Source organism: Gemmatimonadales bacterium (assembly GCA_030697825.1).
Classification (GTDB): domain Bacteria; phylum Gemmatimonadota; class Gemmatimonadetes; order Gemmatimonadales; family JACORV01; genus JACORV01.
This window is the reverse complement of sequence record JAUYOW010000199.1, coordinates 1-57671: the sequence shown is the minus strand read 5'-3', so window position 1 is coordinate 57671 and position 57671 is coordinate 1. Positions and strand designations below refer to the sequence as shown.

Genomic DNA, 57671 nt, shown 5'->3' with positions numbered 1-57671 from the left:
GCTTCCCGACGACCCGCGCGACCTTTTGCACTTCCTTCATCAGGTCATCCTGGGTGTGAAGCCGGCCGGCGGTATCCACGAGCACCGTGTCGAGGCCGCGCGAGGTCGCCGCGTCCACCGCATCGAAGGCGACCGCCGCCGGGTCGCCGCCGCCGGCGCCCTTCACGCACGGCAAGCCGAGCCGTACCGCCCATTCCTCGAGCTGCTGCACCGCGCCCGCGCGGTAGGTGTCAGCCGCCGCGAGCAGCACCCGGCGGCCTTGACGGGCGAGCCGCTTGGCGAGCTTCGCCGTCGCCGTCGTCTTCCCCGAGCCGTTCACGCCGACCATGAGGATCACCGTAGGGCCCGGGTCGCCGCGCGCGATCGCACCGGGGTCGCGGCCGTCCGCCGGGTCCAGGATCGAGACGAGCCGCTCCTCGAGCGCCGCGCGCACGTCGTCCGCGGACTGGAGCTTCCCGCGCCGCACGCGGTCCGTGACGTCCGCCACCAGTTCCATCGTCGCGGTCACGCCCAGGTCGGCTTCGATGAGCGTTCGCTCGAACGCGTCGAGCTCCGCGCGCCCGAGCCCGCGCACCAGCACGGCGACATCGGTGACCGCGAGCCGTCTGATCCTGGACCACAACCCCATCACCAGAACACCTCCCCGCACCACACCATCACCTCATCACCTCATCACCTCATCACCAACTCATCGCAACCCCATTCTCCTCCTCGCGATCCATTCGGCGAGCAGCGCCAGGAGCGCCGCCCAATAGACCAACTGCACATGGCGGAGCGGAAAGGGTTCTCCTGCTTCCTCCATGGCGAGCCCCGGCTGCGAGGAAAGCACCGGCGCCCGCGGCAGGAACTCGGTGGCCCCGCGCGCCAGTGAGTCGCGCGCCGCGACCAGTGACGACTGCTCTCCACCGCGTTCTTCGAGCAACCAGTCAGTGAGCGAGGCAACCAGCGCGCGATACCCTTCGGCCGCGACCCCGCCCCTGCTGGCCCAGCGCCACAGCCCCGTGGCGCCCAGGGTCACGACGCGCCGCCCACCGAACGTGGTGCCCTGAACCACCGGTCGGGAGCGGCCCCGCCGGTCGAGCTGCGCGGTGAGCCCCGTCCACGCGATCGAGTCGGCGCGGATGTCGAGCACCGCTTCGAGCGGGGGCAGACTCTCTACGGCCACGCCACCCAGAGCCGCGCCCACTGGGGACGCGAACTCGGGCGGCATCACGTACCAATCCCCTGGCGTACCACCGCCGTCCCGGCGTTGGGTCGGCCAGCGCCACAGCCCGCGCCGCGCCGAACGCGCGATAGCCTCGACGCCGGCTTCGGTTCCGTGCGCCACGACCAGGCTCGCACGCGCCGCCGCGCCTTGCACCAAGGCGTCGCTAACCGGCGTCAGAGTGCGGGCATCACGCCAGGTGCCACCCGCCACGCGCACGAAAACCTGCACGGGCGACCCAGCAGTCGCGGCAAGCGTCGTGGCGAGCCAGCGCGAGTCCCAGTCCGGGCTGTCGGAAAGGAGCGCGATCGCCCCAGCGCGCGTTACCGCGGAGAGGCTCGCGCGGCGGTCGTCGCGCGGCTCCGCATCCCCGGCGATCCCGCTGGCCCGCGCTTCGTAGCGCCGCACTTCACGATCGCCCACGGGTGGGGCCGGCACGAACCTGAGGTCGCGACGGAAGTTGCCACCCGCACCGACACCGATGCGCACCCGGGCCACGACCCGGCCCTGCTCCGACAGCTCCACGGTTACGCTGTCGCCCGGTCTCGACCCGGAGGCAACGATGTCCACGGTGGCGGTCGCCGTGTCTCCCGCACGAAGCGCCGCCGGCAGGTCGAGCCCGGCTATTCCCGCGTCCGGTCTCGCGGGTCTCACCAGCACGACGATCCGCGCGCGGCCAAGCAGATCCGACGGCACCGCGGTCGCGTCGTCGAGGGCGCCATCGGTCACGATCGCCACGCGGCCGCCGCGCGAGGCCGCCTCGCGCAACGCCGGCAGCAGACGGCTTCCATTTGCCGACGGGGTCGCGCCTTCGGCCCACATCCTCGGCTCGTCGCCGAAGAGCACGATCCGCCCACCGCGGCCCGCGATCGCACGCGCCGTATCCACCGCCGCACGCCACCGCGCGTCCCCTGCCGGCTCGCTCATGGAGAGAGATCCGTCCAGCAGCACGGTAGTCCCGTCGGCCCCCGCGCTCCGGCACCCCGGGTTCACCAGCAGCGCGGCGACCGCACCCCATGCGGTCGCTCTCAACAGTGCCAGCGGCACGCCGGACGGGCCCACCCTCTCAACCAGTAGATAGAGCGCAAGCGCGGCTCCCGCCGCGAGCAGCCCTACGAGGACGACGAGCACGCCAGCGCCTCCTTGAGCGTGAACCGCTGTTCGAAGAGCGCTCGGCCCACGACTGCCCCGGCGAGGCCCGCTTCGCGGATCCGCTCGAGGTCGCGGAGGCCGTTGATCCCTCCGGAAACGATCATGTCAACGCCCGCATCGCGCGAGAGCGTCGCCGCATCCTCCACGTTCGCGCCGAGGAGCGAGCCTTCACGGGAGAGATCGGTGTGCACCGCGAGCACGAGACCGGCCGCGCGCGCCCGCTGGAGCAATGCGGGCGGGGTCACGGCGGCGGCTTCCGGCCAGTCTCGCGCCCAGAGCGACCCGTCCCGCACGTCCACGGCGATGGCGAGGAAGTCCTCACTGAAGAAGTCCGCCGTCGCCGCCAGGTCATCCACGGACTCGGCGGCGCGCATCCCCAGCACCACCCGTTGCACGCCGAGGTCGCGCATGCGAAGCGCGTCGTCCGCCGTGCGGATGCCGCCTCCCGCCTGCACCGGTATCGGCAGCCGCTTCACCAGCGCGGCTACGAGCGCGGTCTGGTCGCCCAACCCGAAGGCTCGGTCCAGGTCCACGACGTGGACCCAACCAGCGCCTGCCTCGAGGTAGCTGTCTGCCACGGCGAAAGGGTCGGGATGGTAGAGCGTCTGCTTCGTGGCGTCGCTGCGCGACATGCGCACGACCCTTCCGGCGCGGATGTCGATGGCGGGATAGAGTTCCACAGGGAGAAAGCTACCGAACCCCCCCGAGGGGCGGAGTTCAGGTCGCGGTGTGGGGCTGGGCGGTCCGCGGCTCCAGCAGCTCCAATAGGCGCGCCTTCTCCGGCTCGAACTCCGTCCGGCGTGCGGCCGGCACCGGCTCGCCCGAGCCGACGCTGAACTGCCGGCGTGGGTTCACCGCCCTGCCGTTGATCCGCAGCTCGTAGTGCAGGTGCGGGCTCGTCGCGAGTCCGCTCGCGCCCACGTATCCGATCGTCTCGCCCTGGCTCACCCGCGCCCCCACGTGGACGCCCGCGGCGAAGCGCGAGAGGTGCGCGTATCGGCTGCTCGCAGTCCCGTTGTGACGGACCTCGACCAGGTTGCCGTAGCCGCCCATCCGGCCGGCTACCGTGATGGTCCCGTTGCCGACGCTCCGCACCGGCGCGCCATATGCGGCGCCGAAATCGATGCCCAGGTGCGGGCGGTAGTGGCGGAGGATGGGGTGGAAGCGTCGCCTGCTGAAGCCGGAACCGAGGCGCTTGAACTCGAGCGGCGTGCGCAGGAAGTCGCGCTTCATCGAGCGGCCCTGCTCGTCGTAGAACTCGGTGCGGTCGCCGTCGTCGAAGCGGAAAGCATACAGGTGGCGGTTCGACGCGTCGATCCGCGCCGCGACGATCCGGCCGTACCGCACCTCTCCCTCGATGGACACCAGCCGCTCCGCCACCACGCGGAAGCGGTCACCCTCCTGGATGTCGCGCGAGAAGTCCACCACCCAGTCGTAGACCTCGGCGAGGCCCCACACCAGCTGGCTGCGCGCTTCAGCCGGCAGCGTCTCGTCACCGACCGCCGCGTCCATCGCGTCGTAGAGCGTGGTGCGGATCGTCCCTTCGACGGTCAGAGGCTCGACGCGCCACGGGATGCGCTCCACCGACGCCGACCAGCCCGTGTCGGCCCTGGTCATCAGCAGCCGCGAGTCGTACGAGACCCGCACCGCCACAGCGTGCGGCGTCTCTTCCCCGTGCCGCTGGCGGAAGGTGAAGACCAGCCCGCTGCGTAGCCGGTCCGGATTGAAGTTCCTCACTCCGCGTGCGAGCGCGGTCCAGTCCACGTCGTTCACGCCGCGCCGGGCGAACAGCTGCGATACCGTCTCGTTGGCGCGGAGCGTGTCGCTGATCAACCGGACCGGCGCCGAGGCTACGACCACCGGCGGCGCAGTCTTGAGCCCGCCGAGGTAGCCCGCGCGACGCGCGCCCGAAGCGCCGACGCCGAACAGGAGCGCCAGCAACGTCACGAGGACGGTCCGTTCGTTCCTGGAGAGTAGCGTCAATCCATCTGCCTTCTGATGAAGGTAGGGATCTCCATGTCGGACAGCGGCTCCGCCGATCCCTGTACCGGCCGTGAGACCGGACCGCCCGGTCCCGCGCCCGAAGGACGCCGCCCTGACTGCGTCGCGCCCGCCCCGCCTGCCGCCGCGGCCTGCTGCGCCACGCTGCCCGAGGCGCGCACCACGCCGGACTGCCGCTGCGGGAACTGGATGACTCCCGGCGCCCTCACCGGGCCCGCCGCCTGCTGCTCCTTCCGGTCGAACCCGGTCGCGATCACCGTCACTCGGATCTCGCCTTCCATCGACGGCTCGATGACGCTGCCGAAGATGACCTCGGCTTCGTCACCCACTGCGTCGTGGATGATCTCCGAGACCTGGTGTACCTCGCCCAGGGTAAGATCGTTCCCTCCGGTGATGTTGACCAGCACCCCGGTCGCCCCGTTGACGGAGATGTTGTCGAGCAGCGGGCTTGAGATGGCCTGCTGCGCCGCCTCCATGGCCCGGCTCTCGCCCTTGCCGATCCCCGTTCCCATGAGAGCGGAGCCGCCGTTCTGCATCACCGTGCGGACGTCGGCGTAGTCCACGTTCACCAGCCCCGGCCGGGTGATCACTTCGGAGATGCCGCGAGTGGCGTTGAGCAGCACTCCGTCGGCGACCTTCAGCGCGTCGGGGAACGGGACTCCCTTGCCCACCACCGCCATGAGCCGCTCGTTGGGCACGACGATCATCGTGTCAACGTATTTGCGCATCTCGGTGATGCCCATCTCGGCCTGCCGCATCCGCTTCTTGCCCTCGAAGAGGAACGGCTTGGTGACGATGCCGATGGTGAGGACCCCCATCTCCTTGGCCATGGAGGCGATGATCGGCGCGGCACCGGTGCCGGTGCCGCCCCCCATGCCACAGGTGACGAAGATGAGGTCGGCGCTCTGGATGGCCCGCCCCACGTCGTCGCGGTTCTCCTCGATGGCCTGGCGGCCGATCTCGGGCCGCGCGCCGGCCCCGAGGCCGCGCGTGAGCTTCTTCCCGATCTGGACCTTGATGTCCGCCCGGTTGTTGATGAGCGCCTGGGAGTCGCAGTTCACCGAGATGAACTCGACCCCGGTCAAGTGCTCCTCGATCATCCGGTTCACCGCGTTGCCGCCGCCGCCGCCCACGCCGATGACTTTCATCCGCGCGTTCTGCGTCACGGACTCCTCGAGCTCGAAGATGCTCATGGGTGCGCCCCTCGCTCCGCTGGTCTCAGAAGAAATCAGTCAGCCATCGCCGGACCGAGCCCAGGACCCGGTCCACCGTTACCGCGCGTACGCCCGCCTGGGCCGCGCCCCGCGCCTGCTCCTGCATGCCGTACAGCGCCAAACCCGTTGCGGTGCTGAAGCGCGGCTGCTCCACCGCGTCGGTCAGGCTCCCCGCCAGCGCCCGCCCCGGCATCCCGAGACGCACCGGCATCGCGAACACCTCGCGCGCCAGCTCGACCACACCCGCCAGCTGCGCCGTCCCGCCCGTCAGCACCACCCCAGCCGCCAGCTTCCCCACGTATCCCTCGCGCTCGATCTCGCGCGAAACCATGGAGAGGATCTCCTCCAGGCGCATGTGGATGATGTGCGCCAGGAGCTCCCGCTGGACCTGCCGAGATCCCTGCCCCGCCGTCCCCGGCAACTCGATCATCTCCGCCGGGTCCACCAGCGGCTCGTACGCGAGGCCGTAGCGTTCCTTCAGCCTCTCCGCGTCGGCCTGCGTAACCGACAGCCCTTGAGCGATGTCGCTCGTGACGTGCAGGCCGGCGAACCCGAACGTGCCGACGTGCCGGAACTTCCCGTCCTGGAAGATCGCCAGGTCCGTACTTCCGCCGCCCAGCTCGACCAGCGCGACACCCAGTTCCTTCTCGTCGTCCGTCAGCGTGGCGTAGCTCGCCGCGAGCGGCTCCAGCACGAACCCTGTCACGTGATAGCCCGCCCGCTCGACCGACTTCCGGAGGTTCTGCGCGATCGAGCTCGACATCGTGACGATAAAGACGTCCACCTCGAGCCGCGTGCCGGTCATCCCCGCCGGGTCGGAGATCCCGCGCTGCCGGTCCACCAGGTACTCCTGCGGCAGCGTGTGCAGGATCTCGCTGTCGGGCGGCAACACCACCGCGCGGGCCACTTCGATGACCCGCTGCACGTCCGTGTCGCGGATCTCCGGCGACGTCACGTTCACGACCCCAGGCGAGGTGATGGCACGCACGTGCTCGCCCGCGATCCCGACGTACACCCCGTCCACCTTGAAGCCCGCCATCCGCTCGGCCGCGGCCACCGCTTCCATCACGGAGCGCGTGGTCTCGTTGATGTCGCGCACCACGCCGCGCCGCATCCCGCTGGTCCGCGAGCGCCCCACCCCGAGGATCCGCGCCTCGGGTGTACGCGGCAACCCGCCCCCGATCTCCGCGATCACAGCGCACGTCTTGGTCGTGCCGATGTCGAGACCGCAGACCAGCCGCTCCCGCATCAGGCCGCGCCACCGGTAGCTGCCGCGCGCGGCCGCACGATCACCCATCCCTTGAACCTCGCATCCAATTCCCGCCAGAGTACCGCGCGGGCCGCCAGATCACGCCGCACCGCCGACACCGATCGAATCACTTCCGGGTCCATCGGCGCCTCGAAGCGCACGATTCCTTCCTCGAGCTCGAGCTCCACTGCTCCCCCACGGCCCGCCCGCGCCGCCGACACCTCGGCAAAAAGACCGGGGTCCGTCGCCTGGATCTGCGCCAGCGCCGCAAGCACCGCCGGCTCGACCCTTGCCACGACCGGGGCATCCACGGGCGCGCTCGCCGGATCGTACGGGAGCGGGCGACCGTCGCGCCCCACCGGCACCAGCCCCACCGGTCCTTCCGCGAGCGCGACCGGCTCCACTTCGCGCAAGCTCACCCGCAGCGTCCCGGGCAATCGTCGCTGGACCTGCGCCTCCGCGACTCCCGGCATCGCGCGGATCCGCCCCTCGAGCGCGTCCAAGTCATCCCACACACTCGCCGGCTGTCCGAGCCCGAGTGCCCTTACGACTTCATCGGCGGGCAGATACCGCGCGCCAACCACTTCCACGCGCCGCACCGCGAAGAACGCCATGGGACGCAGGGCCAAGGGGCCCCACCATGGCAGCGCGACCGCGATGATCACCGCCGCCGCCAGGGCGACCCGCTTCTTTCCTTCCGCCATGACCGCCCTACCGCCTTACCAACAGATTCAGCAGCTCGCGGCCGACCGTGGTCACGTCCCCGGCACCCATCGTCAGGATCAAGTCGCCGGGACTCGACAGGTCCCTCACTCGTTCCGCCAACTCCACGCGCCGCGGAACCCACACGACCTTCTTCGCACCCGCCGCCTCGGCCGCCCAAACCACGACCTCGCCAGTCACCCCGGGAATCGGAGCCTCGCGCGCCGGGTAAACGTCGGCTACCACCACCACGTCGGCCGCCGCCAGTGCCCGACCCATCGCCGCCCCGTGGTCCCGCGTCCGCGAGAAGAGGTGCGGCTGGAAAACTCCCACCAGCCGTCGGGTAGGGTACGCCTGGCGCGCCCCCTCCAGGGTCGCTGAGATCTCCCCCTCATGGTGGGCGTAGTCGTCCACGACCACTACACCCTGGCTCTCCCCGACCAACTCGAACCGGCGGCCTACGCCGGCAAACTCCGAGAGCGCCCCAAGAACCGGCCCGAGCGGAGCCCCCAATTCCACGGCGACCGCCAATGCGGCAGCCGCGTTTCGAACATTGTGGAGGCCGGGAACCCGGAGCCTCAGCTCGACGGCCTGACCGCCTGGGAGCGTCACTGTTGCGACGCTTCGTCCTTCGGCCCGCTCGACGACCTGGATACGGACATCGGCCGTCGCGGAGAGGCCCACCGTCCAGGTAGGCCGACCGGCCATCCCAGCCACCTTCAGCGCCGTCGCGTCGTCGCCACCGATGATCACCCTGCGTGCCGGACCCGCGAACTTCGCGAACGCCTCCTCAAGCGCGTCCATGCTTCCATAGCACTCGAGGTGATCGGCTTCAACATTATTTATGACAGCCACTTGCGACGTCAGCGCGAGAAACGATCTATCGTACTCGTCAGCCTCTACGACGAACAGGTCGTCGCCGCCGATGCGCGCGTTCCCGCCCCAACTAGCGACGCGGCCGCCAGCGATTCCCGTGGGATTCAGGCCGGCGGCCGCGAGAGCTTCGGTCGTCATTACCGTCGTCGTCGTCTTGCCATGCGTCCCGGCGACGGCTACGACCCGGCCAGGTGAGATCGCGGCTGCCAGTGCTTCGGCGCGGCGCACGACTGGCAAGCCAAGTTCGCGCGCGCGCTGGAGTTCCGGATGATCGGGCGGCACGGCGGAGCTGACCACGACCGCGCGCACCCCATCGAGATGACTTGGATCGTGCCCGGCGACTACCGTTCCACCCGCCCGCCGTACATCCGCCGAGCTCGCCGCACCACCCGCACCCTCAGCGTCCCGGTCGCATCCGGTGACTGCCACACCCCGACGCCGAGCAAGGAGTGCCAGTGCACTCATCCCAGCGCCGGCAACCCCCATGAAGTGCACAGGGCGAGGGTCGTCGGGGGCGAAAAGCCGCATCAATGAGCGGCTAATCTAAAACAACACCGATGGTTGCGAAAGAGTGGGTGCTAACTTTTCGACAGGATCTCAAGGCCCTTCGCGGCGATTTCACGACCGGCGTTAGGGCGGGAACGGCTTCGCGCGGCGGCACCGATGTCCGCCAATCTTGCAGGGTCGTGCAGCAGCTGGGAGACGCGTTGCCCCAGCGCCTCACCGGTCGCCGAGACCTGCTCCAGGAGCACCGCTGCGCCTGCCTCCTCGAGCGCTCGAGCGTTGGCCAGCTGGTGCCCGGCGGCCGCCATCGGAAGGGGAATGAGGACGGACGGAAGACCCCACGCAGTGACCTCGGCGAGGGTCATGGCACCAGAGCGAGCCACCACGAGGTCGGCGGCTGAGTAGGCCCGTTCGATCGGATCGATGAAAGGCTCCACCACGATCCGACCATGAACCGCATAGCCGGAAAAGGCTGAGTAGGTACCCGGCCCCGTCTGCCAGACCAGGTTGGCATCCTTCGGCCAGTATCCTCCCACGAGGGCGTCCCGCACCGACTGGTTGATCGCGAGCGCCCCCTGACTACCCCCCATTACAAGCACCACCGGGCTCTCGGGTGAGAACCCGAGCCGGGACTTGGCCTCACTCTTCGGTGGCAGGACCTCGGGGGGTGGCTGAATCGGGTTCCCCGACACGAACACCTGGGTATCCGGTCCCGGCCGCAGGTGCTTCCTCGCCTCTGGAAAGCCGAGATGAATCTGGCGCGCCTTCCCCGCCAGCCAACGGGTTGCCAGACCGGGGTAGGCGTTCTGTTCCTGGATGAGGCTGGGAACCCCGAGCGCCATGGCGGCACCGACCACTGGCCCCGACACGTAGCCGCCCGTCCCGACTACCAGACCGGGGCGCTCCCGCCGCAGGATCCCGCCGATGGCCAGGATGGACCGGGTGAAGCTCACGGGCAGGGCGACGTTCTTCCACCACTGCCCGCGGCGGAGGGGCTCCAGCGGCAGTAGCACGTAACGCCACGGGCGCTGGGTCAGGACGCCGGCCTCCACGCCCCGCCTGCTCCCGACGAAGAACGGTTGAATGGAAGGGTCGAGCCGCACCATCTCTTCCGCTAGAACGAGCGCTGGCATCAGGTGGCCGCCGGTCCCGCCGCCCGCGAAGAGCACCGTGGTCAAGCGACCACCTGTCTGCGGCGGGTGCCGAGGTTCACGAGGAGTCCGGACGCGATCATGGAGATGATGAGTCCTGACCGGCCGTGCGAGATGAAAGGCAGCACCAGCCCGGTCGTCGGCACGATCCCGACCCCCACCCCCATGTGCAGGAAAGCGTCAGTGCCCACCATCGCGGCAAGCCCGACCCCGAGGTACTGGCGGAACGGGTCGGCGGCGGCGCGCGCCAGCCTCAGCGCCAGGAATACATACGCCGAGAAACAGGCGACGAGGAACACGACTCCGACGAAACCCCACTCCTCGGCGATGGTGCTGAAGATGAAGTCGCTGTAGGGATAGGGTAGGAACCCGAGCTTCTGCTGCCCTTGCCCGAATCCCACGCCGAAGAGCCGGCCCGCGCCGATGCCGATCAGCGACTGGTCCACCTGGTACGAGTCGCCGAGCCGGCCGGCGCCGGGATCCAGGAACGACGCCATCCGCAGGACGCGGTACTGCGCGCCCTCGATCTGGCTCCAGACCAGCCGGAGAGCGGCCATCCCGAGGAGGATGAAGTGGCCGATGCGCGCTCCGGCCGCGAAGAGCACCAGCAGGGCGAGGAAGCCGATGACGACGGCGGTCGAGAGGTCGGGCTCGAGCAGGATGAGCGCCGAGAGCGGCGCCACGACCACCAGCACGGGCAGCAGCCCCTTGCTGAGACGTTTGACCTCCGCGCCCTTCTTGGCGCAGAGCATCGCCGTCCACGTCACCACGGCGAGCTTGGCGATCTCCGACACCTGGATCGAGACGCCGAGGTTCAACCAGCGGCGCGCGCCGTTGATTCGGGGCGCGATGGCGTACGTGAACGGGAGGAGCAGCACCACGAGCAGCGCGAGCGTCACCAGCACGATCGGCCACGCGAGCCGGCGCAGGCGATCCAGATTAACGCGCGAGGCGAGCAGGAACAGCAGCCCTCCGGCCGCGGCGCCCACGGCCTGGTCGAGCCCGCGGGCCGAGCCAAGGGCTCGGCCTCGCTCCACCAGCGAAGACGACGCCCCGTAAACTGACGCCAATCCGAACACGACGAGGACCGCCGTGAGAATGACGAGGAGACGCGACTCCCAACCGAGGACCCACTCCTTCCGCCCTCTCGCCACCCTACCTCCGCGGACCGACGGATGAAGCTGTGGTCACATTCCCTCCACGAGGGCCCGGAACTGCCGGCCGCGGTCTTCCGCGTTCGCGAACATGTCGAAGCTCGCGCACGCGGGAGACAGCAGGACCGCGTCTCCCGGCTTGGCCAGCTCACCGGCCTTGGCGAGCACGGCCGCGAAGTCGCGGCCGCCGCGCACCACGGTCGTGGCGCCGTCGAGCGCCTTCGCGACCAGCGGCTCAGCCTCGCCGTACGCCACCACACCGCGGGCGCCGCGCAGCACCCCACGCAGCTCGGCGAAGTCGCTGCCCTTGTCCTTCCCGCCGATGAGCAGCACGACCGGCCGCTCGATGCTCCGGATCGCGGAGAGACACGAGGACACCGTCGTGGCCTTGGAGTCGTTGACCCACAGCACGCCGCGCACCTCGCGCACCGGCTCGAGCCGGTGGGGCAGCGGCCGGAACGTGCGAAGGGCCTGCGCGACGACCTCCCGGTCCACTTCGGCCGGCACCGCGAGCACGGCCGCCAGCGCGTTCGCCGCGTTGTGGTCACCCAGGAGCGCGAGGTCGGAGCGACGGAGGAGCGGCGTCCCGCGCAGCACCAGCCAGCCGGCCGCGCGATCGTAGTACCCTTCCGCGGAGCGTCGCTCCAGCGAGAACAGCTCCTGCACGCCCGGCACTCCCGCGGTCATCGAGAGAACGGCTCCGTCATCCGCGTTCAGCACCCAGCGGCTCTCCCGCGTTGCGTGACGGAAGAGGAGGCGCTTGTCGGCATAGTAGGCCTCCACCGACGCGTACCGGTCCAGGTGGTCGGCGGAGAGGTTCGTGAGCACGCCCACGGCTGGCCTCAGTTCCGGGCAATCGTGGAGCTGGAACGAGCTGGCCTCGACGGAGAGCCATGCCTGCGTCGCACCCGAGGCCGCGACATCCGAGAGCGGGCTCCCGATGTTTCCCGCTGCGACCGCCGGCCCGAGGCCGGCGGCGCTCAGGAGATGAGCGACGATCGCCGAGGTGGTGGACTTGCCCTTGGTTCCCGTCGCGACGATGAGCCGCGTACCCGGGAGGAAGCGTGCCGCCAGGTCCAGCTCGGAGATCACCGGCACCCCGGCGCCGGCGGCCGCGCGGACCGGCTCCGCGTCCGGTGGAACGCCGGGTGAGAGGACGACCATCGCCGCCCGCGCGATGCGCGCCAGGTCGTGCCCGCCGAGCTGTACCTCGCATCCCGCGGCGCGCAGCGTGGCCGCGGTCTCCGCCAGGGCCGGTGGGTCGGCCGTGTCGGAGCCGTACACGCGCATTCCGTTCTTCCGCAGCAACGCGCAGGCCGCCTTCCCGCTCCGCGCCAGGCCGATCACCGCGACCTCGCCCTGCCGCCACGAAGCCGGAATCACCGGATCTTGAGGGTCGAGAGCGCGACGAGCGCGCACAGCAGGCCCAGGATCCAGAACCGCGTCACCACGGTGGACTCGTGCCAGCCGAGCTGCTCGAAGTGATGGTGGAGCGGCGCCATCCGGAAGACGCGGTGCTGCTCGGCGTAAGGACGGCCGTGGCGTCGCAGCCGGTACTTGAAAACGCGCCGCTGGATCATCACCGACAGCGTCTCCGCCGCGAACACGCCGCCCACGAGCAGGAGGAGGAACTCGGACTTGAGCAGGATGGCCACCGTCCCAATCGCCCCACCGATGGCGAGCGCCCCGGTGTCGCCCATGATCACCTTCGCGGGGTGCGCGTTGAACCATAGGAACCCGATGCACGCGCCCATCAGGCTAGCGCAGAAGACGGCCAGCTCGCCCGAGCCCGGGAGATAGAAGACCTTCAGGTACTCCGAGGTGTCCGTCCGGCCGAAGATGTAGGCGAAAGCGGCGAAGCTGACCGCGGCGATCGCGCTGAGTCCGGCGGCGAGCCCGTCGAGGCCGTCGGTGAGGTTCACCGCGTTGGTCGTTCCGGTCACGATGAAGGTCACGAACGCCGCGTACAGCGGCCACCACATCACGACGTACACGTACTTGAAGAACGGCAGCGTGGTCGCGGTCGGCGGGAGGACGGTGCCGGTCCACGGGAACGCCAGCAGCAAGCCGGAGAGCGCGAGGCCGAACACGATCTGGCCGGCGAGCTTGTAGCGCGCCACGAGCCCGCGCGAGCTGTGCTGCACTACCTTGAGGTAGTCGTCCACGAAGCCGATGGCGCCCATCCACAGCAATGCGAACAGCGCGACCAGCACGAAGCGGTTGTCGAGCCTGGCCCAGAGCAGCGTGGGCAGGAGCGTCGCGGCGATGATGATGAGGCCGCCCATCGTCGGGGTGCCGCGCTTGCCCAGGTGCGTCGCGGGTCCCTCGGAGCGCACGATCTGCCCGATCTTGTGCGCCTGGAGCCACTCGATGATGGCCGGCCCGAGGAAGAAGGCGAGGAGGAGCGCCGTGACCGTGGCCGCCGCGGCTCGGAACGAGATGTAGCTGACCAGGTTCGCCAGGGCGAACTGCCGGGCGTACGGATAGAGCAGATGATAGAGCACTAGTGCGCCTCGGCGGCGGTGAGGGTCGGCCAGAGGAGGGGGAAGATCCGCTCGAGCGCCACCCCGCGCGACGCCTTGAACAGCACCACGTCCCCGGCACGGAGCCTCTGCTTCAGCGGCTCGGCGATCGCTTCGGGGGTGTCGCCCAGCAGCAGCTGCTTCGACTCGATCCGGTCCTGCAGCGCCTCGAACGCCGGCACGAAGTCGCCCACGGCCGCGACGAGATCCGGTTTCACCGCGAGCACCGCGTCCGCGGCGGCGGCGTGCAGGTCGGACGAAGCGGCACCAAGCTCGCGCATCGTGCCGACTACGATAACCACGCGCCGGTCCCCACGAACGCTGGCGAGCAGATCGAGCGCAGCGCGCAGCGACGTCGGGTTGGCGTTGTAGCTGTCGTTGATGACGGTGACGCCGTCCACCTCGAACATCTCGCTCCGGCCGCCCGGGATGCGGGCCGCCTGGAGCGCCGGCGCCGCCGCTTCCAACGGTACGCCAAGCGCCTCCGCCACCGCCAGCGCGATGAGCGCGTTCCCCACCATGTGCCGGCCGCGGAGCGCGAGCTCCACCGGGACGCCGCGCACGGTGAAGCGCGGGTGGCCATCCCCGAGGAGCACGACGTCCTCCGCGGTCCAGTCGGCCGGCGCGCCCTCGCCCGCCGTGACCACGCTCTTCGCGGCGCGGCGCGCCGCCTCGGCAAGCTCGGGCGGCTGCAAGCCCACGATCGCCTTCGGTGCCCCGCCCAGCAACGCGACCTTCTCCTCGAGCACGTTCTCCGGGCCGCCGAAGCCCTCGAGGTGGCCGGGGCCGACGTTCGTGACGACCGCGATGTCGGGCCGAACGATCTCTCTCATCCGCGGGATCTCGCCGCGAAGGTTCGCGCCGCACTCGACCACCATTGCGCCGGCTTCGAGTGGCGCCGCGAGCACCGTGAGCGGGACACCCACCAGGTTGTTCAGGTTCCGCTCGGACTTGTGGACCGTCAACTTCGGCCCCAGCGCCGCCGCGATCAGCTCCCTGGTGCTCGTCTTCCCGTTGGTGCCGGTCACCGCGACCACCGGGCCGGAGAACTGGTCGCGACGATAGCGCGCCAGGCGGCCCAGCGCGGCCAGCGTGTCGTCCACCTCGAACCAGTCGAAGCCGGGCCACCGCGGCGTGCCCTTCCGGACGATCACGCCGCCCACCCCCGCGAGCCGCGCATCGCTCAGGAAGCCGTGGGCGTCGAACCGCTCGCCCTTGAGCGCGACGAACAGCTGCCCTTCCTCGAGCGATCTCGTGTCAGTCGAGAGGCCGGTGTACGAGTGGTCCCAGCCGGCGGGCGCGAGGCCGAGGGCCTCCGTCACCTGCTTCGCGGTCCAGGCGAATGTCGTCACTTGGCCAGCGCCTGGATGGCTTCCGCCACCACGTCGCGCTCATCGAACGGCAGCCGCTCCGTGCCGACCACCTGGTACGTCTCGTGTCCCTTTCCGGCGAGGAGGATCGTATCCTCGGGCCGCGCGATGGCGACGGCGCGAGCGATGGCGGCGCGGCGGTCCACGATGCGCAGGTGCGGCGTCTTCCCCATTCCCTCCTCCACATCGTCGAGGACGCGTGACGGAGACTCGGTCCGCGGGTTGTCCGAGGTCAGGATCGGAAGGTGGGCGCCCTCGGCTGCGATGGCGCCCATGGCGGGCCGCTTTCCCCGGTCACGATCGCCCCCGCACCCGAACACCAGGATGAGGCGCCCCTTCGTCAGTGGCCGTACGGCGGCGAGGGCGCGCTGGAGCGCGTCGGGGGTGTGCGCGTAGTCGCGCAGCACCACGCACGGCGACTCGGCCACGCGCTCCATCCGGCCCGGCACCTGCGGAGTGCGGGAGAGGCGCGCGGCCACCTCATCGAGGTCGCGGCCGAGCGCGATGGCGGCTGCGGCGGCGCCCAGCGCGTTCTCGACGTTGAAGCGGCCGAGGAGCGGCAGCACGACCTTCGCCGATTTCCCGCGGGCCGTGATCGTGAACCGCATCCCCAGCGCGTCGCCCTCGATCGCGGTGGCCCGGACGTCGGCGGGCACTACCAGGCCGAAGGTGAGGCGCTCCGGGCGCGGAGGGAGGCGCTGCCACGCGGGGTCGGCGGCGTTGGTTATCTCGTAGCCGTGGTCCGCGAGATAGCTCGACAGCTTGAGCTTCGCGCCGAGGTACGACGCCTCGTCTCCGTGGTAGTCGAGGTGGTCGCGCGTGAAGTTGGTGTACACTGCTGCCCGGAATGCCAACCCGTAGATCCGATCCTGGTCGAGACTGTGCGACGAGACCTCGATGGCGACGGTCTTGCACCCGGTGTCACGAAGCGCGGCGAGCGCGGCCTGAAGCTCGACGGGGCCGGGAGTCGTGAGGTGCCCGGTGTCCGGGAGCGTTCGGCCTTCGCCGTCGATCGCGCCCAGAGTTCCGAGAGATCCCGCCGGCGCGGTGTCCCCGAACAGCTGGCGCAGGAGATGCGCCGTCGTAGTCTTGCCGTTGGTGCCGGTCACCGCGAGAAGCTGTAGTGAGTACACCGGGTCGCCGTACGTGAGCGAGGCCGCGATGGCCGCGGCGCGACGCCCGTTCTGCACCTCTATCTGTGGTATCGCCACGCCGCCCACCCGGCGTTCCACCACCGCGCAGGCCGCGCCCGCCTGCTCCGCAGCGGGCAGGTAGGCATGGCCGTCCACCACCGAACCGGCGTAGGCCACGAACAGCGCGCCCATCCCGACCTTACGGCTGTCGGTCGTGACGCCCGTCAGCTCGGCCGGAACTGCACCCGGCCACCGTACCAGCTGGCCCGCCTCGGCGAGCCGATCCCTCAGCGCGTCAGCCCGCACGGGCGCTCTCGGTGTGGATGACGACGGTGCTGCCGCGCGGGGCGTTCTCCCCCGCGGCGGGAGTTGTCGCCGCCGCCTTCCCCCACCCTTCGATCTTGACGCGGAACCCGCTCCGATGCAGCGCCCGGGCCGCGGCCCGGACCGGCAGTCCGGCCACCGCCGGCACCGCGCGCGGAGCGCCGACCACGGAGACGGCGGCTCGGGGATCCAGCGGCCACCCGACCACGACCGGCGCCACCCCGGCCTCAGGCTGCGTCGGGCCCATCTCCGGCGCGCGGCGGCGCGAGAGCCGGCCGCGGTCGAGCGTGACGTTCGGCGTCGCCAGCGCCGCTTCCAGAATCGTCCGTGTCACCGGCGCCGCCGTCGAGCCGCCGAAGTAATCGCCCTCAGGGTCGTCGATCTTCACGACCAGCACCAGCTGCGGGTCCACCGCCGGGAAGAGGCCGACGAAGCTCGCGGTGTGATGTCCCTCCAGATAGCGGCCGCGGATGTTGCGGCGCGCGGTGCCCGTTTTTCCGGCCACCGCGTAGGTGCCGAGCGCCGCCTGCCGCCCCGTCCCTTCCTCCACGACGCCGCGCAGCATGTGCGCGAGCTGAGAGGCGACGTCGGGGCTCACCACGCGGCGTACCGGCCGTGGCAAGTGCCGCCATCGCACGGCGCCGTCCGTGGCGCGCACTTCGCGCACGATCGTCGGCTCGAGGAGGATCCCGCCGTTGGCGAAGACCGCGTAGGCCGCCGCGAGCTGGATCGGAGTGACGGCCAGCTCGTAACCCATCGCGAGGCTGGCCGGGCTCTCGGCGGTCCACCCCCGCGGCGAGCGCAACCGTCCCGCGGTCTCGCCCGGCAGCTCGATGCCCGTCACCGCGCCGAAGCCGAAGTCGCGCAGCGCCTCGTACTGCTCCACCGCGGTGAGGCGCGCGCCGAGCTTGGCGATGCCGATGTTGCTGGAGAGCCGGATCACGTCCGACAGCGTGAGCATCGCCGCGCCGTGGACGTCGTGGATCACCCGGTCGCCGAGTTGGAAAGTGCCGTGCTCCGCGAAGACGCTGTCGTGCGGCGTCGCCTTGCCGAGGCGGAGCAGCGCCGCCACGGTGAATGGCTTGGCGGTGGAGCCCGGCTCGAACGCCTCGCCGACCAGGCCGCCGCCCGATTCCGCATCGCGGCGCACGCTGGCGATCGCCAGTATCTCGCCGGTCTCGGGTTGCAGGATGACGACGTCGCCGCCGGCCGCATGCGCCTCCGCGACGGCACCCTGGAGCGCGCGCTCCGCGATCTCCTGCAGCTCGGCGTCGAGCGCCAGCACCACGTCGGCACCGTCCAACGGCTCGGCCACCGGGCGGGACGGGGACGGATAGGTCCGGCCGCGGTGGTCGCGCAGCATCACGGCCATGCCGGCCCGGCCGGCCAGGACCGAATCGAAGGCGCGCTCCAGGCCGCTGGCGCCGCGCCCCCGCACGTCCACGCGACCGATGATCTTCGAGGCGAGGTCCGGCCGGGAGTAGAAGCGCTCCAGGCGCCGCCGCAGGTAGACGCCGCGCAAGTTCTTGAGCGGCGCCACCCTGCCCCACGGGTAGGGGCCCGGCCACTCGTACCACACCCGGCCGGAGCGCACCGCGGCAGCGACCGCGGCCGGTGGCCGGTCGAGGGCGCGAGCCAGCAGCAGGGTGGCGCGGGCCGGGTCGTCCAGCTCACGCGGGGCGAACCCCACCGCGAAGGTCTCCAGGGAAAGGGCGAGCGCCACGCCGTTGCGGTCGTAGAGCGTGCCGCGACGGGACGGGAGCGCGACGCGAGTGGTCTGTTGCGCGGCCGCCCGCGCGCGCCACTCGCCCCCCTGCACCAGCTGGAGCTGCGCGGCCCGCACGACCACGGCCGCCGCCGCGAGGCCGAAACCGGTCGCGATCAGCGTGAGGCGCGAAGGAACCCTTGGCACGCCCTTACCTGGAACGAGGGTCCTGCAGAATGATGATCTCCGAGTCCTGAGGCAAGCGCAGGCCCAGCCGGCGCTCGGCTAGCGGCACCAGCACGGCTCGGCTGCGCGCCTTCAGGATCTCGGCGGCGGCGGTAGCCTTGGACACCTCGAGCGCGCCCCGCGCCACCGCCAGCGCTCGAAGCTCGTCGGCCGCGGCGCGCGCCGCGGTCCGCCGCCACACCACTACCCAAGCCACCGCCAGGAATCCCCCCAGCCACAGGGCGAGCCAGTGACGGCCCTTGAGGTTCACGCCGCCTTCCTGAACGCCCGCAACCGGGCGCTGCGGGCGCGCGGGTTGGCCGCGACCTCGTCCGGCGTCGGCACGATGGCCCGCTTGGTGACCACCGTCCCCAGGGCGCGGCCGCGGCAGGTGCACACCGGCTGCCGCGGCGGGCACCCGCAATCGCGAGCCCACTCGCGGAAGACGTGCTTCACGATGCGGTCCTCGCCAGAGTGGTAGCTGATCACCGCCAGCACGCCGCCCGACGAAAGGACGCCCAGTAGTCCGGGGAGCGCCCGTGCCAGCCGATCCAGCTCACCGTTGACGGCGATCCGCACCGCCTGGAAGAGCCGCGCGAAGTCAGCGGGGCCACTACGGGGGCCCAGAACGGCGCGAATGGCGTTGACGAGGTCGTCGGAGACGGCGAAGGCGTGGGAAGCGCGCCGGCGCACGAGCTCGCGGGCCAGGGCCCTCGCTCGCGGTTCGTCGCCGAAATCGGCGAAGGCGGCGCCGAGCTCCGCGGCGGGGGCATCGTTCAGCCATTGAGCGGCGGTCGGTCCGTCATCGGCGGTCATGCGCATGTCGAGCGGTGCGCCGGGGCGGAACGTGAAGCCGCGCGATGCATCGTCGATCTGGGGAGACGAGACGCCGAGGTCGAGGAGGATCCCGTCCGGCGCCAAGGACGATATGTCCGAGTCGCGGGCGGCATCGGCGAAATCAAGCTGCCTCACGGTCGCCGACTCGCCGAGCGTGGCGCGCGCGGCGCGCACCGCATCGGGGTCGCGGTCGATCGCAACGACCAGCGCGCCGGCCTCAGCCAGGCGACGGGCGTGGCCGCCGGCGCCGGCCGTGCCGTCGAGGATGCGGCGGCACCCGGACAACAGCCCGGCGACCTCTTCGAGCAGCACACTTCGGTGCTCGAAGACCGCCACCGCGCCAACGGGCCGCAGCCCACCCCCAGCATCACCCGTCACCCGTCACTCATCACATGTCACCCATGACCATCGCCCGAAAAGGAAACGCCCCGCCTGCCTCGGCAGGTGGGGCGTGGATGGCGGGGCTGACGGGGCTCGAACCCGCGACCTCCGGTGTGACAGACCGGCGCTCTAACCAGCTGAGCTACAGCCCCCCGCGGGTAAGCCATTCAATATAGAAACCTCGGAGGACCGGTACAAGCGCTCAACGGCAGAAATTCCGGGTCATCGCGTCCGACCGCTGCTTATATGTCGGAATGACCTGCGTCAACAGCTGGTTGGCCTGCTCGCGGTTCTGCGCCGCGCCCGCGATGATGTTCTGCTCCGCGTTGCTCCAGAGCTCCTGCGCGCGACGCGCCGCGTCGCAGTTCCGATTGTTGCCGGCGGCCGTGTCCGACACCAAGCCCTGCTGGACCTGCGAGAGACCCAGGTAGTAGGATGCCGTGACGAGGATGCGGCCCGTGGCGTACGACCTCGCCTGGCCCAATCGCTGCTCGGCCAGCGGGTAGTTCGGGGGCGGCTGGAGCGCTCGGACCCCGCCCGACAGCCACACCGACGCCGCCGAGTTCCTGAGGGTCGAGTCGACCGCGGCGGCCTCCGTCGCCTGGAACAGCGCCGAGTCCACCTGGTTCATGCCGAGCAAGTAGGTCGCGTAGACCAGATGCCCCCGGCCGGCCGTCGGCACCTGGCGCACATACTCGCGTATGGCGGCCACCGCGCCGGCCGTGTCGGCGCGTGCGTAGGACAGGTTAGCCAGGTTGTACCAGTAGAGCGCTTGTTGCGGGAGCCGGCGGGTCGCGATCCGCGTCCACACGAGCAGGTTGGCTGAGTCCGGCACCTGCTGGTAGTAGTTGGTGATCCGGTATACGAACAGCGAGTCGATGTTCGCCGAGTCCACCTCGGCGACCTGCGCGAGCGTCGCCGCCGCGTCCATCCAACGGCGGGCCGCCGCGAGCGCGATGCTCCTGGCGTTGAGCAGCGTGACGCTGCTCGGGCTCCCGGCCAGCCCTTCGTCGATGAGGGCGACGGCGCTGTCAGCCATGCCGTGCTGCACGAAGAGGCGGGCCGTGTTCACCCGTAGAGTGTCATTCCTGAGCTCGACCTTGAGGATGTGGTGCAATTGGTGCAGCAGATTGGCCGTGTCTCCTCGCTCCTCGTAGACGCGGGCGAGTTGGCGCAGCACGAGCGAGTTGAGAGAATCCGACTGCTCGGCGCGCTGCAACGAGGCGAGCACCGAGTCGGAGGGCGCCCCCTGCGCGCGCCGGATGAGAGCCACACACAGGTGCGCGCCGGCGCTCTGCTGGTACTGCTGGAGCGCGCGGTCCGCCCCCTGCTGGGCGCGGGTGAAGAAGCGCGTCGAGTCGGCGGTGCTGCGCGCGTTCGCGAGCGAATCCACGGCGCGGCGGCAGTTGGTCGCCTGCTCGAACGAGCGGTAGGCGTCCGCGAGCCGGTTGGCGAGGTCCGAACCGGTGCCGCCGTTGGCGCGCGCGCGCGAAGTCATGATGGAGGCGGTCGCGCTCTGCGGCGCGAGTCCGGAGGTCTCAGCGAGCCGGGCGATCACCAGCATTGAATCGCCCCTACGGAGGATGTTGCCCTCGACCAGGATGCGGACGTTGAGGAAGCGCGCGAGCTGCCGCGCCACGCTCGGCTCGAGCGGCATGTCCTGAGGGAAGCCGCTGGCGACGAGCGCCTCGTTCATCCCGGCTTTGGGGATCACGTTGAAGGTCTGAGAGCGGGACAGCCGCATCCGTTCGCGCAGCCCGTCGGGGATACCGACCGCCATCGCCGAGTCGGCGCTGTCCCGCGCGAACGGCACCACGAGCAGCTTCGGGGCATCCGGAGGCGACGTCATCACGCGCGCCAACTGCGCCGCCGCGGGCGCGACACCGTACGTCGCGGCCAGCAGGGTGAGAAGGGCCGCCCGGCAAAGGGTGGCAACGGGTGCGGCGCGCCAGATCATCCTATCCTCCGAGAACGTTCCACTGCTCGGTCGAAGATCACCGGCCACCCGATCCAATGGGCGAAGAGGGATTCGAACCCCCGACATCCTGCGTGTAAGGCAGGCGCTCTGGACCAGCTGAGCTATTCGCCCGATCGGGTGCTACAGGATCAAACCGAGCGGCAGAAACACGCAGTAGCCCAGCACCAGAAGCAGCGGCGCCGCGGTCGTCGATCCCCTGGACAGCAACAGATACCCGACCGCCAACGCGGCGACCGCGCCTCCGAGGAAGAGGGCGTTGACGGGCCCGAACTGCAGCCGCGACTGAGGGCCGGAACTTTGCATAGCGGTTGAGGATAGCCGGGCTCCGAAACCAGGTCAAGCGCCGCTGTTCCCGGGCGGCGGCGGAACCCCACCGGCCTCGATCGTCTGTAGCATCTCCCTGCACTTCTTACCCCAGGGATTGAACTTGTTCGCCGCGAAACCGCCCTCCCAGGATGCCTTGGCCGCCTCCTGGTCCCCGGCGTACCACTGGGCCCGCCCCAGCTGGTAGTATGCCTCGATTAGGTTGGGGCCCAGCTCCAGCGTCTTCCGGAAGAAGTTGTCCGCGTCCTCGTACATCTCCCGCTCGAGGTAGACGAGGCCGAGGTAGTAGTGCGCGTAGAGGGTCGCCTTCTTGTCGTTGGCCATTCGGATGGCCTTCGACAGGTGCTCGATCGCCTCGCCGAAGATGCGTTTCTTGAGGCAGATGTAGCCGACGTTTATGCGAGCGAGCGAGTTGTTGGGCTCTCTCATCAGGACCTTCTGGAAGGTCATGAGTGCGTCGTCGTAGTCCTCCTTCAGCATTTGCGCCCAGCCCAGGAGCGACTCCGTTTGCGCGTCGTTCGGCGAGAGCTCCATCGCCTTGTTGAGCGCCTGGATGGAACCGGCGTAGTCGCCAAGCGAGAGCAGGCTCCAGCCCTTCTCGATGAAGGTCGAGGCGCCGATGTGGTCGGAGTGGATCACCGGCTTCTCGCCGGAGAACTCGGGCGCCGTGGGCTTGGTGCCCGCCGCGAGCTGCTTGTAGCGGTCCACCAGCACTTTGATCTCGTCCTTCAGCGCCGTCAACTCGCCGATGGCCGCATCCACCTGCTTGAAGAAGCCGATGATGTCCTTTTTAGACGCGTCCAGCTCGGCCTGGCCATTGGCCGCGTCGAGCGCGGCGGAGATCTGGGCGTAGCGGGAGCGCAACGCGCCCCCCAGCTCGTCAGCCATGGACCGGCTCCGCCTGGATGGCCTCGAGCGAGATCCGCTCCGACGAAGTGACGAGCCGGCCGGTCTGAAGGAGGACGACCGTCCGCGCCCCGACCGTGATGATGCCCTGGATGTACTCGGCGGCGAGGCCGCGAACCACGGCGGGCGGCAGGCTGACGGCTTCGGAGCTGATACGCAGCACTTCGAGGACCGCGTCCACGATGACCGCCACATTCACCCCGTCGCACTCGAGTACCATCATCCGCGTTTCCTCGCGCAGGCGCGCATCGGCGAGCTCGAACCGCTTTCGCAGATCGATCACCGGCACGACCGCGCCGTGCACCTGCAGGATCCCCTCGAGGAAGGCGGGGGCCTTGGGCAGTGGCGACGGCGCCTCGTAGCGCAGAATGCGCTGGACGTGGAAGACGTTGAAGGCGAACTCCTGCCCGCCCACGCGGAAGACGACGACCTGGATGTCGTCACCTTGGCTCATGCCGGCTCCTCGATTGCGGTCAGGCGCTCGGCCAAGGCTTCCAGGTCGATCACCGTGACCAGTTCGGTACCCACGCGCCACACCCCCGCCGCCCACGACGCCGGCGCGCTCCCCACGAACGTCGCGCCGCCCTCCACGACCTCGAGCACTTCGTCCACCTCGAGAGCGACGGCCGCCTCGCCCACGTACACGACTACCGCCGTGTCCCCCACTGCCGGCGCCGGCACGCCCCCCGCTAGCAGCGCCCCGAGGTGAACCAGCGATAGGAACCGCTCGCGCAGCAGCATCACACCGCGCATCGCCGGAGTGCGCGCGGGCACTGCACGCAGCACCGAGACGTCCACCACCTCACGCACCATGCCCAGGCCGATGCCGTACCGCTCCCCGCCGGCGCGCACCACCAGGAAGGCCTCGGCCGCGATCACGCGCGTCCCGTCAGGCGCAGGCGCATCAGTTCGGTGGAGCTGCGCTCCGCGATGCGATCGAGCGGCGCCACCTCGCGCGCGCCCCCGACCTGCACCGCCGCGAGCGGCATGCCGTAGACTACCGCCGTATCGCGATCCTGGGCGATCGTCGCGCCGCCGGCCTCGCGTATGGCCAGCAGGCCCTCCGCCCCGTCGCGCCCCATCCCCGTCAGCACCACGCCCACCGAAGCCGGGCCGAACACCTCGGCGACGGAACGGAAGAGGTGGTCGGCGGCCGGCCGTACACCCCACAGCGTCGGCTCCCGCGAGAGCTCGAGCGTCGCCGCGCCGGCATGGCCGCGCACCCGAAGGTGGTAGTCGCCCGGCGCGATGTAGACGGTGTCGGCGTGGGCCACGACGCCGTGCTCGGCTTCCACCACCCGCAGCCGGGACTGGCTGTCCAGCCGCTCGGCGAGGCTCCTGGTGAAGCCGCCAGGCATGTGCTGCACGACCAGCGTCGCCGCCTGGAGCCCGGCCGGCAACGCCGGGATCACCTCCGCGAGCGCGCGCGGCCCCCCCGTCGAGGCGGCGATGGCCAGCGCGAGGCGCGCCGTTCCCGGGGTCTCCGGGCCGCGGGGTTGCGCGGGCCGCGGGCGCGCCATCACCCGCACGTGGCCCAAGTCCGCGGCCACCGCGGCGCGCAACGCGGCGATCAGCCGCGGCGCCACGGTCGCCGCCGAGTCCCTGCCGCTCCCGTCGGGCTTCTCGACCAGGTCCACCGCGCCCAGCTCGAGAGCGCGGATCGCTTCCTCGCAGTCGCGGCCCGCGCGCGCGCTCACCACGACGATGGGACGCGGCGTCTCGCTCATGATGTACCCGATCGCGCCCAAGCCGTCGAGCTCGGGCATGGACAAGTCCATCGTCACCAGGTCCGGCTGGTAGGCGTGCACCTTCCTGACCGCGTCGAGACCGTTGCGCGCCGTGCCGACGACGCGGAACTCGCCCGAACCCGTGATGATGTCCGAGAGTACCCGGCGCATCAGGGCACTATCGTCCACCACCAGGACGGACGGCCTCCGCTCAGACCTCTCGGTTCCCATGCGCGACCGACCGGACTTCGAGCCGACCATCCCGAAGATAGAAGTAGACCGATCGCCCGTGGGCCTTCCCGGTGTCCTCACCGACTATCGGGAGGTGCGCGGACTTCAGCACGTCCCTGGCCGCGAGCACGTTGCGCTCCCCCATGCCCGGCGCCCCGGGGGCGGAAGTGTTGGCGAACATGCTCGCGCCGCCGACCAGCCGCGCCCGCAACCGCCGCCGAGACGCTCCCAGGGCGGTCAGCCGCTCGAGCAGCACCGGCAGCGCCGTCTCCGGGAACTTGCCCGGGCGGGAGCGGTCCTGCGACAGCGCCTGCGACGGAAGCATCAGATGCGCCAGCGCGCCGGCCTGGGCGACCGGATCGTAGAGTGTCATCGCCACGCATGAGCCGAGGCCCAGCGTCACTAGGACCGTGTCTCCGGTGTCCGCCGCCCAGTCCGCGACCTTGACGATGCGCTCGTTCACGGCCGGCGGAATAGCCGCTCGCGCGGATCCTCGAGATGGAACTTGCCCCGCGGCGGCCCGAACAACGTCTCGACCTTGCCGAGCAGCAGGTAGCCGCCCGGCACCAGCGCGTCGAAGAGCCTCTGGAAGAGCCGCTCCTGAGTGGGGCGGTCGAAGTAGATGACCACGTTACGGCAGACGATGAGGTCGTACGGCGGATGCGGCGGAGGATCGCGCGTCAGGTCGTGCCGCATCGGGCGCACCAGGCGAGTGATGGCCGCATCGAGGCGGAACGGCGGCCCCGGAGAGAAGTACCGGTTCAGGAGGGCCTTCGGCACCTCTTCCACGGCGGGCGCCGCGTATTCGGCGCGCTTCATGGTCTCGATCACGGCGGGATCGAGGTCCGTGGCGTCGATGCGCACGTGGCTGCGCGCACCCGCCACCGCGCCCAGGGCGGCTTGCTCCGCGAAGAGGAGGGCGAGCGAGTACGGCTCCTCGCCGGTCGCGCAGCCGGCCGACCACACGGCGACTGCCCGGTGGTGGCCCGCCAACTCCGGGACCACCCGGCTCCGGAGCAGCGCGTAGGTCTCCGGGTTGCGGAAGAACTTCGTGACGTTGATCGTGAGCGCGTCGAGGAGCAGGTCGTACTCCTCGGGGGCGCGGTCGAGGACCGCGGCGTACGCGCCGAAGGTGTGGACGCCGCGGGCCCGCATCCGCACCGCCAGCCGCCGCCGCAGGCACGGCTCCTTGTAGCTGCTGATGGCGAAGCCCCGCATGCGCTCGATCTTGGCGAGGAGTGCGCCCAGCGAGGCATCATCCGGCGACGCGGCGGCCATCACCTCACCCGCTCCAGCGTCTCGAGGTTGCGCCGCGCCAGCTCGTGGGTTGGGTCCATCGCGATCACCTCGCGCCAGTAGCCCATCGCCTCGTCCTGGCGGAGTTGCTTGAAGGCGAGGTTGCCGAGCTTGAAGTAGACGTCCTCCCCGAGCCGCGGCGCGAGCTTGATGGCCCGCTGGTACGCCTGCTGCGCCTCCTCGGCACGGCCGCTCCGGTAGCAGAGGTCCCCGAGGTTCTTCGACAGCTGCGGGAGCGACGGGTCATCCTCGAGCGCGGCGGCGAGCAGTTGCTCGGCCCGCTCCAGCTGGCCGGCGCGCTCCAGCAGGGCCGCCAGGTTGTTGCGGAGCGGCGCGCTCTTGGGATAGCGGCCCACTCCCTCTTCAGCCACGGCGATCGCGCCCTCCTGAGCTCCCGCCACGACGGCGGCGAGCGCCCGCGCCCAGTACCACACCGCGGACGGGGGCTTCTCCCCGAGCAAGCCGCGCGCCCGGTCGAGACGCTCGACCGCCTCCTCACCAAGCCCGCGCTTGAGCGCTACCACACCCCAACCGACCAGGACGCGCGCGTCGTTAGGCGCGCGCGCGGCCGCGGCGGCGAACGCGGCGTCGGCCTCGGCGAGCCGCCCCATCTGCTCCAGCGCCACCGCCAGGTTGTGCAGCACCGCCCCGCGTCCGCCGCTCTGCTCGACCGCGTGGCGCAGTGCGTCCACCGCGTCGCCCCACCGGGACTGCCTCAGCGCGACCAGGCCGAGGAAGAAGTGCGCCTGCTCGTCCTGGGCGCGAAGGTCCACCACGCGGTGGAACTCCCGTCCCGCCTCGTCGAACATCCCGGTCTTGTAGAACGCCAGTCCGAGGTTACGGTGTTCCTCGACTCGCCGCTCGTTGGCCGCGGGCGCCCCCTCGAAAGCCTGCGTCTTTCCCAGGCGGTGGGCGAAGCCGGCGGTGATGAGGCCAAATAGCGCCTTGCCGACCTCGAATTCGAGCAGGCCCGAGTCCTCCAGGACGCGCGCCACGTCGCGCTGGCCGTCGAGCAGCCGGATTATCCGCTCCTGTTCAGCGGTAAGATGCACGTCCGAGGTCTCGAGCCGCTGCCGCTCGACCACGAAGATCAGGTCGAAGCTCGGGATCTTCTTCTCGATGAGGCTCCACTCGTCCACCCGCCGCGCGCCCTCGAGGAGGAGGGACTCGGGGCCGATGCGGACCAAGAAGTCCTGCTCTTCGGGACGGACCTCGCTCTCGAAGCTGAACGTCCCCGACGACCACGTGAAGAGGTAGTAGACCGCCTCTTCGATCTGCACCCGCATGTAGCGCTCGAGGTCCGGACGCGAGAGGGCGCCCATCTCCACCAGGATCTCGCCCAGTCGCTTGTTGCGCACCTTCGCCTGGCGGTCGATGGCGGCCTGGAGCTGTTCGCCGGTGATGAGGCCGCTCTTGACCAGGATGTCGCCGAGGCGGTCCCGCCGGTTGACGATCGAGGCGTAGGTGATGGAGCCCGCGTCGAAGAAGATGTAGCCGAAGTTGCTCCGGTCTGCGACCGAGAGGCACCCCGTCTTCTGCCCCATCGAGAGCAACTGGAGGACGTCGGGTAGGCTCGCTTCGCGCAGGCTGCCCTTGATCGCCATCAGCGCAGCTCCTCGATCAGCCGCTCACCTGCGTCGGGCCAGTCCCACACGATCTTCTCGCGGCTCGCGAGCGCGGGATCGAGTCCGGACGGGACCAGCGCCGAGATCGCCTGGGCCTGCGACGGGCGAGCCGTGCGGCCCTCGATCGCGGTCCGCGCCGTCCGCATGGTCAGCGCGGAGTCGGCGGAGCCCATGGACGACAGGGCTCGGTTCACGAGCCCCCGCACCGCCCGCGCGCTGTCGGCCGGCCGCGCGGCCAGGTACTGGACGACGTCGTCCTCAGCGGCGACGCCATGCGCCTGGAGCAGCTTCCGCACCATCTTCTCCCGCATGGTGCGGTCGGGCGCGCCGAGTTCCGCGACGAGGCCACCTTCGAACCGGGTGACAAGACGCGGCGCGATGTCCTTGAGCTGGGCCGGCAGGCGGTCGGCGGTGAAGACGAGCTGCTTCTCGGCGTCGGCTAGTGCGTTGAAGAGGTTGAGCAGCTCCTCCTGGGTCCGCTCCTTGCCCGCGATGAGCTGCACGTCGTCCACCAGGAGGGCGTCGGCGCGGCCGTAGCGGCGCCGCCACCACTCGATGTTGCCTCCGTCAATCGCCGCGACCAACTCCTCGACGAACGACTGGGAGGAGAGGCACGCGACCGTCGTGCCGGACGGCCCCGCGGCGAGCGCGTTTCCGACCGCATGCAGGAGGTGGGTCTTCCCCACCCCGCTCGGCCCCACGATGAAGAGCGGGTTGTACCGCCGGCCGGGCTCGCGCGCGATGAGCCGCGCCGCGCGCACCACGGCCTCGTTGGCCTGGCCCTCGATGTAGTCGTCGAAGGACAGCGCCGCGGAGGGCGCCGGGGGCGGGGCGGTACCCTCGAGCAGTCGCGCGGCGAACGCGCGCGCCTCGTCGAGTCGGTCGGGGTCTCGGAAACGCGCGTGCCCCGCCGCGGCGGCATCCAGCCCGGCCACCTCTCCCGCCAGGCGCTGCAGCTCCTCGACGTCGGCGGCGAACTTCGCGATCGCGCCGTCCACGTCGGGGACGCTCTCGCTGTGGAGCAGCTGCTCGAGCCGCGCGGTCCGGTAACCCTCGCCCTGCCACCGCATCACCGCTTCGCCGATGCGCGAGCGCCAGGCATCGAGCGACTGCGCCACCGTGCGCGTGACTGCGGAGAGAAAGGCAGAGAACTCGTCGCGGACCTCCTCGGCCGCGGCCGGCGGAGGCGGGGGCGCGGATGCGGCGGCCTCCCCGCCCTCGGACACTTCGCCGGTGAGGAGGGAGCGCGCGCCCTGCGGAGTGAGCGGCGTGTCGCTCACGGCCTGGAACGCGATCAGGCGGTTCACGAGCCCGACCAGCTCCCGCACGTTCGACGCGCCGACCTCCGCCACCGTCTCCAGCACGCCAGAGGCGAACACCATACCGCGCTCGTCGGACTTGCGCCGGAGGATCGCCAGACGGGTCTCGAAATCGGGCGCCGCCATGTCCACCAGGAGACCGCCGGAGAGGCGCGAGACCAGCCGCTCGTCCAGGTCCTGGATCTCCGACGGCGGCCGGTCCGACGTGAGGACCAGCTGGCACTCCGCGACCTGGAGCGCCTCGGAGAGGCGCAGCAGCTCCGACTGAAGCTCGCGGTGCTTGGCGAGGAACTGCACGTCGTCGATGAGCAGGACGTCGGCCTCTTCCGCGCTCCTCCGGAAAGCGTCGCTCTGGCCCGCCGCGACGGCGGCGTGGTACTGCTCGACGAACTCCTCGAGGGTCAGGTAGCGGACCCGCATCGCCGGCTGGCGATCGAGCACTCCGTGGCCGACAGCCTGGAGGAGGTGGGTCTTGCCGAGCCCCGACTTCGCGTAAAGGAAGAGAGGGTTGTAGGCGGCCCCGGGTGAGGCCGCGACGGCCTGCGACGCGGTCGCCGCGAGCCGGTTGCTGGCGCCCACGACGAAGGACTCGAACCGGAACCGTGGGTTAAGGTCCACGCTAGCCGCGCCGCGCGGCCGCTGCGCCCTCGCTCAGCTTGCGCAGCACTTCGGCACTGATCGCCTTGAGCGTCTCGAAGACACCAGCCCCGTGAAGCGCGTCGGCCGGGAAAGTCGGGTGCGCGCGGAAGTTGAGAGCATCGTCGAGCTCCTCCGGCGAGAGGATCAGCTCGCGCGGGAGGTCCTGCTTGTTGAACTGCACCACCGTGGGCAGGCCCCGGATGTCGATCCCGTGCTCGAGGACGTTGACGTGCAGGTTCTGCAGGCTTTCGATGTTCTCGTCGAGCTGGCGGATCTGGCTGTCGGCTACGAACACGACTCCGTCCGCGCCCTGGAGGACGAGCTTGCGGGTCGCGTTGTAGTAGACCTGGCCGGGCACCGTGTACAGCTGGAACTTGGTCGTGAAGCCCGAGATCGAGCCGAGGTCCAGCGGCAGAAAATCGAAGAACAGCGTCCGGTCGGTCTGGGTCGCCAGCGAGACCATCCGTCCTTTCCGGTCGTCCGGCACCTGGCTGTAGATGTAATGCAGGTTGCTCGTCTTGCCGGACCTACCGGGGCCGTAGTAGACGATCTTGCACGTGATCTCGCGCGTCGTGAAGTTCACGAGCGACATGGCGTCACCGGCGGAAAAGTGAAGTTAGACTGCTGTTGAGCTCAGACTCGAAGTCGGCGGCGAGGATCGGTTTCCGCTCCTGATCGACGGGCGCCGCCTGCTTGAGCGCCACCACGAACTCCTCGTGGAAGAGTTGCACCAGCCCGATGGACGTCTCCTTCCCGAAGACAGTGAGGGCGATGAGCGGCCCCCGCGGCGTGGCGCACGCGGCGAGATGAATGCCGTGCTTGTGGCCGGAGTGGTGGAGGGCGGCGAAACCCTCCTCACCCAACAGCTGCGCCAGCGCGCCGGAAGACGCCATGATCGCCGCGCCGAGGGCGCAGGCCGACATCAGGTCGACGGCGCGCGTGAATCCGTGTTGCGCGAGGACCTGCCCCGCCGGCGTCATGACGACGACGATGCGGGCGCTGGACTGGGCCACGTAGCGGACGAGCGGCAGCTCGGTCCAAGCTTCGACGACGGTAGTGCTCACTGGGCCGCTGCCTCCGCCGCGCGCATCATCTCGAGGCGCGCGAGCCCAATGTTGACGCCGGGGTCGGCTACCGCCACGACCAACAGTTCGGGCGGCGCCTGCGCCACCAGCAGGGTGCCGCCCTCGGCCGCCATCTGGATGAACCGGACCTTGCCGCCGCCGGTCGCGGCCGCCGCGCCGCTCACCTTCCTGGCCAGCGAGGCGGCGAACGCCGCCACCGCCCGGCCGTCCACTCCTTCCATCAGCAGCTGCTCGACCACGATCCCGTCGTCGGCCGCGACGAACATCGAGCCCCTCACGCCGCGCACGCGGGAGATGCGGTCGAGCGACCTGCTCAGATGGTCGGTCACGCGCCCTGGCCCTCCAGCCACCGGTGCGCCGCGCCGCGCGCCCGCTCCGCGAACCTCAGCGCCAAGCCGACCGGGATGCTGCGCTCGCGGCGCACCATCAGCAACGCCCCTTCGCCCACCGGCGCGAGCACGAGGTTGGCCGTTTCCGCCTCCGCCACGATCGTGCCCCACCCCCCCAGCGCCAGGTAGCCTGCCGTGCGCGACGCTTCGCCCGAAACGCCGGCGAGCGCCGCCGCCGCCAACTCCGATACGTCCGCGCCGCGCTCGTCCTTGAGGCCGCCGGCCACCACCAGGCCCCGCGCGTCCAGCAACAAGATGTCAGCGGTCGCGCCCTCGAGTCCAACGAACACCGGCGGGCGATCATCGCCCTGCGGCAATTCAGCCTCCGGTCGCCCACTCGGTGCGGTCGTCGGCTCCGCGGCCCGCGGACGCTCGGTCGGTCGGACCGCGCGCAGGGCGCCCTCGCTCGCGTCCTGGGGCCGCGTCGCCTCGACCACCGCAACCGGTGCCGGCGCGACCGACGCCGACGCGCCCGCGGGGGAGCCCACCCGGATCGACTCCAGCGCACGCCGCACCCCATCGTCCGCGGGGTTAGCCGCCAGAGCGTGCTCGAGGGTGTCGGCCGCGCGGTGCACGTCCCCTTGCCGGAAGAAGAGGAATGCGATCCCCTTGAGCGCGCCTGCGTGCTCCGGCGCGATCTCGAGCGCCCGCTCCCAGGCGGTGCGCGCCCGCGGGTGGTCGCCGAGGTCGGCGCAGATGCGCGCGAGGCAGTCGTGCCCGTCGGCGTGCTGCGGGTGGCGGCCCAGCCCGAACTCCGCGACGCGCAGCGCCTCTTCGCGCTGCCCGCGACGCCGCAGCGCCTCCGCCAAGTCGGCGTAGACCAGGCTCGAGGGGTCTCGCGCCAGCACCGCTGAGAGGGCCCGGATGTCGTCAGCCACGCGCGCCTCCCAGCAGCTGCTCCAACGTCGCCGCCGCCAGCTTCGCCGACGCGATCTGCTGGCGGGCGTCGGGCTCAGCCTCGCCGTCAACCAACCGCTCCCACCGGTCCCACTGCTCGCGCGCTTCACGGAACCGGCCGGTGGCGGCGAGCGCGAGCCCGAACCATCGGTACGGGTCCGCGATCTCGGGGTCGAGCCGGACCGCCTTGCGGCATTCCTCGACGGCTTCGCTCCAGTAGCCGTCCCTCAGGTGCGCGCGCCCGAGCACGAGGTGGACCCGCGCCTCGTCGGGCCGGAGCGATGCGGCGGCGAGCGCAGCCGCCTTGGCGGCCGCCACGTCGCCGGCCTCCAGCCGCAACTCCGCGGTGGCGAGCAGCGCCCCGGCGGCGTCGGTGATCGAGGCCCGCGGCTTCCGCTGCGCCGCCGGATCGTGCAGAGCGAGCACCCCCGTCGAGACCAGCCCGAACAGGGTCCGCGCTACCTCGAACTCCGACCGTCCCAGGCTCTGCGCCACCTGCCGCACGTCGCGCGCGCCGTCCACTTGCGCCAGCACCTCCCACTCGGCGGGCAGCAGGTCGAGGTGGGCCAACTCACCTTCCGCATCGATCGGCGCGAGCACGGGGATGACGTCGAGGTGCGGGATGTGGCTTTCGATCCTCGACCACTCGTCGATCCGCCGCGCGCCCTCCATCAGGAGCGTCTCGGTGCGGATCCGCACCATCGCGTCCGCCGGGACGCCGGCAAGCGGCTCCTCGGTGAACGAGAAGAAGCCCTCCTGCCACGACAGCAGCTCGAAGACCACCTCGGCAACGTGCATCTCCACCTGGCGCTCGAGCTCGCGCTGCGCTATCACGCCCATCTCGATCAGGATCTGGCCGAGCCGCCGCCGGCCCCCCTCGACCTCGCGCTCCTGGATCGCGCAAGCACGCTCGAGTTCCGCCTCGGTCACCTTCCCAGAGCGTACCAGCACGACCCCGATGCGGTGCGGGTTCGAGCGGATCTCGGCGTACACGATCGCGCCGCCGTCGAACGCGACCGTCCCCTCGTTGTTCCGGAGATGGCTCGTGATCCGCATCACCCCCGTCTTGCGCGACAGGTCGAGAAGCTGGAAGACGTCGTGGAGCCCCAGCTCTTTGAGCGGTCCCTCGATCGCCATCGCTACGCCGCCTCGCCCGCGAAGATGTGCACCAGGTCGAGAGCGGTGCGGGCGTGGGTGCGCGCCTTCTGCGCGTAGGTCCCCGCGGGATCGAGCGCGATGCACCGCTCCCACCACTGGACCGCCTCGCGGTAGCGCCGCTCCCTCGCCAGCGCGACGCCGAGGAAGTAGTGCGCCGCCAGGTGGTCGGGCTCGAACCGGACCACTCGCTCGCAAGCGGCCAGCGCGTCCGCCGCCCGGTTGGCGTCGAGCAGCACGCGCGCGAGGATGATCAGCGCCTCGAAGTCGTACGGGTCGCGCGCCAGCGTACCGATGAGCACGTCCATCGCCTCGCCCCCGCGGCTGTCCCCGCACAACAGGTCGGCGAGGGCATGGGCCGCCTCCGCGTACGAGGGGAGGTGCTCGAGGGCGGAGCGATACGCCTCCTCCGCCTCCCGCACGGCACCGCGCGCCCGCGCCAGCCGGCCGAACTCGAGCCAGACCTCCACGTATCCGGGGTCGAGGTCGAGCGCGGCGCGGTAAGCTGTCCGGGCCAGCTCGACGTCGCCGACCTTCAGCGCCACGCCGCCGAGGAGCTTCCGGATGTCGGCGCGCGCCGGGGCGCGCACCTCGGCGCGCCGCAGGATCTCCACCGCGCCGGCAGGATCGCCGGTCTCGCTCCGCGCCTCGGCCGCGAGGAGCGCGACGTCGGCGTCGTCGTCGAACGCGGCCAGCAGCCCCTCCGCCAGCGGCCGCGCTTCCGTCGCCCGGTCCAGGGCGAGCAGGGCGCGCACCTCGCCTTCCCGCGCGCCGCGGTGGCCCGGCGCCTGCCGGCGCGCCTCGCGGTAGCGGTCCAGCGCCTCGCCCCAGACACCGCGCCGCGCGTAGATGCTGCCCAGGAGCACCGCGCCCTCGGCGCGGTCGGCGCCGCGCTGCATGGCGCGCGTCAGCTCGGCGATCGCCCGATCGAAGAGCGACTTCGAGAGATAGTCACGCGCCAGGGCGAGCGGGTCGTCGCCGGTCTTGTCCTTCTCGGGCGCCGGCGCGGCCGGCTTGAGCTCGCGGAATAGGTCGTCCAGGAGCCGCGGATCGAACTGGAAGGTCTCGCCGCTCTCGCCGAACGGCCGCTCGCCGGACAGATCCGGCACGACCGTCAGCGATGGGTCCTCGTACTGGAGCTCGATCGACAGCAGGAACTTCTGCGCCACGTAGTACGGGTCCAGCTCGAGCGCCCGCCGCACTTCCCTCAGCGCGCCCTCGAAATCCCCGAGGTTGGAGAGCATGAAGCTGAGGTTGTAGTGCGCCGCTGCGTTCTCGCCATCGGCCTCCACCGCCCGGGCGAACGCGTTCCTGGCGTCAGGGTAGCGCTTCAGCTCGACCAGCACCAGGCCGATCCCGTTCCACGCCGCGCCCGAGGCCGGCGAGGTCTCGAGAGCCTGCCGGTACGCCTCCAGCGAGAGCTGGTAGCGCCGCGACTGCGACAGGAGCAGCGCCAGGTTGAGCCGGGCGTGCAGCAGGTCGCCCTGGCGCCGGAGCGCGCCGCGGAACGCGTCCACCGCCTCGTCCATCTGGCCGAGGGCCGTGAGCAGCACGCCGAGGTTGTTGTAGGCGAGCGCGTACTCGGCATCGACCTCGATCGCGCGGCGGTAGGAGGCGAGCGCGTCCTCCCGACGGCCCAACTGGTGCAACGCGACGCCGCGCTCGTTCCACAGCTTCGGCTTCCCCGGCTGAGCCTGAACCAGGTCCTCGTAGAGCTCGAGCGCCGCGGCCAGCTCGTGCCGGATGAGGTGAACTTCGGCCATGGCCTGGCGAACGAGCTGCCGGTCCTCGCCGTGCTCGAGGGCGAGCCGGTACTCCCGGAGCGCCTCCGCGTAGTAACCCTTCTGGCGAAACGCCCGGCCGAGGTCACAGTGCGCCATCTGGCGCTGCGCCTCGGACGCTCCTCCCGCCGCATGCCCCGGAGGCTTCACCTGCCGCGCCTGCGCCGGCGCCTCGAGCGAGAGGTTGGTCTGCGCGCGCGCCAGCAGCGGGTTCAGCTGCACCGCCCGCTTCGACGCGTGGCGCGCCTCGCCGTGCCGGCCCAGGTCGCCCAGCACGAAAGCGAGGAGGTGGTGCGCCTCGGCGTTGTCCGGGTTGAGCGCCACCGCGCGCTCCAGCGCGGCCAGTGCCTCGTCGTTCATGCCGCGGTTGTAGAACACCTCGCCGCGGTGGAACTCGACCACGGACGATCCCTGGTCCAGCTCCCGCGCGCGGTCGAACCACTCCACCGCCTGCTCGAGGTTGCCGCGACGCTGCTCCGCCAGGCCGAGTTGCAGGAGTACGCCCAGGTCGTGAGGCTGCTCCGCGAGCAGCGCGTTGAACTCCGCGACCGCGTCGTCCAGCTGGCCCACCGACGCGAAGGCCCGCGCCAGCTCCCAACGCGCGTCACGGTCGTCCGGGCGCTGGCGCAGCCGCTCGCGCAACTCGGCGATCCTCCGGTCGTAGAAACCGGTGCCGCCATAGACGATCTCGAGGTTGCGCTGCGCGATCGCCATCCTGGGGTCGAGCTCCAGCGCGCCCGTGAAGCTCAAGACGGCCTCCTGGTAGAGGCCGCGCTGGTAGTAGAGGACGCCGAGGTTGTTGTGCGCACCGGCGTCCGACGGGTCGATCCGGCGCGCGAACGATCTCAGGACGGCGAGATCACGCTGCGTGGCCACGGCTGCCGGCATCGTCGTCCGCCGTCAGGTCAGCCGGACGGCCTGGAGGATCGCGCGGAGGGAGGCGAAGTCCGGAACGAGGAGGAAGTGCCCGCGCAGCGTCTCGTCCTCGCTGACGAAGATGAACTGCGTCTCGACGCAGAAGACGTAGTCGCGGTCGCTGCCGAAGTTGAGGTACGCCGAAGTGAGGACCGCCGAAGAGAAGTCGATCACCAGGCTCGGCACCGACGGCAGCAACATCATCCCCATGAACGAAGACAGCGCGTTCATGTAGGTGCCGCAGAGGATGTTGCCGGTCTCCTTGAGGCTGGACTGCTCCAGCGCGCCGAAGCTCTCCGTCTTGCCGAGCGGCCGGCCGAGCAGGAGGTCGCAGAGGCGCTTGGCCGCCTTCTCCGGGAAGACCAGCAGCGTCCTCCCCGTGAGGTCGCCGAGCATGTGCAGGAGGATGGCCGCCACGACCTCGTTCGGCTCGCCGAGCTGCTCGGCCACCTCCTCGAGGCGCGACACCGCGATCTTCGGCACGCTGATCATGATCCGGCGGTTGGTCATCTGTGACAGCGCCGTCGCGGCGTGCCCCGCGCCGATGTTCTCGACCTCTTTCAGCGCGTCGAGTTGCAGTTCCTTCAGATCGCGAATGTCATCCATCGCCGTTCCCAATGGTTGTTTTTCAACCGCCGATTACATCAACCCGCCCGCATCGAGGATCAGCGCCGGCGCCCCGTCGCCCAGGATCGTCGCTCCGCTGAACAGGGGGAGCATCCCCAGCGGCGCTTCGAAGTTCTTCACCACGATCTCCTGCTGCCCCATCAGATCGTCCACCACCACGCCGGTGCGGCGCTCGCCCATCTCCAGCACGATGACCGGCAGCCTTGCCGTCGCCGGCGCGGCGGCGGCCCCCAGCACCTCGCCCAGCCGCACCAGCGGCAGCAGCAGCCCCCGCAACAGCATCGTCTCGCGGCCCTGCACCCGCCGGATGTCCTCGGCCTTCAGGTCGACGGTCTCAGCCACGTGCGTTAGCGGCAGCGCGTAGAGCTCCGTCCCAACCCTTGCCAGCAGCGCCCTCACGATCGCGAGCGTGACGGGGAGGCGCAGGGTGAAGACCGTGCCCTTCCCCTCCTCGGACCGGATCTCGAGCGAGCCGCCCAGGGCGCGCGCCGCGGTCGCCACCACGTCGATGCCGACACCGCGGCCCGACACGTCCGTGACCTCGCGCGCCGTCGAGAAGCCCGAGCGGGTGAGGACGCGGAACAGCTCCTCCTCGCCCAGCTCCTGCTGGTCCGCACCCACCAGTCCCGTCTCGCGGGCGCGGGCAAGTACCGCCGCGCGGTTCACTCCCCGGCCGTCGTCGGTCACCCGGATCGCCACCGACGAGCGCTCGCGGACCGCGGCTACGACCAGCTGGCCCACGGCCGGCTTGCCGCTCGCCACCCGCTCCTCCGGCGCCTCGATGCCGTGGTCCACCGCGTTCCGCAACAGGTGCACCAACGGGTCCGCCAGCTCGTCGAGGATGGCGCGGTCCAGCTCGATCTCCTTGCCCTCGACCCGGAACGCTACCTGCTTGCCCGTCTGCCTGGCGAGGTCGCGCACCATGCGCGGGAAGCGGTCGAACACCTGCCAGACCGGCGTCATGCGCGCCTGGATGATCTCGCTCTGCAGCCGCCCGGCGAGCCGGCCGATCTGGAGCGAAACTTCGTCGAGATCCGGCTCCGCGAGCCGCGCCGTGAGCGCCGATAGCCGGCCCCGCGCGATCACCAGCTCGCCGATCTGGTTCATCAGCTCGTCGAGCCGGCGCAGGTCCACGCGGATGTTGCGCGCCCCGCGGACGCCTTCCGCGACGGCTTCGTGAACCGCCTCCGCGACTTCGACCGTGTCCACGTCGCCCGCGGTCCGGATGGCCTCCTCGACGGCGACGCTGTCCGCCTCCGAATCGATCCGGAACGAGAACTTGCCGTCGAAACCCTCGGTCTCCATCGCGGACGGCGCGGGCGTCACCGCCGATACCGATCCAAGCGCCTCGGCCTTCTTGATGGCGAGGATCGCGCGCGCGCCGTTGAGCGCCGCCTCGCTCCGCAGACCGACGCGCACCACGCGGCCCCGGCCAGGGCCGGTGCCGGGGAGCATGACCGGTTCCGACCGGCGCTGGCGGGGCGCCTCGACCTCGGCCGTGCCACCCGCCTCCCGGTCGATCTGAACCAGCAACTCGGCGAACGGCGCCGGGTCGTCCTTCCCGGCCACCGCGTCCCCGATCGCGCGGTCGAGCGCATCGGCGGACTTGAAGAGCAGCTCCAGCGTCGCGGGCGTGGCCGGCTTCTCACCCCGGCGCAGCAGGTCGAGCAGGTTCTCGACCCGGTGCGACAGATCCGCCACCGCGGTGTACCCCATCGTAGCCGCCATCCCCTTGATCGTGTGCACCGCGCGGAAAATCCCGCCCACGGGTTCCGGTGCGGCGGGATCGCGCTCCCACTCGAGAAGGAGATGGTTGAACGCGGTGAGGTGGTCGCGGCTCTCGGTCAGGAAGAGGTCCGCGTACCGGCGGACGTCCATCCTATCCGAGGACGCGCTGCACCGCTTCGAGCACGCGCGATGGCTGGAACGGCTTGACGACGAAGTCCTTGGCGCCGGCCTGGATGGCCTCCACCACGAGGGCCTGCTGCCCCATCGCGCTGCACATGAGGATCTTCGCGTTGGGATCGTCCTTGACGATCTCGCGGACGGCGTCGATGCCGCCCATATCCGGCATCACGATGTCCATGGTGACGAGATCGGGACGCAGATCGCGATAACGGTCGATGGCCTGCAACCCCGTCTCTGCCTCGCCGACGACTTCGTAGCCGGCGCTGGACAAAATGTCGCTGATCATCGTCCGCATGAATATCGCGTCGTCGCAGACGAGGACTCGATGGCCCACACCTTCCTCCTACGGCAGCAATGGCTCCAAGAGAACGTCAGTATCGAGTTGCACGAAGGTCTGACCGGCCGCCGACCCGACGGCGCGCACCAAGTCGGGGCGGACGCCGGGAAGTGACGCGCGGTCGTCAAGGGATGACGTCGGGACTGTGACGAGGTCGATCACCTCGTCCACCGCCAGGCCGACCGGTCGCGACCGCCGCTCCATGAGGATGACGGTGCCGCTTCCAGCCGCCAAGCCGGAGGGGAGGCCGATCGCCTCGGCGGCATCCACGACGGTCACCAAGGTGCCTCGCACATTGACGAGACCGCGCACGGCACCGGGAGCACCCGGCATGCGCGTCGGCGGAGTCGCGGGTAGTATCTCCTGCACGGCCCCCGCCTCGACCGCGAACACCTGCCCTCCCGAGCGAAAAAGGAGGAGCTTAAGGGCGGTCATTCGGCTCGCCGCATGCGAAGAAGCCAAGATACTGCAAGGGTTTGGAATCGGCAAGCAAAACCGCGTCGTCCAACGCGAGGGCGAGCGAATGGCGCAAATCCACCGGCCATTCCGACCGGATTTCCACCGGCGCCCCGGTGACCGGATGAGGGAGCCGGAGCCACGCGGCGTGAAGCGCCTGGCGCGGCGTCGCCCGCGCCAGCGCCTCGGCCTGCGCCCGAGTCGAGTCCGACCGGCGCGCCTCCGACCCGCCGTAGGTCGGGTCACCCACCACTGGATGCCCGATGGACTGGAGGTGAACGCGGATCTGATGGGTGCGTCCCGTCTCCAGGGCGGCGAGGACCAAGTCCGCGGGGCCGCCCCGCGCGATCGTGCGCACCCTCGTGACAGCGTGTCGCCCGCCCTCGCCCTTGGGGATCGCCATTCGTTTCCGGTCCTGCGGGTGCCGAGCGAGCTTCGCCTCGATCCGCCGCTCGTGTGGGCCGAGGTGGCCCCATGCCAGCACCGCGTACCGGCGCACGATCCTGCGAGCGGCGAGCGCCGCACCCAGCTTCTCGTGGGCGCGCGCGGTCTTCGCCACCACTATCAGCCCGGAGGTGTCCTTGTCGAGGCGGTGCACTATCCCCGGCCGGCCCTCCGCGCCTCCGCCGAGCCCCAGCCCGCGCGCCGCCAGGGCGTTCACGAGGGTGTCGTCCCAGTGGCCGGGCGCCGGATGCACCACCAGACCGGCCGGCTTGTCGATCACCGCCAGCTCGTCGTCCTCGTAGACGATGGTGAGCGGGATGTCGGCGGGGAAGATCTGGCGCGGCGCACGCTCCGGGAAGACGACCTCCAATTCCGTGCCGCGCGGCGGCTCCAGAGAAGGGCGCGCCTTCTCGCCCGAGATGAGCACCGCGCCGTCGGCGATGAGGCGCGCCACGACGGTCCTGGAAAGCTGAAGCTGGTCGGCGAGGAACCGGTCGAGCCGCTCCGCGCCGTTGGTCGCTACGCAGAAACGGGTCGCCGGGGGAACGGACACGCGCTCTAGGAACCCGCGGGCGGGACGGCCTCGGGGGCCGGAACGGCAGGCGCGGGCTGCTTCCCCTCGCCCCAGAGCGAGATCGCGAGGGCGAAAGCGCCACACGTCACGGCCATGTCCGCGACGTTGAACGTAGGCCAGTGGAGCGAGCCAACCGTGAAGTCGAGGAAATCCACCACGCCCTTGCTGGAGCGGACCCGGTCCACGAGGTTACCCGCCGCGCCGGCGCAGATCGAGGCCAGTGCGTACAGCCGGAGCCAGTCTCCTGACCGCGTCGTCTTGAGCATCGAGCCCAACACGAACAGCGCGGTGAACGATAGGCCCATGAAGATCCAGCGCGAGTACTCGCCCACGTTGAGGCCGAAGGCGGCGCCGGGGTTGTAGACGAGGCGGAGCTGGAAGAACTCACCGATCACCGGCACCCCGACGTAGCGGGGCAGGAACGACTCGGCGATCAGCTTGGTGGCCAGATCGAGGACGATCACCGCTGAGACGACGCCGACGAAGCGGCGTTGTTCAGCGGCGCTTACCATCTTCCTCCTTCTCCTTGCAGCTGATGCAAAGGCGAGCGTGCGGCAGCGCGTCGAGCCGGTCGTAACCGATGTCCTGGCTGCAGTTCTCGCACTTCCCGAACTTCTCGGGCGTCTTGTACAGGCGGCGCAGCGCCTCGTTGAGGTGCCAGAGGAAGCGGCCCTCCTTGGATGCCATCAGGAACTCCTTCTCGCGCTCCATGGCGTCCGTGCCCTGGTCGGCCATGTGGAACGAATATGACGAGAGGTCGCCGCCGGCGGCCTGAAGCGTGGCGTTGAAGCTCTCGTCGTAATGACCGATCTCCTTCAATGCGCGCGCCCTCTCCTCCATCAGCCGCTTCTCGAAGTACGCGAGTTGTTTCTTCGTCATTGTAAGGCTCGTTCCCTGGCCGATGGCCGATGGCCGTTAGCCGTTAGTTCGCGCGCTTCACCCCGAGCCGCGCCTTGAAGCCGTCCACGTCCATGTCCTGCACCAGATCGGCAGCCGGCGGCGCCGCCTCCACCGCCACGCTTCGCGCCAGCGTTTCCCCTGCAATGTACTCAGCGTGGCGCCGGGCCGTGGAACGGACGGTCTCGTCGCCGTCGACCCACAACTCGATACGGTCGGTGACCTTGTAACCCGCGTCGCGCCTCAAACGCTGCACCCGGCTGACGACCTCCCGGGCCAGGCCTTCCTGCCTGAGGTCGTCGGTAAGAGTGGGGTCTATGGCGGCCACCACCTCACCGTCGGTCTCGACCACGACGTCGCCCCGCGCGTGCCGGTGTACGATCACGTCGTCCGGCTGAAGCGCGTGCCGCGCCCCTTGCACGACTATCTCCACCGGCTCGCCCGCGTCGAACCGGACCACCTCTTCGGGCGCCAGTTTCCTGACCGCCTCGGCCGCCTCCGGCGTCGCCTTGCCGAATCGTTTTCCGAGGGCACGAAAGCTAGGCCGCGCCTCCAGAGAAACAAGGTCCGTCCCCTGCCCCACCAACTCCACGCGCTTGACATTCACCTCGGCCACGAGTAGCGGCACGAGCGACTCGAACAGGCCGCGATCCACGTCGGCCGGGATCGCCGCCAGCAGGCGCGCCAGCGGCTGCCGCACCCGGAGCGACACCTGCTCGCGCGCGCCTCGCGCCAGGCTCGCCAGGCGCCGCACCACGTCCATCGCCCGGTCGAGCGCCTCGCCCTCGATGACCTCGGGCGCCTCCGGGAAGGGCGCCAGGTGGACCGACGCTCCGGCCAGCGCGCGGTGGATCAGGTCCGACAGGAACGGTGCGGCTGGCGCCAGCAGCCGTGCCGTGACGCAGAGCACCTCGTGCAACGTGGCCAGCGCCGCCGGGTCCGCCGTGCCGCCCGGGACCCAGAAGCGCACCCGGCTCTGCCGCACCCACCAGTTCGACAGGTCGTCGACGACGAAGGCGACGATGGCGCGCGTCCCCACGGTCACGTCGTAGCCGTCCCACGCCGCGCGGACCTCGCGCACCGTCCGCGCGAGCCGCCCGAGCAGCCACCGATCCGCGAGAGGGCGATCCGCCGGCTTCGGGTCCGCCGATGACGGCGCCCAATCCTCCGCATACAGCTGGAACAGGTGGTAGATGTGCCGGAGTTTCTCCAGCACGTTGCCCGCCACGTCCGGGATCGATTTCTCGTCGAACTTCTTCGGCAGCCACACCTGGCTCGACAGCAGCAGGTAGAGACGCACCGCGTCCGCGCCGTACTTCTCCACCGCCGCGACCGGGTCCACCACGTTGCCGCGGCTCTTCGACATCTTCTGCCCGGACGAGTCGAGGATCAGCTCGTTCACGATCACGTTGCGGTACGCGGTCCGGTCGAAGACCGTCGTCGCGATGGCGAGCAGCGAGTAGAACCACCCGCGCGTCTGGTCCACCCCCTCGGCGATGAAGTCCGCCGGGAAATGGTCGTGGAACTCCCGCTCGTGCTCGAACGGGTAGTGCCACTGCGCCACCGGCATCGCGCCCGAGTCGAACCAGGTGTCGATGACTTCGCTCGCCCTCCGCATCGTGCCGCCGCACTGCCTGCAACCCCAGGCGTAACCGTCGATGTGCGGCTTGTGCGGATCGAAGTCCGCGGCGAGCGTCCTGCCCCACCGCTCCGCGAGCTTCGCGTACGACCCGATCACCTCCACGTGCGCGGCGTCCCGGTCGCAGATCCAGGCCGGGAGCGGCGTCCCCCAGAACCGGTCGCGCGAAAGCGCCCAGTCCACGTTGTTCTCGAGCCACTCCCCGAAGCGCCCGGTGCCGATCTCGGCGGGGTGCCAGCTGATACCGCGATTGATGGCGACGAGCCGGTCCTTCACGGCGGTCGTGCGTACGAACCACGATTCGCGCGGGTAGTAGAGGAGCGGCGTGTCGCAGCGCCAGCAGAACGGATAGGTGTGCTCTATCGTCTCGCGCTTGAGCAGCAGGCCGTCGGCCTTCAGCCGCTGGATGATGGCCGCATCGGCATCCTTGACGAACACGCCCTCGATCTCGGGCCAGGTCGTGCCGCGGAACTTCCCCGCCCCGTCCACCGGGACCGCGTACGCGAAATCGTGAGTCCGCGCGACCGTGAAGTCGTCCGCGCCGAATGGCGCCAGGTGCACGAGTCCGGACCCGTCATCGGCGGTGACGAAGTCCCCGGCTATCACTTCCCAGCGCCGTCCTTCCGGCCACGGGGCCACGTCGAGCGGGCGGCGGTATCTCAAGCCGACGAGGTCCTGGCCCTTGAAACGACGGACGGACGGACCGGCGGAAAGACGGACGGAAAGAGGCTCCGTATCGCCACCGGGGATGAGGTGCGCGGCTCTCGACTCCGCCAGGATGACGCGCCTCCCCTTCCACTCGATCTCGACGTAGTCGAGCTCCGGGTGCACCGCGACCGCGAAGTTGGAGACCAGCGTCCAAGGGGCGGTCGTCCACACCAGAAGGTACCGCTCCCCTGTCTCCCCTGTCTCCCCTTTCTCCCCTTCCAACGGAAACAGCACATACACCGACGGATCCTTCGCCGTGTCATACCCCAGCGCCAGCTCGTGGCTCGAGAGCACCGTGCCGCAACGCGGGCAGTACGGCAACACCTTGTGCCCGCGGATCAGCAGTCCCTTCTCGTGCAGCTGTGACAGCAACCACCACACCGACTCGACGTAGTCGTTGGTGTACGTGATGTAAGGCTTCGCGTAGTCGAGCCAGTAGCCGATGCGGTCCGACAGGCTTTCCCAGTCCGCCTTGTACTTCCACACGCTCTCGCGGCAGCGGCGGTTGAACTCCGTCACCGAGATGGTCGCGCCCGGATGGTCGCCGATCTCGGTCTTGCTGCTGATGCCGAGCTGCTTTTCGACCTCGATCTCGACCGGAAGACCGTGGGTATCCCATCCCGCGATGCGCGTCACGCACCGGCCCTGCATCGCGTGATAGCGGCAGATCAGGTCCTTGATGGTGCGCGCGAAGACGTGATGAATGCCCGGGCGCCCGTTCGCGGTGGGCGGGCCTTCATAGAACACGAACGGCTTGCCGCCCGCGGTGCGGCGCTGGGTCTCGTGGAAGAGGTCCTCGGCCTTCCACCGGTGCAGCAACTCGCGCTCGAGCGCGTCCGCGCGCTCGTCCACCGGGATCCCCGGATAGCGCGGCGCGCTCATCCGGCCATCCGCCGGATCACACCCCGGATCAGCGCGCTAAGCTTGGGCTCGGCGCCCATGGCGGTACGGACGATGCGCTGGAACTCGGCCGGCTCAAGTGCGTCCGGCAGGCACTGGTCGGTGATGATGGAGAGGCCCATGACCTTCAGTCCCGCGTGAACGGCGGCGATGACCTCGGGGACCGTGCTCATCCCGACCACGTCCGCTCCGATGGCGCGCAGCATCCGGTACTCCGCGCGCGTCTCGAGGTTCGGCCCGGCGACGGCGACGTAGACGCCTTCGCGCAGCGTGATGCCCTCCTCGAGGGCGACCGCGCGCGCCAGCGCGCGCAGCGCGGGGTCGTACGGCTCCGACAGGTCCGGGAAGCGCGGGCCAAGTCGCTCGTCGTTGGCGCCGACCAGCGGGTTGCCGCCTAACAGGTTGATGTGGTCCGAGATGAGGACGAGGTCGCCGGAGGCCCAGAGCGGGTGCATGCCGCCGCACGCGTTCGAGACGATCAGCGTTCCGGCTCCCAGGGCGCGGAGGACGTAGACCGGGAAAGCGATGCGCTGGAGCGGATAGCCTTCGTAGTGGTGGAAACGGCCCTGCATCGCGGCGATCGGACGCCCTTCGAGCGTGCCCAGCAGGAGCTTTCCCGCGTGCGTTTCGACGGTCGATAGCGGGAAGCCCGGGACCTCGGTGTAGGGGACCTCGCACTCCAGAGCGATCTCGCGCCCGAGACCGCCCAGGCCGGTGCCGAGGATGATGGCGATCTCGGGCCGCTTCGGCCACCGTGCGCGCACGGCGGCCGCGGCCTGCTCTACGGACTCGCTGGTCACTCCTCGACGATCGACTTGATCCACTTGGGGGACGATTTCCTCGCGTCGCGGGCGCGCCGGGCCTCGTCGGCGGGGGCGATGGAGCCCGCGACCTTGCCGAAGTTCGCGCCTTCGCTCGCCGCGAGCACATCCAGCTCCGCCTTCTGCCGGTCCACCAGGGTGCGCAGCGACGCCAGGTACGCGTGGTGCTTCTGCGACAGCTGCTGCCCCGAGGACTCGATCCGGTCCAGCTCGCGGCGCGCACGCTCCAGCCTCCGCTCGGCGTCCGCTTCGGCCTCGCGCACGATCATCTGCGCCTCGCGCTCGGCCTGCTCGCGCGTCTCGGCGCGGAGCTGCTGCGCGGCCACCAGCGCGTCGTTCATCGCCTTGTCGCGGGCCTTGTACTCCTTGAGCCGTTCCTCGACGTACCGGAGGCGCTCCTCGAGCGCCATGCGCTCGCGCAAGACGCGCTCCAGCTCGTCGGCGGCGCGCGAACGGAAGTCCTCGACCGCGAGCGGCTCGTACCCGCGCATCGCTTTCTTGAACTCCTGCTTCCGCACGTCCAGTGGCGTGAGACGAAAGACGTCGTCGCTCATGGCTTCCGCTCCCCGAAAAGGACCGTGCCGAGTCGGACCATCGTGGCGCCCTCCTCGATCGCGATCTCGAAATCACCTGACATCCCCATCGACAGCTCCGTAAGGCTTACGCCGGGAGCCGGGAGCCGTTCCTTCAGTGCGCGCAGGCCGGCGAAGGTGCGACGGATCACCGCCGCGTCGTCAGTCAGCGGGGCCATCGTCATCAGGCCGTTCACTCGAAGGTGCGGCAGCGTGGCGGCGTGGGCCACGATCTTCTCCGCCTCCTCGGGCATCGCGCCGCTCTTCTGCGGCTCGCGCGCGACGTTGACCTCGACCAGCGCGTCCTGCACCAGGTTTCGCTTCGCCGCTTCCAGCTCGAGCGCGTCCGCCAGGCGAACCGAATCGAGCGAATGGATCAGCGCGAAGCGCCCGACGGCCAGTTTCGCCTTGTTGCGCTGGAGGTGGCCGATCAGGTGCCAGCGGACCGGCGCGTCGGGCCAGGCCTCCTGCTTCGCGAGCGCTTCCTGGACGCGGTTCTCGCCCAGGTCCGTGAAGCCCAAGGCGACCGCATCCCGCACCCGCTCGATCGGGTGGCCCTTCGTGACCGCGACCACCTGAACGGCCTCGGCCGTTCGGCCGCTGCGGGCCGCCGCCTGGGCGATGCGGGCCCGGACGGCCTCGACGTCCATAACCTTGTAAGCTAGTAGTCCCGCCGCCTACCGGCGACCGCCCGAGCTGTCCCGCGCCGCGGGGCGGGCGCCAGCCGCCCCGCTCTCCGGCCGCGCCTGGACCGTGTCCGGCCCCAGAATGGCCGGGTTCACCGTGGCCGCCTCGAACGTCCTGACGTACCGCTCGAGCTCCGGGTTCGGCGATAGATGGTTCGCCTTCCGGAAGTTCGCGACCACCAGTTCCGCGTTCCCGAGCTGCCGGTACGCCTCGCCCAGCGTCATGTAGTTGAAGGCGAGGTTTCCGGCGATGTTGTCGTCCGTGGGGTCGAGCTCGAGGCTGTCCACGTCGAAGAGCCGCGCATAACGGAACACGTCCCACACCAGCGTGCGAGTCCGCTCCACATCCACCTTCGTCCCGAAGAGTCCTTCGGGGCCGGAAGTCACCGGGTCGGGCATGAGCTTGAAGGCGAGCGCCTGTTGGTTCATGTACTGGTCGAGCCCCATGCGGCTCCCGCTCCCCGCCGTTAGCGCGAAGTAGATCGGCCGCCGCCCCAGGTTCTCCTGGATGAGCCGCAGCACCATGATGTCTTTCACGTACATCGGCGTGTTCGCGGGATAGGTGTGGGTGATGTTCCCGACGTGCAGCACCAGGTCTCTCGACAGGAGCTGGGGCTGGATGCCCACGATCTGATCGTCGGTGAGGGTGTGCAGGCAGGTGGGCATCCCGAACTGCCGGTCCGGCCCTCGCCGGTCGGCGGCGCGCGCCCACGCGTCGAGCGTGTCCGCCCACGCGGCGCTGCACGCCGGCGGCGGGCCGGCTTCCCTCCCGTACAGCCCGATGGCGGCGCTGTCGGGCCGGTAGGGCCGCGCCGGGTTGTCGCGCAGCTGGCGGATGTACCAGTCGGTGTTGATGAGCGACAGGTTCACCACCACCACGTCCTGCCGGATCTCCTCGACCTCCTGTGCGTACCAGAGCGGGAAGGTGTCGTTGTCGCCGTTGGTGAACAGGATCCCGTACGGCTCCACCGACATCAACATGTTGTACGCGAAGTCTCGCGCCAGGGTGGCCGACGGGCCGTGCTTCCGGCTCGCGGCGTTGAAGTTCAGCGCAAAGGGGATCAGCGCCGCCGCGAATACCATTCCCGCGGCAGGCACCGGCACCGTCTCGCTCAGACGCTCGCGCAGCGCGCGGTACGCCGCCGCCAGGCCCAGACCCGCCCACAACCCCCACGCCACGTACGAGACCGTAAAGAAGTAGTCCCGCTCGCGCACTTCGTGCATCTCCCGGTCCGCGTAGGTCTGGAGCGCGAGCGAGAAGCCCGGCTTGAAGTTGAGGTAGAGGACGAGCCCGAGGCTGGTGGTGGCGAAGAGCGTGGCGATGAACCAAAAGGTCGGGCGGTCCCATTTCCGGTGCTCGGTAGCGCCCCAGATGCCCAGGCCGGTGAACAGCAGCGTGAACGGCAGCCGCGCCGGCGCCAGCAGAGTGTACGCGCGCTGGAGGCCCGCCGACCACTGCCAATCGAAATACTGGATGTAGTTCAGGATCTGGAGCGCCAGCAGCGACAAGGTGCGGCCGGGGTTGTCCGGTCCGTGGGGGTAGATAGGATTATCGAGCGGCGAGCGGAACGGGTACTGCTCGCGCCGGATCACCGACCAGAGGCTGCTCCACGTCGAGGGGTCCGCCTCGTTCACGTAGGGGTGCAACCCCGCCCGGATGAACAGGTACAGGAACCCGCTCACCCCGATCGCGGCCACCACCAGCGCGGCACCCGCGAAGAAGAGCGTCCCCGCCCGGTAGGCGAAGTACGCCGCGACGCCAAACAGCAGCAACCCCAGCACAGCGATCGGCCAGGCACCGATCCCCACGCCCACCATGGTGACCCAGAGGCTTCCCGCCACCAGGAACTCCGCCCACTGCACCTGCCGCTCCTTGGGATCGCGCGCCGGCTCGGTCCGGAGGACGTGGTACATGTACGCGATCACCGCGGGACCGACCAGCAGCCCCATGAGGTGCGTGCTGAGCGCGATGCCGAGGATGTAGATGAGCAGCAGCAGCTCATGGGCCCCGCTGGGGCCGTTCCGGTCGCGCCGCCATAGCCAGCAGAGCCACGCGATCGCGCCGATGGCGAACATCGAGATCTGGTAGACCTCGGTCTCGTTCGAGTTCTGCCAGTTGGTGAAGACGTAGGCCGCGATGAGCGCCGCCGCGAACGCGCCGCCTACCCGGAAGACACGGGCCGCGCCCGCCTCCATCCCCTTCGTCCCGCGCCCCAGGATCGAATGCATGAACAGGAACAGGAACCCCGACGCGCACGCGCTGAAGGTGGCGCTCATCAGGTTCGTTTTGAACGCCGTCGTCCCGACCGGAAAGAACGCGTCCCACACTCGGCCCAGGATCACGAACATCGGGGTGCCTGGCGGGTGCGGGATCCCCAGGATGTGCGAGGCGGAGATGAACTCTCCCGCGTCCCAGAACGTCACCGATGGCGCGAGGGTGAAGACGTAGCCTGCGAGCACCACGCCCGCGGCGAGCAGCGCCAGCAGGTAGGGGGGCCGTTCCGTCGTGGCGTCGGCGGCGCTGGTCATGGGGCGGTTGCCCGCGATAGCTGAAGAGGCCATGGGAGAGCTTCGGGGTTGAAGGGAACGGCGTTCAGGAACGGACCGGCTCGAGGCCCGTGGTCGGGAGGCGCGCGAAGGGACCGCTGGCGAGCAGCTCCTTGAGGCGTGCGACGCTGACCCCGCGCTCGAGCTGCCCGCGGCGCGCCACGGAGATGGCGCTCGTCTCTTCCGAGATCACGATCACCAGCGCGTCAGTCTCCTCGGAGAGGCCGAGCGCGGCGCGATGGCGCGTGCCCAGGCTCTTGTCCGCCACCGGGAACTGGGTGAGCGGGAGGATGCAGCCTGCGCCGACGATGGTGTCGCCGCGGATGATCACCGCGCCGTCGTGCAGCGGCGAGTAGGGGGTGAAGATGGTCGTCACCAGGTCGGCGGCGACGCGGGCGTGGAGCGCGGTGCCGCTGCCCACGTAGTCACCGAGGCCCACTTCCCCCTCCACCGCGACAATCGCCCCGGTGCCCGCGCGGCTCAGGCGGTCCACCGCCTCAGAGATCTCCTCGGCCACCTGGTGGGCCTCGCCGCGGTAGAAGAACCGCATCAACCGCGACTGGCCCAGCTGGGCCAGGCCCGCGCGCAGCTCCGGCTGGAACACTATGAGAAGCGCGAATGCGCCGTAGGTGAGCACGATGCCCAGCAAGTACGTGATCATCGCGAACTTGAGGAGCACCGCCGTGACGTACGCCGCCGCGAGCACCACCAGGCCGAGGAGGATGTGTATCGCTCGGGTGCCCAGCAGGAAGAGCAGCGCCCGGTAGATCACGAACGCCACGATCACGATCTGGATGAGGTCGCGCCACTGCGGGATCAGGAAGCGGAGACGGTCGCCCATGGGGAGCCGTCAGCCGTTGGCCGTCAGGATCGCGTCGGCCACCGTCAGCGCTTCGCGCGCGGCGGCCACGTCGTGCACGCGGAAGAGCGACGCGCCACGAAAGCGCGCGGCCACGCACGCCGCCGCCGTCGCCGCGTCGCGCTCCGCTACGCCGCTGCCCGTCACCGCGCCCAGGAAACGCTTCCGCGACGGCCCCACCATGACGGGGTGGTTGAGGGCGACGATGGCGTCCAGACGGTTCAAGAGCGTCAGGTTGTGCTCCACGTTCTTGGCGAAGCCGAGGCCGGGGTCGAGCACGATCGCTTCCGGCGCTACGCCGGCGATTAGGGCTCGGCCCCTTCGTTCAGACAACTCGCCGGCCACCTCGGCTGCGACGTCGCCGTACCGGGCGTGCGCGTCCATCGTGGCGGGCTCGCCGCGCATGTGCATGATGACGACACCGGCGCCGGTATCCGCGACCGCGCGCGCCATCTCCGGATCGCACGTCAGGCCCGAGACATCGTTCACGATCTCGGCGCCCGCTTCGATGGCCCGCCGCGCGACCCCGCTGCGCCGCGTGTCCACACTGACCGGGAGGCCCACCTCCCTCACCAGGCGCTCGATCACCGGGATGATACGGCGCAACTCTTCGGCTTCGTCCGGCTGCGATGCGCCCGGCCGGGTCGACTCCCCGCCCACGTCCAGCACATCGGCGCCCGCCTCGCGCATTCCCAGCCCAGCGCGCACGGCGTCCGCGGGGTCGAAGTGCCTGCCGCCATCGCTGAAGGAGTCCGGCGTTACGTTGATGATGCCGACGACGAGAGACGTGTCCAGCGGGAGCGAGCGTCGGGCCGTGCGCCACACCCGCACCGCCCGCGCCGCGCTAATCACGCCGGGCTCGGCGCCTCGTTCGGAACGCCCACGGGGCGCGGCGCGGCTTCCTTGTCGGCCGCGACCGGACCGGCGGGCACCGGAGGCACCGACGGCGAAGGAGAGCGCGGCGGCAGCGGCTGGCCCGCGAGCACCATGTCCAGCTCCTCGCGGTCCAGCGTCTCGCGATCGAGCAGCGCCGCCGCGAGCATGTCGAGCATCTCCCGGTGCCCGGCGAGGATCGTGCGCGCCCGCGCATAGGCTTCGTCGATGATCCGCTTGATCTCGTTGTCCACCAGCTCCGCCGTGCGTTCGGAGACGCCCTGCCGCTGGGAAATCTCGCGGCCGAGGAATATCTCGTGCTCCTGGTCTCCGACCGCTACCGTGCCGACTATGTCGCTCATCCCGAACTGGGTCACCATCCGCCGCGCCATCCGGGTCGCCTGCTCTATGTCGCCCCAGGCTCCGGTGGTCACCTTCTCCGCGCCGAAGACCAGTTGTTCCGCAACGCGGCCGCCGAAGCTCACCGCGAGCTGCCCCTCGAGCCAGTACTTGGTGTAGTTGTGGCGGTCCTCTTCGGGAAGCCAGGTGGTGAGGCCGAGCGAGCGCCCCCGCGGCACGATCGTCACCTTGTGCAACGGATCGAGCCCGGGGATGGACCAGGCGACGATGGCGTGTCCCGCTTCGTGATAGGCGGTGAGACGGCGCTCGTCTTCGGAAAGGACCAAGCTCCTCCGCTCCACGCCGAGCATCACCTTGTCCTTGGCGTTCTCGACGTCCTCCATGTCCACCTGCGACTTGTTGCGGCGCGCGGCGAGGAGGGCCGCCTCGTTCACCAGGTTGGCGAGGTCGGCGCCGGAGAGGCCCGGCGTCCCCTTCGCCACTTTGTCGAGGCGCACATCGACAGCCAGCGGGATCTTGCGCGTGTGCACGCGGAGGATGCCTTCGCGCCCCCGCACGTCCGGCGCGTCCACGACGATCTGGCGGTCGAAGCGGCCGGGACGCAGCAGCGCCGGGTCGAGCACGTCGGGCCGGTTGGTCGCGGCCAGGAGGATCACGCCCTCGTTCGACTCGAAGCCGTCCATCTCCACCAACAGCTGGTTGAGCGTCTGCTCGCGCTCGTCGTGCCCGCCGCCCAGGCCCGCACCGCGGTGCCGGCCTACCGCGTCTATCTCGTCGATGAAGATGATGCAAGGCGCGTGCGCCTTGCCCTGCTCGAAGAGGTCGCGCACCCGCGACGCGCCAACCCCCACGAACATCTCGACGAAGTCCGAGCCCGACATGGAGAAGAATGGCCGCGCCGCCTCACCCGCAACGGCCTTGGCGAGGAGCGTCTTGCCCGTACCCGGCGCCCCGACGAGAAGCGCGCCCTTGGGGAGCCGCCCGCCCAGCCGGGTGAACTTCTGCGGGTCCTTCAGGAACTCGATGATCTCCTGAAGCTCGACCTTGGCCTCGTCACACCCCGCCACGTCGGCGAAGGTGATCTTGGGCGTGTCGCCGGTCAGCAGCTTGGCCTTCGACTTGCCGAACGCGAAGGCGCGCCCGCTGCCGGCCTGCATCTGCTTGTAGATGAAGAGCCAGAAGCCGATCAGGATGAGCCACGGCAACATCTGCACGAAGAGCGCGAGGAGCCCGGGCCGCGGCCGGCGCGCCTGGATCGGCACGCCCTTCTCCTGAAGCTGCCGGGTGAACGTCTCCGACGCCTGGAAGGGCAGCTGCACCGTGAATCGCAGGACCGGCTTGCCGAGGATCTGCTCCGGCGACTTGAACTCGCCGCGCAAGTCCTGGAGCGCGATTATCTCGACCTTGCCGACGTTGCCGCGGTCCAGCGCCGCCTGGAAGTCCGAATAGGAGATCTCCGGCGCTTCCCCGTTCTTGCGAGCCGTGAGCTGGAAGAAAACCGCGGTGATGAGGATGAGGATCAGCCAGAAGGCCGCCGTCTTCGAGAAACGGCCCCAAGAGAACTTCGGAGGTGGCAAACGTTCGGGCATCTATGGCTTCCTTGAAGCCGTTGGCCGTTGGTTCAGTCGGCCAGACTGGCGACGAACGGCAAGTGTCGAAAATCCTCTGCGTGGTCCAACCCGTACCCCACCAGGAACTCTTTCGGCGCATCGAAGCCCAGGAACTTCGGCTGCACCTTCAGGTCGCCGGCGAGGTGCTTGTCGAGCAGTGCGCAAATCTCCAGGCTCCTCGGGTTGCGCGAGCGCAGCAGCTCGACCAGGCGGTTCAGCGTCCGCCCGGTGTCAATAATATCCTCGACCAGCAGGATATGTTTCCCTTCGAGACGGGTCTCGGGGTCGTAGACCAGCCGGACGTTCCCGCTCGAAACGGTGGAGTCGCCGTACGAGCTGGCGACGATGAAGTCCACCTGGAGCGGTCGCGGGATCTGGCGGACGAGGTCTCCGAGGAAGATGAAGCTCCCCTTGAGGAGGCCCAGGATCAGCAGGTCGCCGTCCGGATAGGCCTTCGTGATCTCGTGCCCCAGCTCGCGAACGCGCGCCTGGATCATCTCCGGCTCGTAGACTATGCGGGCGACCTTCCGGCCACCCATCCAATGCGCCACGCTAGCCGGCGACAACATCGATCCGCATCGCCTCCCGTCCAGGCTCCGGAATCAGGTCCGCCCCACGACACACGCCGGGGATCCATAGCACCGCCTCGTCGGTAGCGACGACCGGATACCGCTGCCGTTCCGCGCGCGGAACCTTGGCCGCCATGAGCAGCCGAGCCACCTTCGCGCGACCTACGCCGCCCAACGGCGCGAGGCGTTCGCCGGGAGCCGGCGGCCGTACCGTTAAAGGCGCCCCGCCGGGCACGGCGCGGACCCAGGTCGTCCAGCCGCCACGCTCGATCTCGGCGGGCGCTTCGGCCTCTCGCCACCGCACGAGGTAGTCGCCGAACCCGACCTCGCCGTTCGATCCGCGAAGGGTCTGGCGTTCAGGCTCCGCCGCGAAGCGCGCCACGACCAGCCGGTCGAACGCGACCTCGCCCATCAGGTTTTCGCCGAGCATCAGGCGACGCCCGCTGGCGGCTGCTGCCGCGAAGCGTGCGAGCCGGTCCGCTGCGCCCGGTGCCAGCCGGATACCGGCGCGCCGCGCCGCGGCGCGCAAAATGCGTCCGGCCAACACGTTATGATAGCCGCTCAGCACTCCACGGGCAACTTCGAAACGGCCGTCCGCGGCGCGAACCTCGAGCCCGGGAAGGGCGTCGAGGAGGGCGTCCCAGGCCATGACTTCCCGACTCGCATGGCCGGCCACCGCGAGCAGGGCTTCAGTCCCCATCCCGCGGAGTCGCTGCTCGATGACCGGCCAGAGCGCGGTACGCACCCAGGCGCGCATGTGGCGTGGGTCACGATTCGTGGGATCGACCGCGATCGGCGCGCCAAGGCTCGCGGAATGCGCGGTCAGCTCGGCGTGGGAGAACGGAAGGAGCGGGCGGATCAGGCCGCGCGACGCGCGAGGGGCGATGCCGGCGAGGCCGGCCGGCGCGCTGCCCCGAAGGAGGCGCAGGAGCACCGTCTCCACCTGGTCGTCGGCGTGGTGCGCGGTGACGAGGTAGCGCGCGCCGCGGTCGGCCTGGACCTGGCGCAGGAAGCGATAGCGCGCCGTGCGGGCGCGGGTCTCGCTCGCCTTCGGGCCCAGGTCGAGCGCGCCTACGACGGTTTCGAGCCCGAAGCGCGTCTTCGCGAGACCACTCACCCGCTCCGCCACGGCGGTGCTGTCGGGCAGGATACCGTGATCGGCGTGGGCGACGAGGAGCGAGAGACCGAGGTCCGGCGCCAGGGCGGCGAGGAGGTCCAGCATCGCGACCGAATCCCCGCCGCCGGACACGGCGAGCACGGCGAGTCCGGGCTCCGGGAAGAGCCCTGACTCGGCGAGGTGCCTGCGGAGGCGCTCGAGCAGCGACGGGGCGGTCACCCGTCAAAGCTCGCTTTCCGGAAGGCGGGCAGCAACATTTTGGCCCCGATATGCGGATGCGCCCCGGAGGGATCGTGCTGCTCGCGCTGCTCGCCGTCCTGGTGGGCTGCGGCGAGCGCGAACGGCGTGGCGGCGCGCGCCCCGCCGACAGCCTCGCCACTTCGATCGATCCCGCCACGGTCCCCGGCCAGGTGGCGCTGGAGCTCTGGCAGCTGCGCGACAGCGTCAGCTTGGCCGAATGGAATGCGGACCGGCCGGAGCCGGTGCAACGATTCACCGCGGCGTCCCCGTGGTACGATCGCGGCGACTGGTGCGCCTACGCCGAGCGTCGCGCGCAGGTGGCCGGCCACGAGATCGAGCGCGACGCCTTCTTCTACCCACCCGGGCCGCCGCAGTCTCTCGAGCTTCCCGCCGAGACCAGCCCCGAGCGCCTTATAATCCGCGGCTGTGCCTTGGGACTCGTATGGGTGCGGGTGTCCGCCGCCGACTCCGCAGCGGGCGCAGTACTCGCCGACTCGGTCCGCGCGCAGCTCACGCGCCTCTACGGGCGCGCGGACACGGGCCAGGTCTCGTTCGGCGGATCCGCGTTCTGGACCCGCCGGGGCCGGTGGCGTCAGGGCGCAGTCTCCGTGGTTTCGGCGTTGAGCACGCCGCCGCGCGCGCTCGTGACGGATACCTCCCGATCCTCGGCTTCCGTCGTCGCCTTCGCGTACCTGCCTCGTTCGGGAATGGACGCCGGCGGCGCCGAGACCGTCGCCAGTCTCACCACCGCGGCCGACACCCTGTCGCTGGACAGCGCGGTCGCACTAAGCGCCGTCGATACGAATGCGTGGAACCCACTCGAGCGAGTCCTCGCCGAAGCCAAGGCGTCCGACGCCGCGACCGGACCGAGTCGCCGCCCTCTCGACCGCGGCCGCCTGCTCGAGGCGCTGCGCCGGTGGCTCGCCGCCGCCGGAGCGCAGCCCGCCGGTCGGCGGGCGGCCGCCCTCTTCGTCGCGGATCAAGTCCTGGGGAGGAGCCTTTGCGCATACGGACTGTGCGAAGGGCCGGACAGCGCCCGTTTCCGGCCGTTCCGCGCCCTCGGCGCGAAGTTCGAGTACTCTCCGCTCGGCAATGGATGGGTCTTCACCCACAACTGGCTCCAGGACATCCTGACCCTCGGCCTCGACGGGCCGGTGAGCAACGCCACCTTCATGCTCCTGCTGGAGTATGGCTTCGATACGTCGGGCACCTGCCGCGGAGGCGGGGACAACTTTCGGGATGTGATCGCGAAAGGGGAGGCGTGGCTGGCGCGGCACCCGCAACATCAGCAGGCGCGCGCGGCGCATTTCCTGGTGGCGGAGGCCTACCGCGACATCGTCGCCCTGGCGCACGGCGCGCTCGCCGAGTACGCGGACTCCGCGCAGTACCTCGAAGAGTCGCCGGCCGCGAGAGAGAAGGCGCTCGAGCACTACCGGCTCGCTATTCCCCCCGGCGATACGTCGCGCATGGCGCGCGAAGCGTGGCAGCAGGCGTGGTGGCTGATGGCGGAACTGCCGCCGCGGACGACGCGGTTTGTGTGCGTGTATGACTGAGAAACTGGGAGCGGGGAGCGGGGAGCGGTACCTCCCGATGCAGGACGCGGCGTACCGGGCGCCGCGACGGGCATCTACCGGTACCGCTCCCCCAGGTACCGCTCCCCATTATCTAACCTCCGCCGCCGGCGCAGTCGTCCCGGTCCCGATCCAGTGCGCGAACCAGGTCCGGATCCGCTCCAGCCGGTCCACCAGCAGCCATGGAGGGCCGGTGCGCGAGAGGCCGTGTGAACTGCGCGGGTAGCGCACGAACTCCACCGGCACGTGCCGCTGGCGGAGCGCCATGAAGAGCTGCTCGGCGTCGGTGATGGGCACGCGGTAGTCCTCTTCGCTGTGCACGATGAGGAGCGGCGTCGTCATGTTCCGGACGTAGGTGAACGGCGACAGCGCCCGGTAGAGGGAGTCCTGCTCCCAGGGCCTGCCGTAGAACTCATAGGCCGTGAGATCCTGCGCGTCCGACGAGCCGTACCACGAGAACCAGTTCGAGATGGAGCGGTCGGTCTGTGCCACCCTGAATCGGTGGGTGTGCCCGACGATCCAGTTGGTCATGAACCCGCCGTACGACCCGCCGAGCACGGCCATCCGCGTCGTGTCCACCTGGCCGGAGCGACGGATCGCCTCGTCGACCCCGAGCATCAAGTCCTGGTAGTCCTCCATCCCCCAGCGCCCGCGCGAGGCGTACGTGAAGGCGTGGCCGTAGCCGGTGGATCCGCGCGGATTGGTGAACAGGACGTAGTATCCCTGCCCCGCCAGCATCTGGAATTCGTGGAGGTAGACGTTGCCGTATTGGCCGTGCGGCCCGCCGTGTATGTAGAGCACCAGCGGATACCGCGCGCCGGACGCCCAGCCGTGGGGCTTCATCAACCAGCCCTCGATCCGCATTCCACCGGGGCCGCGGTACCAGATAGTGTCCGCCGGGATCGCGTCCACCGACGCCAGGTACGCGTCGTTGAACGAAGTGATTCGTCTTTCGACGGTTCCGTCGCCGGACGCGACGAACACCTCCGCCGGATGCGTGATGTCGGTCGAGGTGTAGCCCATCAAGCGGCCGTCCGCGCTGGACGTGAAGCCGCGCATCTGCCGGAGGCCGCGCGTCACCTGCTGTACCGCGCCACCGCCCGCCGCTGCCCGGAACAGGTGAACGCTGCCCTCGATCTCCGCGTCGAACGTCAGGGTGCGCCCGTCGCGCGACCACTGGGGCGGGTTGGGGTCGAGCTCCCAGCGCTGGGTGAGGTTGCGCGTCCCACCTCCATCCACGCTTATCACGCAGACATCGGTGGGCTGGCCGCGACCCGCGGAACAGAGGTATGCGATGGAACGCCCATCGGGCGAGAAGGCCGGGCTGCGATCGTAGCCGGGATTGGTGGTGAGCTTCCGGACCGCACCGCTCGCGACGTCGAGGA

52 protein-coding genes and 2 tRNA genes (1 of these 54 running past the window's edge) are annotated in these 57671 nt (G+C 70.2%); 1 reads left to right on the top strand and 53 read right to left on the bottom strand.

The genetic code is table 11. The features are described 5' to 3' along the window. The 52 genes from ftsY to tilS form a co-directional block, all read right to left on the bottom strand. Positions 1 to 649: the 5' portion of a signal recognition particle-docking protein FtsY gene (gene ftsY, locus Q8Q85_10670; GenBank protein MDP3774716.1), read on the bottom strand. The gene continues 269 nt to the left of window position 1, outside the view; the window shows 649 of its 918 coding nt (coding positions 1-649); it begins with the start codon at positions 647 to 649; the stop codon falls past the left edge of the window. A 39-nt stretch (positions 650 to 688) separates the two neighbouring features. Continuing rightward, positions 689 to 2335 carry a hypothetical protein gene (locus Q8Q85_10665; protein MDP3774715.1) on the bottom strand — a complete coding sequence of 549 codons (1647 nt, stop codon included), beginning with the start codon at positions 2333 to 2335 and terminating at the stop codon, positions 689 to 691. After that, a complete protein-coding gene (locus Q8Q85_10660) occupies positions 2317 to 3036 on the bottom strand; it encodes a 1-(5-phosphoribosyl)-5-[(5-phosphoribosylamino)methylideneamino] imidazole-4-carboxamide isomerase (protein MDP3774714.1) in 720 nt (239 codons plus the stop codon). Before Q8Q85_10660 ends, Q8Q85_10665 begins: the two co-directional genes overlap by 19 nt. Positions 3037 to 3073: 37 nt before the next feature. Further along, the gene (locus tag Q8Q85_10655) at positions 3074 to 4303 is read right to left on the bottom strand and encodes a peptidoglycan DD-metalloendopeptidase family protein (GenBank protein ID MDP3774713.1); all 1230 of its coding nucleotides are present in this window, start codon (positions 4301 to 4303) and stop codon (positions 3074 to 3076) included. Positions 4304 to 4335: 32 nt separating this feature from the next. Next, entirely contained in the window at positions 4336 to 5550 is a 1215-nt protein-coding gene (gene ftsZ, locus Q8Q85_10650) for a cell division protein FtsZ (protein ID MDP3774712.1), read from the bottom strand. Positions 5551 to 5575: 25 nt separating this feature from the next. Further along, positions 5576 to 6868 (bottom strand): cell division protein FtsA, encoded by a 1293-nt coding sequence (ftsA, locus tag Q8Q85_10645; GenBank protein MDP3774711.1) that lies wholly within the window; start codon positions 6866 to 6868, stop codon positions 5576 to 5578. Beyond that, positions 6820 to 7524, bottom strand: a complete 705-nt coding sequence (locus Q8Q85_10640) for an FtsQ-type POTRA domain-containing protein (protein MDP3774710.1) — start codon at positions 7522 to 7524, stop codon at positions 6820 to 6822. Before Q8Q85_10640 ends, ftsA begins: the two co-directional genes overlap by 49 nt. A gap of 7 nt (positions 7525 to 7531) precedes the next feature. Next, positions 7532 to 8884, bottom strand: coding sequence for a UDP-N-acetylmuramate--L-alanine ligase (gene murC / locus Q8Q85_10635; GenBank protein MDP3774709.1), 1353 nt, complete (start codon positions 8882 to 8884; stop codon positions 7532 to 7534). A gap of 92 nt (positions 8885 to 8976) precedes the next feature. Further along, positions 8977 to 10071 (bottom strand): undecaprenyldiphospho-muramoylpentapeptide beta-N-acetylglucosaminyltransferase, encoded by a 1095-nt coding sequence (murG, locus tag Q8Q85_10630; protein MDP3774708.1) that lies wholly within the window; start codon positions 10069 to 10071, stop codon positions 8977 to 8979. 5 nt (positions 10072 to 10076) lie between these two features. Continuing rightward, positions 10077 to 11207, bottom strand: a complete 1131-nt coding sequence (locus Q8Q85_10625; protein MDP3774707.1) for an FtsW/RodA/SpoVE family cell cycle protein — start codon at positions 11205 to 11207, stop codon at positions 10077 to 10079. Between the two features lie 33 nt (positions 11208 to 11240). Then, positions 11241 to 12626 carry a UDP-N-acetylmuramoyl-L-alanine--D-glutamate ligase gene (gene murD, locus Q8Q85_10620; GenBank protein ID MDP3774706.1) on the bottom strand — a complete coding sequence of 462 codons (1386 nt, stop codon included), beginning with the start codon at positions 12624 to 12626 and terminating at the stop codon, positions 11241 to 11243. Next, positions 12587 to 13711, bottom strand: a complete 1125-nt coding sequence (gene mraY / locus Q8Q85_10615) for a phospho-N-acetylmuramoyl-pentapeptide-transferase (GenBank protein MDP3774705.1) — start codon at positions 13709 to 13711, stop codon at positions 12587 to 12589. Before mraY ends, murD begins: the two co-directional genes overlap by 40 nt. Continuing rightward, positions 13711 to 15081, bottom strand: a complete 1371-nt coding sequence (gene murF, locus Q8Q85_10610; protein ID MDP3774704.1) for a UDP-N-acetylmuramoyl-tripeptide--D-alanyl-D-alanine ligase — start codon at positions 15079 to 15081, stop codon at positions 13711 to 13713. The genes mraY and murF overlap by 1 nt, the downstream gene beginning before the upstream one ends. Next, complete coding sequence (locus tag Q8Q85_10605; GenBank protein ID MDP3774703.1) at positions 15078 to 16538, bottom strand: UDP-N-acetylmuramoyl-L-alanyl-D-glutamate--2,6-diaminopimelate ligase; 1461 nt, start codon at positions 16536 to 16538, stop codon at positions 15078 to 15080. Before Q8Q85_10605 ends, murF begins: the two co-directional genes overlap by 4 nt. After that, positions 16528 to 18468 (bottom strand): penicillin-binding transpeptidase domain-containing protein, encoded by a 1941-nt coding sequence (locus Q8Q85_10600; GenBank protein MDP3774702.1) that lies wholly within the window; start codon positions 18466 to 18468, stop codon positions 16528 to 16530. The genes Q8Q85_10605 and Q8Q85_10600 overlap by 11 nt, the downstream gene beginning before the upstream one ends. A gap of 4 nt (positions 18469 to 18472) precedes the next feature. Beyond that, positions 18473 to 18757, bottom strand: coding sequence for a hypothetical protein (locus Q8Q85_10595; protein ID MDP3774701.1), 285 nt, complete (start codon positions 18755 to 18757; stop codon positions 18473 to 18475). Continuing rightward, positions 18754 to 19701 (bottom strand): 16S rRNA (cytosine(1402)-N(4))-methyltransferase RsmH, encoded by a 948-nt coding sequence (gene rsmH, locus Q8Q85_10590; protein ID MDP3774700.1) that lies wholly within the window; start codon positions 19699 to 19701, stop codon positions 18754 to 18756. The genes Q8Q85_10595 and rsmH overlap by 4 nt, the downstream gene beginning before the upstream one ends. A 78-nt stretch (positions 19702 to 19779) precedes the next feature. Beyond that, positions 19780 to 19856: transfer RNA gene (locus tag Q8Q85_10585), tRNA-Asp, on the bottom strand. Between the two features lie 50 nt (positions 19857 to 19906). Further along, a complete protein-coding gene (locus Q8Q85_10580) occupies positions 19907 to 21661 on the bottom strand; it encodes a hypothetical protein (protein MDP3774699.1) in 1755 nt (584 codons plus the stop codon). 57 nt (positions 21662 to 21718) lie between these two features. Beyond that, positions 21719 to 21793: transfer RNA gene (locus Q8Q85_10575), tRNA-Val, on the bottom strand. Positions 21794 to 21802: 9 nt separating this feature from the next. Then, positions 21803 to 21985, bottom strand: coding sequence for a hypothetical protein (locus Q8Q85_10570; protein ID MDP3774698.1), 183 nt, complete (start codon positions 21983 to 21985; stop codon positions 21803 to 21805). 33 nt (positions 21986 to 22018) lie between these two features. Continuing rightward, a complete protein-coding gene (locus tag Q8Q85_10565; GenBank protein MDP3774697.1) occupies positions 22019 to 22894 on the bottom strand; it encodes a hypothetical protein in 876 nt (291 codons plus the stop codon). Continuing rightward, on the bottom strand, positions 22887 to 23366 hold the full coding sequence (locus Q8Q85_10560; GenBank protein ID MDP3774696.1) for a chemotaxis protein CheW: 480 nt from the start codon (positions 23364 to 23366) through the stop codon (positions 22887 to 22889). Before Q8Q85_10560 ends, Q8Q85_10565 begins: the two co-directional genes overlap by 8 nt. Further along, positions 23363 to 23791, bottom strand: a complete 429-nt coding sequence (locus tag Q8Q85_10555) for a chemotaxis protein CheW (protein ID MDP3774695.1) — start codon at positions 23789 to 23791, stop codon at positions 23363 to 23365. Before Q8Q85_10555 ends, Q8Q85_10560 begins: the two co-directional genes overlap by 4 nt. Next, a complete protein-coding gene (cheB, locus tag Q8Q85_10550) occupies positions 23788 to 24870 on the bottom strand; it encodes a chemotaxis-specific protein-glutamate methyltransferase CheB (GenBank protein ID MDP3774694.1) in 1083 nt (360 codons plus the stop codon). Before cheB ends, Q8Q85_10555 begins: the two co-directional genes overlap by 4 nt. Then, entirely contained in the window at positions 24851 to 25333 is a 483-nt protein-coding gene (locus Q8Q85_10545) for a chemotaxis protein CheD (protein MDP3774693.1), read from the bottom strand. Before Q8Q85_10545 ends, cheB begins: the two co-directional genes overlap by 20 nt. After that, on the bottom strand, positions 25330 to 26148 hold the full coding sequence (locus Q8Q85_10540) for a protein-glutamate O-methyltransferase CheR (GenBank protein MDP3774692.1): 819 nt from the start codon (positions 26146 to 26148) through the stop codon (positions 25330 to 25332). Before Q8Q85_10540 ends, Q8Q85_10545 begins: the two co-directional genes overlap by 4 nt. Continuing rightward, positions 26148 to 27770, bottom strand: coding sequence for a tetratricopeptide repeat protein (locus tag Q8Q85_10535; protein MDP3774691.1), 1623 nt, complete (start codon positions 27768 to 27770; stop codon positions 26148 to 26150). Before Q8Q85_10535 ends, Q8Q85_10540 begins: the two co-directional genes overlap by 1 nt. Beyond that, positions 27770 to 29728, bottom strand: coding sequence for a DnaA/Hda family protein (locus tag Q8Q85_10530; protein MDP3774690.1), 1959 nt, complete (start codon positions 29726 to 29728; stop codon positions 27770 to 27772). Before Q8Q85_10530 ends, Q8Q85_10535 begins: the two co-directional genes overlap by 1 nt. 1 nt (position 29729) lies before the next feature. Continuing rightward, the gene (locus tag Q8Q85_10525; protein ID MDP3774689.1) at positions 29730 to 30341 is read right to left on the bottom strand and encodes a GTPase domain-containing protein; all 612 of its coding nucleotides are present in this window, start codon (positions 30339 to 30341) and stop codon (positions 29730 to 29732) included. Between the two features lie 4 nt (positions 30342 to 30345). Then, the gene (locus Q8Q85_10520; protein ID MDP3774688.1) at positions 30346 to 30813 is read right to left on the bottom strand and encodes a roadblock/LC7 domain-containing protein; all 468 of its coding nucleotides are present in this window, start codon (positions 30811 to 30813) and stop codon (positions 30346 to 30348) included. Further along, on the bottom strand, positions 30810 to 31163 hold the full coding sequence (locus Q8Q85_10515; protein MDP3774687.1) for a roadblock/LC7 domain-containing protein: 354 nt from the start codon (positions 31161 to 31163) through the stop codon (positions 30810 to 30812). Before Q8Q85_10515 ends, Q8Q85_10520 begins: the two co-directional genes overlap by 4 nt. Continuing rightward, positions 31160 to 32101, bottom strand: a complete 942-nt coding sequence (locus Q8Q85_10510; GenBank protein MDP3774686.1) for a tetratricopeptide repeat protein — start codon at positions 32099 to 32101, stop codon at positions 31160 to 31162. The genes Q8Q85_10515 and Q8Q85_10510 overlap by 4 nt, the downstream gene beginning before the upstream one ends. Then, complete coding sequence (locus Q8Q85_10505; GenBank protein ID MDP3774685.1) at positions 32094 to 33257, bottom strand: DUF4388 domain-containing protein; 1164 nt, start codon at positions 33255 to 33257, stop codon at positions 32094 to 32096. The genes Q8Q85_10510 and Q8Q85_10505 overlap by 8 nt, the downstream gene beginning before the upstream one ends. Positions 33258 to 33259: 2 nt before the next feature. Then, positions 33260 to 35944 (bottom strand): tetratricopeptide repeat protein, encoded by a 2685-nt coding sequence (locus tag Q8Q85_10500; protein MDP3774684.1) that lies wholly within the window; start codon positions 35942 to 35944, stop codon positions 33260 to 33262. 12 nt (positions 35945 to 35956) lie between these two features. Then, positions 35957 to 36577 (bottom strand): chemotaxis protein CheC, encoded by a 621-nt coding sequence (locus Q8Q85_10495; protein MDP3774683.1) that lies wholly within the window; start codon positions 36575 to 36577, stop codon positions 35957 to 35959. Between the two features lie 33 nt (positions 36578 to 36610). Continuing rightward, on the bottom strand, positions 36611 to 38476 hold the full coding sequence (locus Q8Q85_10490; GenBank protein MDP3774682.1) for a chemotaxis protein CheA: 1866 nt from the start codon (positions 38474 to 38476) through the stop codon (positions 36611 to 36613). A gap of 1 nt (position 38477) precedes the next feature. Beyond that, entirely contained in the window at positions 38478 to 38840 is a 363-nt protein-coding gene (locus Q8Q85_10485) for a response regulator (protein MDP3774681.1), read from the bottom strand. A 9-nt stretch (positions 38841 to 38849) separates the two neighbouring features. Continuing rightward, on the bottom strand, positions 38850 to 39278 hold the full coding sequence (locus Q8Q85_10480) for a chemotaxis protein CheW (protein ID MDP3774680.1): 429 nt from the start codon (positions 39276 to 39278) through the stop codon (positions 38850 to 38852). Continuing rightward, entirely contained in the window at positions 39265 to 40296 is a 1032-nt protein-coding gene (locus Q8Q85_10475; GenBank protein ID MDP3774679.1) for an RluA family pseudouridine synthase, read from the bottom strand. The genes Q8Q85_10480 and Q8Q85_10475 overlap by 14 nt, the downstream gene beginning before the upstream one ends. Positions 40297 to 40301: 5 nt before the next feature. Further along, positions 40302 to 40829, bottom strand: a complete 528-nt coding sequence (gene lspA / locus Q8Q85_10470) for a signal peptidase II (protein MDP3774678.1) — start codon at positions 40827 to 40829, stop codon at positions 40302 to 40304. Further along, on the bottom strand, positions 40813 to 41196 hold the full coding sequence (locus Q8Q85_10465; protein MDP3774677.1) for a TraR/DksA C4-type zinc finger protein: 384 nt from the start codon (positions 41194 to 41196) through the stop codon (positions 40813 to 40815). The genes lspA and Q8Q85_10465 overlap by 17 nt, the downstream gene beginning before the upstream one ends. Before the next feature lie 43 nt (positions 41197 to 41239). After that, positions 41240 to 44443: an isoleucine--tRNA ligase gene (gene ileS / locus Q8Q85_10460; protein ID MDP3774676.1), complete on the bottom strand. Its 3204-nt coding sequence runs from the start codon at positions 44441 to 44443 to the stop codon at positions 41240 to 41242. Beyond that, complete coding sequence (locus Q8Q85_10455) at positions 44440 to 45261, bottom strand: purine-nucleoside phosphorylase (protein ID MDP3774675.1); 822 nt, start codon at positions 45259 to 45261, stop codon at positions 44440 to 44442. The genes ileS and Q8Q85_10455 overlap by 4 nt, the downstream gene beginning before the upstream one ends. Beyond that, positions 45258 to 45836, bottom strand: a complete 579-nt coding sequence (locus tag Q8Q85_10450; GenBank protein MDP3774674.1) for a DivIVA domain-containing protein — start codon at positions 45834 to 45836, stop codon at positions 45258 to 45260. Before Q8Q85_10450 ends, Q8Q85_10455 begins: the two co-directional genes overlap by 4 nt. Continuing rightward, positions 45833 to 46504 carry a YggS family pyridoxal phosphate-dependent enzyme gene (locus Q8Q85_10445; protein MDP3774673.1) on the bottom strand — a complete coding sequence of 224 codons (672 nt, stop codon included), beginning with the start codon at positions 46502 to 46504 and terminating at the stop codon, positions 45833 to 45835. Before Q8Q85_10445 ends, Q8Q85_10450 begins: the two co-directional genes overlap by 4 nt. A gap of 27 nt (positions 46505 to 46531) precedes the next feature. Then, complete coding sequence (locus Q8Q85_10440; GenBank protein MDP3774672.1) at positions 46532 to 49069, bottom strand: DUF2723 domain-containing protein; 2538 nt, start codon at positions 49067 to 49069, stop codon at positions 46532 to 46534. 64 nt (positions 49070 to 49133) lie between these two features. Continuing rightward, positions 49134 to 49928 carry a diadenylate cyclase CdaA gene (cdaA, locus tag Q8Q85_10435; GenBank protein MDP3774671.1) on the bottom strand — a complete coding sequence of 265 codons (795 nt, stop codon included), beginning with the start codon at positions 49926 to 49928 and terminating at the stop codon, positions 49134 to 49136. A 9-nt stretch (positions 49929 to 49937) separates the two neighbouring features. After that, positions 49938 to 50798 (bottom strand): dihydropteroate synthase, encoded by an 861-nt coding sequence (folP, locus tag Q8Q85_10430; protein MDP3774670.1) that lies wholly within the window; start codon positions 50796 to 50798, stop codon positions 49938 to 49940. Next, the gene (ftsH, locus tag Q8Q85_10425) at positions 50795 to 52768 is read right to left on the bottom strand and encodes an ATP-dependent zinc metalloprotease FtsH (GenBank protein ID MDP3774669.1); all 1974 of its coding nucleotides are present in this window, start codon (positions 52766 to 52768) and stop codon (positions 50795 to 50797) included. The genes folP and ftsH overlap by 4 nt, the downstream gene beginning before the upstream one ends. 32 nt (positions 52769 to 52800) lie before the next feature. Next, a complete protein-coding gene (gene hpt / locus Q8Q85_10420) occupies positions 52801 to 53328 on the bottom strand; it encodes a hypoxanthine phosphoribosyltransferase (protein MDP3774668.1) in 528 nt (175 codons plus the stop codon). 13 nt (positions 53329 to 53341) lie between these two features. After that, the gene (gene tilS / locus Q8Q85_10415; protein MDP3774667.1) at positions 53342 to 54694 is read right to left on the bottom strand and encodes a tRNA lysidine(34) synthetase TilS; all 1353 of its coding nucleotides are present in this window, start codon (positions 54692 to 54694) and stop codon (positions 53342 to 53344) included. Positions 54695 to 54768: 74 nt separating this feature from the next. On the opposite strand from tilS, the gene Q8Q85_10410 reads away from it, so the two are divergent. Further along, positions 54769 to 56268 carry a hypothetical protein gene (locus tag Q8Q85_10410; protein ID MDP3774666.1) on the top strand — a complete coding sequence of 500 codons (1500 nt, stop codon included), beginning with the start codon at positions 54769 to 54771 and terminating at the stop codon, positions 56266 to 56268. Between the two features lie 108 nt (positions 56269 to 56376). Here Q8Q85_10410 and Q8Q85_10405 read toward each other — a convergent pair. Further along, positions 56377 to 57671 (bottom strand): S9 family peptidase (locus Q8Q85_10405; protein MDP3774665.1); only part of this gene is annotated, 1295 nt, incomplete at its 5' end.

What these genes read in the sequence shown, in the direction of transcription:
- Q8Q85_10540 (MDP3774692.1), bottom strand. Translation starts at nt 26,148, where the DNA reads ATGGCCGCCGCGTCGCCGGATGATGCCTCGCTGGGCGCACTCCTCGCC.
- Q8Q85_10505 (MDP3774685.1), bottom strand. Translation starts at nt 33,257, where the DNA reads ATGGCGATCGAGGGACCGCTCAAAGAGCTGGGGCTCCACGACGTCTTC.
- Q8Q85_10560 (MDP3774696.1), bottom strand. Translation starts at nt 23,366, where the DNA reads ATGAGCCAAGGTGACGACATCCAGGTCGTCGTCTTCCGCGTGGGCGGG.
- Q8Q85_10445 (MDP3774673.1), bottom strand. Translation starts at nt 46,504, where the DNA reads ATGGACGTCGAGGCCGTCCGGGCCCGCATCGCCCAGGCGGCGGCCCGC.
- Q8Q85_10570 (MDP3774698.1), bottom strand. Translation starts at nt 21,985, where the DNA reads ATGCAAAGTTCCGGCCCTCAGTCGCGGCTGCAGTTCGGGCCCGTCAAC.
- Q8Q85_10480 (MDP3774680.1), bottom strand. Translation starts at nt 39,278, where the DNA reads ATGACCGCCCTTAAGCTCCTCCTTTTTCGCTCGGGAGGGCAGGTGTTC.
- Q8Q85_10640 (MDP3774710.1), bottom strand. Translation starts at nt 7,524, where the DNA reads ATGGCGGAAGGAAAGAAGCGGGTCGCCCTGGCGGCGGCGGTGATCATC.
- Q8Q85_10525 (MDP3774689.1), bottom strand. Translation starts at nt 30,341, where the DNA reads ATGTCGCTCGTGAACTTCACGACGCGCGAGATCACGTGCAAGATCGTC.
- Q8Q85_10450 (MDP3774674.1), bottom strand. Translation starts at nt 45,836, where the DNA reads ATGAGCGACGACGTCTTTCGTCTCACGCCACTGGACGTGCGGAAGCAG.
- Q8Q85_10500 (MDP3774684.1), bottom strand. Translation starts at nt 35,944, where the DNA reads ATGCCGGCAGCCGTGGCCACGCAGCGTGATCTCGCCGTCCTGAGATCG.
- Q8Q85_10440 (MDP3774672.1), bottom strand. Translation starts at nt 49,069, where the DNA reads ATGACCAGCGCCGCCGACGCCACGACGGAACGGCCCCCCTACCTGCTG.
- Q8Q85_10535 (MDP3774691.1), bottom strand. Translation starts at nt 27,770, where the DNA reads ATGGCGATCAAGGGCAGCCTGCGCGAAGCGAGCCTACCCGACGTCCTC.
- Q8Q85_10565 (MDP3774697.1), bottom strand. Translation starts at nt 22,894, where the DNA reads ATGGCTGACGAGCTGGGGGGCGCGTTGCGCTCCCGCTACGCCCAGATC.
- ileS (MDP3774676.1), bottom strand. Translation starts at nt 44,443, where the DNA reads ATGAGCGCGCCGCGCTATCCGGGGATCCCGGTGGACGAGCGCGCGGAC.
- cdaA (MDP3774671.1), bottom strand. Translation starts at nt 49,928, where the DNA reads ATGGGCGACCGTCTCCGCTTCCTGATCCCGCAGTGGCGCGACCTCATC.
- hpt (MDP3774668.1), bottom strand. Translation starts at nt 53,328, where the DNA reads ATGGGTGGCCGGAAGGTCGCCCGCATAGTCTACGAGCCGGAGATGATC.
- ftsA (MDP3774711.1), bottom strand. Translation starts at nt 6,868, where the DNA reads ATGGGTGATCGTGCGGCCGCGCGCGGCAGCTACCGGTGGCGCGGCCTG.
- Q8Q85_10465 (MDP3774677.1), bottom strand. Translation starts at nt 41,196, where the DNA reads ATGACGAAGAAACAACTCGCGTACTTCGAGAAGCGGCTGATGGAGGAG.
- cheB (MDP3774694.1), bottom strand. Translation starts at nt 24,870, where the DNA reads ATGGGAACCGAGAGGTCTGAGCGGAGGCCGTCCGTCCTGGTGGTGGAC.
- murC (MDP3774709.1), bottom strand. Translation starts at nt 8,884, where the DNA reads ATGGGGGTTGCCGGCGCTGGGATGAGTGCACTGGCACTCCTTGCTCGG.
- lspA (MDP3774678.1), bottom strand. Translation starts at nt 40,829, where the DNA reads ATGGTAAGCGCCGCTGAACAACGCCGCTTCGTCGGCGTCGTCTCAGCG.
- Q8Q85_10490 (MDP3774682.1), bottom strand. Translation starts at nt 38,476, where the DNA reads ATGGACGTCCGCCGGTACGCGGACCTCTTCCTGACCGAGAGCCGCGAC.
- Q8Q85_10495 (MDP3774683.1), bottom strand. Translation starts at nt 36,577, where the DNA reads ATGGATGACATTCGCGATCTGAAGGAACTGCAACTCGACGCGCTGAAA.
- ftsH (MDP3774669.1), bottom strand. Translation starts at nt 52,768, where the DNA reads ATGCCCGAACGTTTGCCACCTCCGAAGTTCTCTTGGGGCCGTTTCTCG.
- Q8Q85_10580 (MDP3774699.1), bottom strand. Translation starts at nt 21,661, where the DNA reads ATGATCTGGCGCGCCGCACCCGTTGCCACCCTTTGCCGGGCGGCCCTT.
- ftsZ (MDP3774712.1), bottom strand. Translation starts at nt 5,550, where the DNA reads ATGAGCATCTTCGAGCTCGAGGAGTCCGTGACGCAGAACGCGCGGATG.